Here is a 57671-nt window from a genome sequence, read left to right on the forward strand (position 1 = left end):
GTCGCCGCCATGGCCGGCCCGCCTCCAGCCACCCCGCCCTCGTCCCCGGCCCCGCCCGACCAGCCGCCCGCCCCGCCAAAGGGGCCGCCGATCATCGTCACCGGCCGCCCCAACCCGATCCTCGCGGGCCAATGGGCGTTCAGCCAGCACCAGACCGTGATCCGCGATTTCAGCACCCGCACCCTGCCGATCCGCACCTGGAACCTGTGCATCCCCGACGGCACGATCGACGCGACGATCGAAACCATGCTGGACGACAGTTTCGCCGGCCCCGGCACGTCCAGCTATTGCCGACAATGGAAACTGGACGGCGACGGCGCCGCCATACACGGCAATCAGCGCTGCTGGCTCGGGCCGGGGGTGCGGATGCAGGGCAAGCTGGAAGGCGAAATCGGCCCGCGCAGTGTCGAGATAAAACGCAACATCCGCCTGTTCGAGGTCAATAGCGCGCCCGCCCGCTATCTGGGCAGCCCCATGGGCGGCGACGCAGAATTTCTCATGTCGATCACCGGCACTCGCGTCGGCAATTGCAGGCCCCGGCGCTGAGCGCACCAGACCGCGGCGTCGCAAAATCGGCAGCCGTTCCGATCGCGCCTTGCCATTCCGGCAAGCCAGTGCATAGGCGCCACCAGGAAATGTTCCGCTGGGCCACAGAGGGCGTCTCCCATAATCAATCGGCTCCGAATCCATCCGGAAGGGGGACAGTATTTTGCGTTATTCCGCTTTGGTGATCGTCTTTTTCACGACGTCGGCGCTGGCCCAGACCGGCAGCATCATCGACCATCGGGCTGCCAACATCCCGGCGGGAAAGACGCTCGGCATCGCCGAAAAGCGCCATATCATGCAGGATTTCGCCGCCTGCACGGTCCGGCGCTGGCGCCATGGCGTGGAACGCTATCTCGACACCGTGCCGGAATCGGTCGAGGCCCAGACAATGGGCGCGCGGCTGGCGACGGAGGATTGCCTGATCAGCGGTCAGATGCAATTTCAGGAAGCCCTCTATCGCGCCGCCGCTTATGAGGCGATGTATCGCGTCACCTTCGCGCGTCAGGGCGTGTCCGATTTCACGTCCGTGCCGCCGATCGATTATGCGCAACCAGGCGCGCCCACGGACGAAGCGGCATCCGCACGGGCAACCCTGCGCCGCCTGGCCGATTGCGCCGTGCGCCACGGCCCGCTCGAAGCGCGCGCGCTCATCCTCTCGCCGATCGGCGGACCGGACGAAAACGCCGCCTTCGCCGCCGTCACGCCGATGGTTTCGGCCTGCATGCCCGCCGACGCCACGGTCAATTTCTCGAAGATCAGCCTGCGCGGTTATGTTGGCGAGGCGCTCTATCGCCTGTCGATGGCGGCGCGAGGCGCCAGCGCCCCGCCATCCTGAGGATACGACCGGCCACGCCAGCACCATAAAACAAGCCCTGCGCAATTGGCCGCCATGCTTTCCAAGCCGGGCAGATCGATATAATATCGCACGCACAAATCCGCCGTCCCGTCATCGGTCCCGCGCCAATATGGGACTGGAGAAGGATCGACCGTCATGGCCAATCGCTACGGAACCAAGAATAACAATATTCTAAGCGGCACCACCGGTCGCGACCGGATCGTCGGGCGCGGCGGCAATGACATTCTCTATGGCCGCGGCGGCCGGGACGTACTGCTCGGCGGATCGGGTGGAGACCGCATCCATCTCGGCATTGCCAGCCGCTATTCGGACGTGTTCGGCAGCCGGATCGACGGTGGCGAGGGCACCGACCTCGCTTATCTCTACCTCAGCGAAATGACGCAGAAGCTGAAGATCCTGCCCAATTTCGAACGCATTACCGCCGATGCGGGCGACGGCACAGCCCCGCGCACCCTGGTCACGATCCACGGCATCGAAGTGCTGATCGCCTATCTGGGCACGGGCGACGATTATGTCCTGCTCGGCCCTCGCGAGGCGATCATCCGGGCCGGCGATGGCAGGGACAGGCTGATCGGCGGCGACATGCACGACGATTTCAGGGGCGATGGCGGCGATGACGTGCTGTTCGGCCAGGGCGGCGGCGACAGCCTGGATGGCGGCGCGGGCACGGATCTCATCCTTGGCGGCGCCGGCGCGGACGACATTGTCGGCGCCGACGGTGCCGATCGCCTATATGGCGGCGATGATCGCGATACGCTCTCGGGTGGCAACGGCGATGATCGCATCCATGGCGATGCCGGCGATGACATACTCTATGGCGGGTCGGACGCGGACATAATGTTCGGCGACGACGGCGCCGATATCCTGTGGGGCGAATGGGGCGACGACCGGCTCTATGGCGCCAGCGGCAATGACCAACTCGACGGCGGTGAAGGCCGCGACATAGTGGACGGAGGCGCCGGGGACGATGCCGTCGCCGGCGGCGCGGGCAATGACAGGATCTATGGCGGCCTCGGCGCCGATCGCCTGCTCGGCGGCGCCGGCAAGGATCGCTTTGTCTGGCGCGACCTGGCCGAAGGCGGCGATACCGTCCGCGATTTCGAACAGGGCGTGGATCGGCTGGTCGTGGCCGGCCGCGCCGTGGGTGGCCTGACCAGCGTGAACGACAGCAATTTTTCCAGCAATGCCAACGGCGTGGCAATCGATGCCAATGATCGATTCCTCTATGCGCAGGACAGCAGGATGCTGTTCTTCGATCCCGATGGCAGCGGCGCGGCCCCCGCCACGCTGATTGCCCAAATTCAGTTCAACGTCGGCATCCAGCTTTACGCCAGCGACATCGTCATTGGATGAAGCCGGCGTCGCGAAGGCGCCCCCGCAAGCAAAGCTCAACCCATAACCGATCGATTATCGTATTTCGTCCATCTGTTCCCTAGCAGCCTTGGCTTCGGCGCAAAATTCCCCCGCCTCGCGACAGCGCCGCTCCATCTTCTCGACGGCCTCCTTCCATTGCTGCAAAACATAGGGGTCTCCCACGATCGAGGGAGAGAATATCCGTCGGCCAGATAGCGGCGATGCCGGCGCGCCCGACGACATGGCAGAAGGCGCCGCCTCCTGCCGATGCGCCACGCGCTGCGACACCCCTATGCCCAGCAGGAAAAAGCCCGCCGCCCCCACCACCAGCCCGCATCCGGTCAGCACGCGCCTGGCCTGGCTCATGATCGTTCTCCGCCGCTCGCCCTGCGCCCTATTTCACGAACCGCCTATTTCACGAACCGCTTGAAGAAGCTGTCGCTGTTCCAACTCGGCCGCGTGTCCGCATTGGCGACCCGCAGCGTCACCGCAGTCACATAATCGTTCAGCTTCGCCGTCTCGGCCGGCATCACCGGCTGGTTCGCGTCGTCGAAGGGCGAATGATAGATGTTCGCGCGCCACGCCTTCTCCACCGTCGCTTCCGGCGTCCCGGCCTTGAAGCCATATTTGAAGAACAGCGCCGGTATCCCCTCGCGGATGAAGGCATATTGGTCGGACCGGATGAAGACGTTGCGGTCGGGGAAGGGATCGGGCGTGATCGGCAGGCCCATCGCGACGCTCACCGCCGCCGCATCCTGGCCCAGGCTGCTCTGGTCATAGCCGACCGGGGTCACGCTGGTCAGCTTGAAGATCGGCAGCGCCATGTCGAAATTGAGGTCGGCGACAATGCTCTTGCTCGGCACGGTCGGCCGCCGCGCGAAATAGCGCGATCCCAGCAGGCCCTTTTCCTCGCCGGTGACGATGGTGAACAGGATGGAGCGTTTCGGCTTCACCTTGCTCGCCTTCAACGCCTTGGCGATCTCGATCAGGCTGGCGACGCCCGACGCATTGTCCAGCGCGCCATTATAGATGGCGTCGCCCTTGATCGGCGTGCCGACGCCATAGCCGTCCAGATGCGCCGACAGCACGACATAGTCCTTGGCCAGCTTGGGGTCGCTGCCCGGCATCACCGCCACCAGATTGGGCGAGGACAAGGCCACCCGTTTGGCCGCGACCGCGGCCTTGAGCCGCAGCGTCAGCGGGAAGCTGGCGACCGGCTTCGACGCATCGGCGGCCGCCGCGATCGCGGCGAAATCCTGGCCGCTGCCGGCGAACAGGTCGGCCGACCGGGCCGGGTCGAACTGGGCATTGAGGAAGGGCGTCTGCGTGTCGCGCATCGCCACATCCTCATAATAGACCGCCGGCGCGCTCGCCAGCGCCTTGCGCCGGTCCCAGGGAATCTCGACCTGCCCCGGCGTCACCAGGCTGATCATGCCGAGCGCCCCCTGCGCCGCCAGCCAGTGGCCCCGTTCCGATCGGGCATGGGATTTGAGCGCGCCGCTGATCTCCGCCGGCCCGCCCGAAACGACCACCACGATCTTGCCCTTCAGGTCCAGCCCGGCAAAATCGTCATGGCCCACTTCGGGCAGATGCAGGCCATAGCCGGCAAACACCATCGGCGCGTCGATCGCGCCGGGCACCGGGCCGCCGCTGCCGGAAAAGATGATGTCGCCCGGCACCGCCAGCGCCGTCTCGCCACGCGCGCCGACCAGGCTCGCCCTGCTCTCGCCCGACAGCACCGTCTGCTCGACAAAGGCGATCGGCTGCTTGTAGCCCTCGACCCCGGCGGGTTTCAGCCCCAATGCCTGAAACTGGCCGATCACATAGTCGGCCGCCTTGTCATAGCCCGGCGTGCCGGTGCCGCGCCCCTGCATGTCGTCCGCCGCCAATATCTGGACATGGCGCCACCATGTCGCACCGCGCGCCGCCAGATCATCCTCAGCCGGCGCGGCGCTGGCCGCCGCTCCCATCATCGCGACCAGCGGCAGGGCGGAAAACAGCTTGCGCATCGGTGGAATACCCTTCTTTTATCCTGCAGATATCATGCCTTATCCTGCCCGACGAACAAGGGGGCTTGGAACCGCCACGGCAAGAGTGTATTGTAAAGATAATACAGCATGGAGATAATGATGCCGCGCCTACCCCTGCCCCGTCACCTGACCCTCGCCACCCTGCTCGCCATCGGCCTTGCCACCAGCGCCTGCTCGCGCGGCAACGACCATCAGGCCGGCGGTGGCAACGGCGAATCCCCAGCCGCCGCCAGCACCCCGCAGGACTGGGCCGCACTCAAGGATTTCAGCCGCATCGACGTGACCGGACCTGACAATGTCGTCGTCACCATCGGCCCCAAATTCTCGGTCACCGCCGATGGCGATCCCAAGTCGGTCGCCCTGCTCGACATCCGGACCAAGGCCGACACGCTCCAGATCGGCCGCAAGTCCGAAGGCATGTGGAACAAGGTCGACGGCGGCAAGGGCGCGACCATCCATGTCACCCTGCCCGCGATCCGCGCGATCGACGTCACCGGCTCGGGCGACTTCACCCTCGACAAGGCGGAAGGGACCGAACTCGCCCTCTCGCTCACCGGCTCGGGCGATCTCGACATCGGCCAGGTGAAGCTTGGCAGCCTCAAGGCGGAAATCACCGGATCGGGCAGCATCACCCTCGCCGGCACCGCCGATCAGGGCGAATTGTCGATCACCGGCACCGGCGACATCGATGCCGCCGGGCTGAAGCTCGGCCGTGCCGCCGCCGAAGTCATGGGCACCGGCGACATGGACTTTGCCTCCGACGGTCCGGTCGCTATCAAGATCATGGGCACCGGCGACGTCAAGGTGAAGGGCAAGGCGCAATGCACGACGAACACGATGGGACCGGGCGAAGCGCATTGCGGCCCCTGATGCTGGCAGCGGCGGCGGCACTGGCCGGGGCTTCCCCCGCCGGCGCCGCCACCCGCGGCTATACCATCACCAGCTTCGACCAGATCCGCGTCGACGCCCCGGTCACGGTCATCATCACCACCGGCACCGGCGTCTCGGCGCGGGCGGAGGGGGACCAGCGCGCGCTCGACCGGCTGCGCGTCGATGTCTCGGGCCGGCTCGCCATCATCTCGATGGAGCGGCCCGAACCGGGCGAAAAGGGTCTTGGCCCCGCCACCATCCGCCTCTCCACCGGCGAAGTGAACCGTGTCGTCCTGACCGGCGGCGGCGCCGTCGCGGTCAGCGCGATGAAGGGCCTCAATGGCGAGATCGTCCAGGGCGGCAATGGCGATGTCAGCGTCGCGTCGCTCCAGCTCGACAATCTCCAGGTCACGCTCGCCGGCGGCGGCCGCACCACGCTCGCCGGCACCGCCGGCGTCGCCAATCTGCGCATCAGCGGCCCCGGCGCGATCGTCGCCGACCATCTGGTCGCGCGCCAGGCCGCGATCCTCAACGACGGCTCGGGCAATGTCGCCCTCACCGCCAACGGCCCGGTCAGCATCCGCTCGACCGGATCGGGCGATGTCAGCGTCGCCGGCCGGCCGATCTGCACCGTCGAAAATGAAGGCACCGGCCGCATCCAGTGCGGCACCGAGGGCTTCTGAACGACACGGCGGCGGATCAACCTGCCGGAACATTGCCATGCTTATGGAAGTCTTTACCCTGCCCGCGCTAGTCAGGGCGACCTGACCCCAACCGGACCTTCCTCCATGCGCCCAGCCCTTGCCCTGCCCGTTCTTGCCGCCCTGTTGCTGGCCCAGCCGGCCGCGGCCCAGGTGGCGGCGCCCGACAGCGGCGATACCGGCTGGATGATCGCCTGCGCCCTGTTGCTGCTGCTTGCCGCACTGCCGGGCCTGATGCTGCGTCATGCGGGGCTCGCCAATGTCCGTCACGGGCTTGCCGCCATGGCCCAGACGCTGGTCGCCGGCGCGACGATCCTGCTCGGCTGGGGGCTCGCCGGCTACAGCCTTGCTTATGCGCCGGGCAGCGAATGGCTGGGCGGCGGCAGCAATCTGCTGCTCGCCAATCTTGCCCCGCTGCGCGATGGCCTCACCGTGCCCGAATCCGCCTTCGTCCTGTTCCAGATGGGCTTTGCCGTGCTGGCCGGCGCCATCGCCGTCGGCGCGATCGCCGGCCGAGCCCGCCTTGGCTGGGTCGCCGCCTTCGCGCCGCTCTGGCTGCTGCTGGTCTTCGCCCCGATCACCCACTGGATGTGGGGCGGCGGCTGGCTGGCACAGCTTGGCGCGATGGATTTTGCCGGTGGCTTGGTCGTCCATGTCCTGGCCGGCTTCTCCGCCCTTGCTCTCGCCCTCGTCGCCGGACGCCCCCGCGATGCCCAGGGTGGCGGCCATGCCCATATCCTCGCCATCGCCGGCGGCGCGCTCTTCTGGGTCGGCTATGCCGGTGCGGTCGGCGGCTGGGCGCTGGGCGCCACCGACGATGCCGCCACCGCCATCCTCAACCTCTTCTTCGCCGCCTGCGCCGCCAGCCTCGGCTGGGCGCTGGTCGACCGGCTGCTCGGCGCCCATGCCAGCGCCACCGGCCTGCTATCCGGCGCCATTGCCGGCCTCGCCGCCATTTCCGCATCGGCCGCCCTGGTCGGCACCGGCGGGGCGATGCTGGTCGGCCTCGCCGCCGCGATCATCGCCCGCATCGGCGCCGGTTTCGCCAGCGCCTGGATCGACGATCCCGCCCATATCTTCGCCGTCCATGGCCTGGGCGGCGCGACCGGCGCGCTGCTGCTGCCTTTGTTCGTCCTGCCGTTGCTCGGCGGGGTCGGGTTCGACGCCGGCATCACCGCCACCGCCAGCCTGCTCGCCCAGGCGATCGGTCTGGTCGTGATTGCACTGTGGGCGCTGGTCGGCACCGCCATCGCCGCGCTGATCGTCTCGATCCTGGTGCCGCTGCGCGCCACGCCCCAGGCCGAAGCCGATGGCCCGGACGCCGTCGAACATGGCCAGCAGGGCTGGGACTTCCGCTGATCTCGCCATGGTCGTCGCCGTCGCCATCTTCGCCCATCAGGAGGAACGTCGGATCGCCGGCTGTCTCGGCTCGCTGCCGCTCGACCGCCCGGACACGATCTTCCATGTGCTGGTGAACGGCACCACCGACCGCACCGTGGCGCGTGCCCGCGCCGCCGCCGCCGGCCGCGCCCATGTGATCGTCCATGACATCGCCGCCGGCGGCAAGTCGCGCACCTGGAACCATTTCGTCCACCACCTGCTCACCGGCACGGAGGATGCCGTCATCTTCCTCGACGGCGATGCCCAGATCGCGCCCGGATCGATCGACGCGCTGGTGGCCGACCTTGCCGCCCACCCGCAGGCCAACGCCGCCGCCGGCATGCCGGTCAATGGTCGCGAAGTGGAAACCTATCGCCGCAACCTGCGGATCGAGCGCGGCATCTTCGGCGATCTCTATGCCCTGTCCGGCCGCTTCGTCGCCGCCATCCGGGCGAGTGGCCTGCGCCTGCCCGACGATCTGGTCGGCGACGACGGGCTGGTCGCCTCCTGGGCGCATACCGATCTGGCAAGCGACGCCGACTGGCAACTGGAGCGGGTATTGGCCTGCGAGGGCGCCGGCTTCGCCTGCGAACCGGTCGGCCTCACCCGGCCGCTGACCTGGCGAATGCACTACAAGCGGCTGATCAACTATTCGGTCCGCTATTATCAGAACCGCATCGTCTCCGACATCATGAGCCGGATCGGCCCCGCCGGCCTGCCGCGCGAACTGGTCAGCCTCTATCCCGACTGGCTGCCGCGCTGGCGCCCCCGTCCCGGCCCGATCGGCTGGTTCGACCGCAAGGGCCTCGCCCGGATGAAAGCACGGGTCGCAGCGACAAAAAAAGCGTGACCGGCCGGGCCGATCACGCTTCCCATTTTGCCAAGGCCGTCGGCCGGGATCAGCGATCCCGCGCCGCCAGCTCCTTGTTGACGTAGAGCGCCACCATCGTCGCGACCGCGCCCGACAGCAGATAGATGCCCGAGGCGGCCAGACCGAACTTCACCGACAGCAGCAGCGCCAGCAGCGGCGCGAAGCCGGCACCGACCAGCCAGGCCAGATCCGACGTCAGCGCCGAACTGGTATAGCGCGCCTCGGTCGCGAAGTTGGACGCCACCACGCCCGACGACTGGCCGAACGCCAGGCCCAGCAGCATGAAGCCCAGGATCATGAAGGCGACCTCGCCCAGATCCCCGCCATTGAGCAGCAGCGGTGCCACCACCGCGAAGATCGCGATGCCTAGAGCCGACCAGCCGAGCAGCGAGCGACGACCAATCTGGTCGGCGATGAAGCCCGACACCACGATCGCCAGCAGGCCGACCGACGCGCCGATCATCTCGATCACCAGGAAGCGATCGATCGGCTGATCGGTGAACAGCACCACCCAGCTGAGCGGAAACACGGTAACCATGTGGAACAGGGCAAAGCTCGCCAGCGGCGCGAACGCACCGATGATGATGTTGCGCCCTTCCGCCTTGACCGTCGGCAGCACCTGCGACGGCACCAGATCCTTCTGCTCGAACAAACGCTCGAACTCATGCGTCACCACGATGCGCAACCGGGCGAACAGCGCCACGACGTTGATCGCGAAGGCGACGAAGAAGGGGTAGCGCCAGCCCCAGTCGAGGAAGTCCGCTTCCGACAGCGTCAGCAGGAAGAAGGCGAACAGACCGCTCGCCACCAACAGCGCCAGCGGCGCGCCGAGCTGCGGCACCATCGCATACCAGCCACGCTGGTGCGGCGGCGCGTTGAGCGACAGCAGCGACGCCAGGCCATCCCATGTCCCGCCCAGCGCAATGCCCTGCGCCGCGCGCAGGATCACCAGAACGACAGCGGCATAGTGGCCAATCGTCGCATAACCGGGCATAAAGGCGATCGCCGCGGTCGACCCGCCCAGCAGGAACAGGGCCGCCGTCAATTTGGTCCCGCGGCCATAGCGCCGGTCGATCGCCATGAAGATCAGCGACCCGATCGGACGTGTGATGAAGGCGACGGCGAAGATCGCGAAGGAATAGAGCGTGCCCGTCAGGGCATCGACATAGGGAAAAACCAGGTTCGGAAAAACGATAACCGAAGCAATGGAGTAAACGAAGAAGTCAAAAAATTCGGAGGTGCGGCCAATGATCACACCAATGGAGATGTCTCCCGGTGCAATGCTGTGGTCGCGTGCATTGATTTTGCGCGCATCATCCTCAAGCGAACTGGAGGTGAAGGCAATGGCCTGTGAAGTCATAGGCATCCGCTCCCTGGCTGGGCCGACGGTGCCTGTTTTGGGTCTCCCGACGGCCAGAGAATGGCAACATAACAGAAAACCCACAGAGTCTAAGCAGTATCCCACATGGGAAACATTTTTTGCGTCCGCACATAATTGGACAAATTGCCCACTATCGCATGGCGTGCGGAATCGGTAACCGCGCGCCATGTCACACCCTCTCTCACCCAACTGGAGCCGGCTTCTGCGCTGGTCCTCCGCGATCCTTGCGGCGCCGCTGGCGGGCTGCAACTGGGTCGTGATGAACCCGTCGGGCGACATTGCGGTGCAGCAGCGCGATCTGATCCTGATCTCGACCGCGCTCATGCTCCTCATTGTCATCCCCGTCATGGCACTGGTCGTCTATTTCGCCTGGCGTTACCGCGCCGCGAACAAGGCGGTCGAAAAGGAATATGACCCCGACTGGGATCATTCCACCAAGCTGGAGCTGCTGATCTGGTCGGCCCCGCTCCTCATCATCATCTGCCTGGGCGCGCTGACCTGGGTGAGCACGCACAAGCTGGACCCCTATCGTCCGCTCGACCGCATCGACGCGCAGACCGCGATCGATCCCAAGGTCAAGCCGCTGGTCGTCCAGGTCGTGGCGCTCGACTGGAAATGGCTCTTCATCTATCCCGAACAGGGTATCGCCACCGTCAATGAAATGGCGCTGCCGACCAATGTTCCGGTCCGTTTCGACATCACTGCCTCGACCGTGATGAACAGCTTCTATATCCCTGAACTCGCCGGCCAGATCTACGCGATGCCCGGCATGAAGACGCAGCTCCACGCCGTCGCCAACAAGCCGGTCACCGGCACCGGCTTCTCCGCCAACTATTCGGGCGCGGGCTTCACCCACATGCGCTTCGGCTACAAGGCGCTGGACCAGGCCGGCTTTGACGCCTGGGTCGCTAAGGTGAAGGCCAGCAATGCGTCGCTCGACCGCAATGTCTATCTGAACCTGGCCAAGCCCAGCGAAAAGGCGCCCGTCGCCTATTTCTCGGCCGCCGATGCCAAGCTGTTCGACGCGGTCGTCAATCTCTGCCCCAAGCCCGGCCAGCGTTGCATGGGCGAGCTGATGCACATCAACCAGATGGGCGGCGCGGGCAAGGAGTCAGCCAAGGAGACCGAAGGCCTCCAGTACGACTTCCCCAACAGCCATGTGATCGACCAGACCGATCGCAACGAGGGCAAGGAAACCGCCCCCGATGCACCCGGTGCCGAAAAGGCCCCGGCCGATCACTCCTCTCACAGCGGCGCTGACGCGCACGCGCAGCATCGGTAAGAGACATGACCGGTACACTCACAACAGCACAGATGATCTTCGGTCGTCTGACATGGGACGCGTTCCCATGGCATGAACCCATCGTCGTCGCGACATTCTGCGCGGTGGTGCTGGGCGGCGCGGCCGTCGTTGCGGCGCTGACCTATTTCAAGCTCTGGGGCTATCTCTGGAAGGAATGGTTCACCAGCGTGGACCACAAGAAGATCGGCATCATGTACATGGTGCTCGGCCTTGTCATGTTCCTGCGCGGCTTTGCCGACGCCGTCATGATGCGCCTCCAGCAGGCGCTCGCCTTCAACGGGTCCGAGGGTTACCTCAACGCCCATCACTATGACCAGGTGTTCACGGCCCACGGCGTGATCATGATCTTCTTCGTGGCGATGCCGTTCATCACCGGTTTGATGAACTATATCGTCCCGCTGCAGATCGGCGCCCGCGACGTCAGCTTCCCCTTCCTGAACAATTTCTCGTTCTGGATGACCACGGGCGGCGCGGTGCTGGTGATGGCCTCGCTGTTCCTGGGCGAATTCGCCCAGACCGGCTGGCTCGCCTATCCGCCGCTCTCGGGGATCGACTATAGCCCGGCCACGGGTGTCGACTATTATATCTGGGCCCTGCAGGTGGCAGGCGTCGGCACGACATTGTCGGGCATCAACCTGATCGCGACCATCGTGAAGATGCGCGCGCCGGGCATGTCCCTCATGAAGATGCCGGTGTTCACCTGGACCTCGCTCTGCGCGAACATCCTGATCGTCGCTTCCTTCCCGATCCTGACCGCCACGCTGGTCCTGCTGTCGCTCGACCGCTATGCCGGCACCAACTTCTTCACGAACGACTTCGGCGGCAACCCGATGATGTACGTGAACCTGATCTGGATCTGGGGTCACCCGGAAGTCTACATCCTCATCCTGCCGCTGTTCGGCGTCTTCTCGGAAGTCACCTCGACCTTCTCGGGCAAGCGCCTGTTCGGCTACACCTCGATGGTCTACGCGACCTGCTGCATCATGGTGCTCTCCTACCTCGTGTGGCTGCACCACTTCTTCACCATGGGCTCGGGCGCCAGCGTCAACAGCTTCTTCGGCATCACGACGATGATCATCTCGATCCCGACGGGTGCGAAGCTCTTCAACTGGCTCTTCACCATGTATCGCGGCAAGATCCGTTTCGAGCTGCCGATGATGTGGACCGTCGCCTTCATGCTGACCTTCACGGTCGGCGGCATGACCGGCGTTCTGCTCGCCGTTCCGCCGGCCGACTTCGTGCTGCACAACTCGCTGTTCCTGATCGCACACTTCCATAACGTGATCATCGGCGGCGTGCTGTTCGGCCTGTTCGCGGCGATCAACTACTGGTGGCCCAAGGCCTTCGGCTTCAAGCTGAACGTGTTCTGGGGCAAGGTCAGCTTCTGGTGCTGGCAGGTCGGCTTCTGGCTCGCCTTCACCCCGCTGTACATCATGGGCCTGATGGGCGTGACGCGTCGCATGCGCGTGTTCGACGATCCGTCGCTGCAGATCTACTTCGTCATTGCCGCGATCGGCGCCGCCATCGTCGCGGCCGGCATCGGCGCGATGCTGCTTCAGTTCGCCATCTCCATCTGGAAGCGCGACGAACTGAAGGTCGAAGGCGATCCGTGGGATGGCCGTACCCTGGAGTGGGCGACCAGCTCGCCCCCGCCGGAGTATAATTTCGCCTTCACGCCGGTCGTCTATGACGCCGACAGCTGGGCGGACATGAAGAAGAATGGCTATCAGCGTCCGCTGACCGGCTATCAGGCGATCCACATGCCCAGCAGCACCGGCGCCGGCGTCATCCTTGCCGCCCTGTCGACGCTCTGCGGCTTCGCGCTGATCTGGTACATCTGGTGGCTCGCGGGCCTCAGCTTCATCGGCATCGTCGCGGTCGCCATCGGCCACACCTTCAACTACAAGCGCGACTTCTACATCCCCGTCGAGGATGTGACGCGCACCGAGGAAGAGCGCACGCGAATCCTCGCCGCTGGAGTCTGACTGACATGAGCAGCGCAACTGCAACCACGGAACCTCGGGCATATCATTTGCCCGAGGAGCCGCACCTCCACGAAGGCCACAGCACCATGCTGGGCTTCTGGATGTACCTGATGAGCGACTGCCTCATCTTCGCCATCCTGTTCGCCACCTATGCCGTGCTCGGCGGCAGCTTTGCCGGCGGCCCCGGCCCGAAGGATCTGTTCGACCTGCCGCTCATCGCGCTCAACACCGCGATGCTGCTCTTCTCGTCGATCACCTACGGCTTCGCCATGCTGGCGATGGAAAAGAACCGGATCAGCGCCACCCAGGGCTGGCTGTTCGTCACCCTCCTGTTCGGCGGGGCGTTCCTGTTCATCGAACTCTACGAATTCTCGCACCTCATCCATGAAGGTGCGGGTCCGTGGCGTTCGGCATTCCTGTCGGCCTTCTTCACCTTGGTCGGCACCCACGGCCTGCACGTCACCTTCGGTTCGATCTGGCTGATCACGCTGATGGTGCAGGTGGCCAAGAAGGGTCTGATCCCGGCCAACAAGCGTCGCCTGATGTGCCTGTCGATGTTCTGGCACTTCCTCGACGTCATCTGGATCGGCGTCTTCACCTTTGTCTATCTGATGGGAGTCCTGCGGTGAGCGACGCTGTCCATAGCCACGACGCCCACGGTCATGGGCACGATCATCACGATGACCATCATGAAGAAGGATCGCATGGCAGCTTCGGCAGCTACATGATCGGCTTTGGCCTGTCGGTGATCCTGACGGCCATTCCCTTCTGGCTGGTGATGTCGGGCGTGCTGGGCAATCCCCAGCTGACCGGCATCGTCATCATGGCCTTCGCCGCGGTGCAGGTGATCGTCCACATGATCTACTTCCTGCACATGAACACCCGCGTCGAAGGCGGCTGGTCGTTCATGGCGATGATGCTGACCATCGTCCTGGTCGTCATCGTGCTGTCGGGTTCGATGTGGGTCATGTTCCACCTCAACGCGAACATGATGCCGCACGCCGACATGTCGGCGATGCACAATATGAGCGAGATGCCGTGACATCCGCGAAGATCGGGGGGCGCCGCCGGCGCTCCCCGCGCTTTACGATCGGCCTGACGCTGATCGCCCTCATCCTGTTTTCCGGTCTTTGCGCGCTCGGCAGCTGGCAAGTCTATCGCCTCGCCTGGAAGCGCGACCTGATCGCACGGGTCGACGCCCGCATCCATGCCGCGCCCGTCCCCGCCCCCCGCAGCATTACCAGCGACGACGAATATCGCCGCGTCACCGCATCGGGCCGTTTCCTGCATGACAAGGCGGTGCTGACCCAGGCCGTCACCGTGCGCGGCCCCGGTTTCTGGGTGATGACGCCGCTGGTGACCGACGCCGGCTTCACCCTGATGGTCAATCGCGGCTTCGTGCCGCAGGACAATCGCACCCGCTACAGCCGGCCTCTAGGCAAGGTCCAGATCGTCGGCCTGCTGCGCCTGACCGAGCCCAAGGGTGGTTTCCTGCGCAGCAATGATCCCGCCGCCGGCCGCTGGTATTCGCGCGATGTCGCCGCGATCGCCGCCGCGCAGCATGTCGCCCCGCCGGTCGCGGACTATTTCGTCGATGCCGGCGCCAATTGCGCGCCCGACACCGCGCCGGTCGGCGGCCTGACCGTCGTCCGCTTCCCCAACAATCACCTCCAATATGCCATCACCTGGTTCATACTGGCGGCGATGGTCGCAGGCGCCTACATCTTCCTCATGCGTCGGGATCCAGAAGACAGCGCGGAATGAGCGAGACCCAAGCCGTCAGGCGCCGCTGGCTGCCCAGCCAGTGGCCCGCCGATGCCGCCGGTCGCAAGAATATGGCGCTGCTGATCCAGCTGCGCTGGATTGCGATCGCCGGGCAGCTGGTGACGATCCTGATCGTCCAGTTCCTGATGGGTGTGCGCCTGCCCCTCGCCCCGATGCTGCTGGTCGCCGCCGTCGCCGTGCTGGTCAACGCCGCCAGCTTTGCGGCGCTGCGCCCCCGGACCGACATCACCCGCGCCGAACTGTCGGTGTCGCTATTGTTCGACGTGCTGCTGCTGACCGCCCAGCTCTATCTGTCGGGCGGCGCGACCAACCCCTTCGTCTCGCTCTATCTGCTCCAGGTCGCGCTTGGCGTGCTGCTGCTCGACCGGGCGAGCGCCTGGGGCATCACCGCCGTGTCGGCGCTGTGCGCCGGCCTGCTGGCGCTCGACTATCGCCCGCTCGACCTGAGCGACCGGCTGGCAGGCCGGCTGTTCGACCTGCACATCATCGGCACCTGGATCTGCTTCACCATGATCGCGGTGCTGCTGGTGCTGTTCATCACCCGGATCAACCGCAACCTTCAGGCGCGCGAAGCCTATCTCGCCAGCATGCGGCAGCATGCGGCCGAGGAGGAACATATCGTCCGCATGGGCCTGCTCGCCTCGGGCGCGGCGCATGAATTGGGCACCCCCCTCGCCCAGCTCGCCGTGGTGCTGGGCGACTGGCGCCGCATGCCCGAAATCACCGAGCATCCCGCTCTGGTCGAGGAAGTGGGCGAGATGCAGAGCGCGGTCCTGCGCTGCAAGGCGATCGTCACCGGCATCCTTCTTTCCTCGGGCGAGGCGCGCGGCGAGGCGCCGGCCGTCACCAATGTCCGCGACTTCATCGAGGGCATTGCGGCCGAATGGCGCCGCGCTAACCCCGGCATGCCGCTGCGCTGCGACTTCGGCCCGCATGATTATCCGCGCATCATCGCCGACCCGGTGATCCGCCAGGCGGTCGGCAATCTGCTCGACAATGCGCGTGAGGCCGGCGCCACCTATATCGACCTGCTGGTCGGACGCGACAGCGCCTCGCTCAACATCGCGGTGCGCGACAATGGCAGCGGCTTTTCGCAGGCAATGCTGGAGGATTTCGGCAAGCCCTACCGCTCCAGCAAGGGCAAGGAAGGCCATGGCCTCGGCCTCTTCCTTGTGGTCAATGTCGTGCGCAAGCTGGGCGGCAGCGTATCGGCCAGCAATGGCGCCGATGGCGGCGCGCTGATCCTGCTGCGCCTGCCGCTCGATACGGTCGCACTGGAAGAGGAAAGTGACAGCGAAGATGACAGCTGAACGGCTGCTGGTGATCGTCGAGGATGACGAGGCCTTTGCAAAGACCCTCAAACGTTCGTTCGAGCGGCGTGGCTATGACGTGCTGACCGCCGCCAGCCATGGCGCGCTGGAGGAGGTGCTCAAGGGCAACCGCCCCGGCTATGCCGTGGTCGATCTGAAGCTCGGCCCGGAATCGGGCCTGGTCTGCGTCCAGACGCTGCACGCCCATGATCCCGACATGCTGATCGTGGTGCTGACCGGCTTTGCCAGCATTGCAACTGCGGTCGAGGCGATCAAGCTCGGCGCGACCAACTATCTGGCGAAACCCTCCAACACCGACGATATCGAGGCCGCCTTCGCCCGCTCGGGCGGCGACCCCGCCGCGCCGCTGGCGCCGCGCCCGACATCGATCAAGACGCTGGAATGGGAACATATCCATGAGGTGCTGAAGGATTGCGACTTCAACATCTCCGAAACCGCCCGGCGTCTGGGGATGCACCGCCGCACCCTCGCCCGCAAGCTGGCGAAACGCCAGGTCGGCTAATTTCGCGCGCGTCCATCAAGCCCCGTTGACCGCGCCCCATGGCCATGCCATGGCCGGTCCAGACGCGGGTGTAGCTCAATGGTAGAGCAGCAGCTTCCCAAGCTGACGACGGGGGTTCGATTCCCCTCACCCGCTCCAGATTTTCCCGAAAATCTCAAAAGCCCGCTGAAGGGCGAGAGCCGAGATATATCCGGCTCGCGCCTTAGCCATGACGGCCGCGCTTGACCATTGGGTGCATCTGCTCAATCCTGCGCCGGTGAGCGCAGCCATCGTCGATCCCGTCCCGTCCCGTTCCGGCCCCTGCGTGGTGCTGCCGGCGCGCCCCGAAGCGATCCGGATCGATGCAGCGACGACGGCGCTGATCGTCGTCGACATGCAGAATGCCTATGCCAGTAAGGGCGGCTATGTCGACGAGGCCGGCTTCGACGTCGGCCCGGCGGCGGGCGTCATTCCCCGGATCGCGGAGGTGGTCGAGGTGGCGCGGGCCGCGGGCATGCCGGTGATCTTCCTGCAGAATGGCTGGGACAGCGGCTATGCCGAGGCGGGCACGCCGCTGTCGCCCAACTGGCACAAGTCCAATGCGCTCAAGACCATGCGGGCGCGGCCGGACCTGGCGGGCAAATTCCTGGCGCGCGGCGGATGGGACTATGAACTGGTGGAGGCGCTGGCGCCGCGAGAGAACGATCTGCGCGTCCACAAGCCGCGCTATTCCGCCTTCTTCAACTCGCAACTGGATAGCGTGCTGCGCGCGCGCGGCATCCGCACCCTGGTCTTCACCGGCATCGCCACCAATGTCTGCGTGGAATCGACCCTGCGCGACGGTTTCCATCTCGAATATTTCGGCGTGCTGCTGGAAGATGCGGTGCATCATCTGGGGCCGGACTTCATCCGCGAGGCAAGCCTCTACAATGTCGAGAAATTCTTCGGCTGGGTGAGCAATGTCGCCGATTTCCGCACCGCCGTCGGCCAGCTTCCGCCCAAGGAGATCTGATGCCTTTCGAACCGATCAACCCGCCCCAGTTCCCGACGCCGATCGCCCCCTATTCGGCGGGCGCCAGGGCCGGGAATACGGTCTATGTCTCGGGTGTGCTGGCGCTGGGCGAAGGCGGCACGGTGCTGCATGTCGGCGATGCCGCCGCGCAGACCCGCCATGTGCTGGACGTCATCAGGATCACGGTCGAGGCGGCCGGCGGCACCATGGCGGACATCGCCATGAACCATATCTTCCTCAAGGATCTGGACGATTACGCGGCCTTCAACGCCGTCTATGCCGAATATTTTCCCGGCGACAAGCCGGCGCGCTACTGCATCAGGTGCGATCTGGTGAAACCCGATTGCCTGGTCGAGATCGCCTCGGTCGCGCATCTTGGCTGAGGCCGCAGGCCTCTATTATGAAACCCACGGGCGCGCGGACGCCCCGCCGCTGATCCTGTCGAGCGGGCTTGGCGGATCGGCCAGCTATTGGGCGCCGAACATTCCGGCGCTGGCGGAGCATTTCCACGTCATCGCCTATGACCATCGCGGCACCGGCCGGAGCGACCGGACATTGCCGGAAACCACCTCGGTCGAGGATATGGCGGGCGACGTCATCGCCCTGATGGATGCGCTCGGCATCGAACGCGCCCATTTCATCGGCCATGCGCTGGGCGGCGCGATCGGCATGGAACTGGCGATCGCGACAACACGGCTCGACAGCCTGATCGTCATCAACGGCTGGCGGGAGCTGTCGCCCCATACCCGCCGCTGCTTCGAAACGCGGCTGGCCCTGTTGCGCCATGCCGGTGTCGAGGCATTCCTGCGGGCGCAACCGCTGTTCCTGTTCCCGCCGGACTGGATCGCGGCCCATGACGACGCGCTGAAGGCTGAACTGGCGCATCATCTCGCCACCTTCCCCGGCGCGGCCACGATGGAAAAGCGGATCGCCGCCGTGCAGGCCTATAGCCCGCACCTGCTCGACCTGACGGCCGTAGCCAAGGTCCTGGCCATCGCCACCCGCGACGATTTTCTTGTCCCTCATGCCAGCGCGCTTGATGTCGCGGCGCCGATCGCATGGGCCAGGACCGCCAGCTTCGATTGGGGCGGCCACGCCTGCAACGTGACCGACCCGGATGCTTTCCATCGCCTCGTCCTCCCCTTCCTCAGGAGTTGAAGCCATGCAGGTCGGCGTTTTCGTTCCCATCAACAATAATGGCTGGCTGATCAGCGAGAACGCCCCGCAATATCTGCCGAGCTTCGACCTCAACAAGGAAATCGCCCAGCGCGCCGAGAAACATGGCCTGGATTTCCTGCTGTCGATGATCAAGCTGCGCGGTTTCGGCGGCAAGACGCAATTCTGGGAATATGGGCTGGAGAGCTTCACGCTGATGGCCGGCCTTGCGGCGGTTACGGAGAAGATCAAGATCTTCGCCACCTGTCCTACTCTGATCATCCCGCCTGCCTTTGCCGCGCGCATGTGCAACACCATCGACAGCATCAGCCATGGGCGGTTCGGGCTCAATCTCATCACCGGCTGGCAGCCGCCCGAATATACCCAGATGGGCCTGTGGCCGGGGGACGAGCATTTCCGCAACCGTTATGATGTGCTCGACGAATATGCTCGCGTGCTGCGGGAATTGTGGGAGACCGGCCGATCGGACTTCAAGGGGCAATATTATCAGATGGACGACTGTCTGGTCCGCCCCCAGCCGCAGGCCGACATGAAGATCATCTGTGCCGGATCGTCCGACGCGGGGCTCGCCTTCTCGGCCAAATGGGCGGACTATGCCTTTTGCCTGGGCAAGGGCGTCAACACGCCGACCGCCTTCGCCTTCAACAATGACCGCCTTGCGAAATTCACGGCGCAGACCGGCCGGGACGTGTCGGTGTTCGTGCTGGTCATGGTGATCGCGGCGGAGACCGACGAGGAGGCCATGGCGAAATGGCAAAGCTATAATGACGGGGTCGATATCGAGGCGATCGCCTGGCTGGCCGATCAGGGCGCCAAGGACACCGTCAACACCGACACCAATGTGCGCCAGCTTGCCGCGCCCGAAGGGGCCGTGAACATCAATATGGGCACGCTGGTCGGCAGCTATGCCAGCGTGGCGCGGATGCTGGACGAAATGGCGCAGGTGCCCAATACCGGCGGCGTGCTGCTGACCTTCGACGATTTCCTGGAAGGGGTGGAAGCGTTCGGCACGCGCATCCAGCCGCTGATGAAGAGCCGCGCCGAAAGCGCCCGACATTCCCAATCTTCCCACAGAAGTTAACCACCAAAGCCGTTGGTAGCCGGGACGCCTGGATGCACGCCTCCCCCTTTCCCACCACGGCAATTCCGCATGATTGTCCAAATCCCGCGCGCCCTGGCCACGACGCGGGCGCCATGTCCCTCTAGCTTGGCCCAAGGAGACGCCGACCCGCACGGCTGCGTCATGGCGGGAGGATCAACAGGGTGGCGAGCATGGATGCGCCGATCGTCGGCACATATCGCACCGTCCGCTTCCGCGCCGGGCCGGTCGATGCGATCGCGAGCGATGTCGATCTGCTGATCGTCGGCATGCCGGTCCTGTCCGCCACGAGCCGGATCGATCCTGGCGCCTGCGCGCTCGACGCCGCCCTGTCAGGCACCTTGTCGCAATTGCGCGCGGGCGGCCTGTTCGACGGCAGGTTCGGCGAGACGATGATCCTGTCCAGCCCGCCGCCGCCGGTGCGCTGCCGGTCGCTGATGATTGTGGGCATGGGAGAAATCGACGATCTGGATGCCGAACGGCTGGGCCGGCTGGCCGCCGTGGCGATGCGCGCAGCGCTCCGGCTCGACAGCTGTTCGATCGCCTGCCTGCTGCGGCTGCTCGATCCGGCGGCAACGAAGGTTGGGCAACGCGCTGCCGCCCGTGCGATGATGGCCGGCGTGCTGGCGGCGCTGGACGCCTATCTCTCTCCCGGCCGGTTCGCCGGCCTGAACTGGACCTTCGACCAGCCCGACAACGCCGCCGACGTGCTGGGCACGATCATCGCACAATGGCCGGCCGCGCCGCGATGAGGCACGACTATCGCATGGACTTGGGAAGCGGAACACGCCACTCTGGCGCGATGCAGCCCGGTCCGATCCACAGCCACGACATGCAGCCTGCGATCACCCCCATATCGATCCTGGTGGTGGACGATCATGCGCTGCTGCGTGAGGGCGTGCGGGCGATGCTGGCGACCCAGGCCGATATGCGGATCATCGGCGAGGCGGACAATGGCCGGCGCGCGGTGGAGGAATATGCGCGATTGCGCCCCGACATCGTGCTGATGGACCTGCAGATGGCGGAAATGCCGGGGCTCGACGCGATCGCCGCGATCCGGGCCATCCATCCCGACGCCCGGATCATCGTGCTGACCACCTATTCGGGCGATGGCCGCGCGATCAAGGCGCTGCGCGCAGGGGCGATGGGCTATCTGCTCAAGGCCAGCCTGCGCAAGCAGCTGCTCGACGCGATCCGGTCAGTGCATCTGGGCGGCAAGCATCTCGACGCCACCGTCGCCACCGCGATCGCCCTGCATGTGCTGGAAGACCCGCTGACCGAGCGCGAGATCGCGGTGCTTTCGCTGGCGGCCTGGGGCAACAGCAACAAGCAGGTCGCGGCGCGACTCGATATCAGCGAAGAGACGGTGAAGGGCCATATGAAGTCGATCTTCTCGAAGCTCGACGCGACCGATCGCACCCATGCGGTGACGCTGGCGATCAAGCGCGGACTGATCGACCTCTGACGACATGGCGCGCGAGCGCCCCCTTTGCATCGGAATGATCGCTAACATGTCAGCCTGATCCAAGATCGGGCGGCGACGGACAGCTATGATCGCGCGCGTCAGGCCAGTGACTGACCATTTCTATTTTTTAGAACAAGCCGGTGCATTTTTATCTGGATATTTCGGATCAGGCACGCCGGCTAACACTGTCTTCACAGCAGCGACGACTGCTCGAAACCAAGGAGCCGACCCATGACGATCACCGCCACGCCGACGCCGGGCAAGTCCCTCATCTCGCCGACCGACCACACTTTGGTCCTGATCGACTTCCAGTCGCAAATGGCCTTCGCCACCAAGTCGATCGCGCCGGAACTGCTGCGCAACAATGCCGCCCTGATCAGCCGCGCCGCCCAGTCGTTCGGCGTGTCGACCATCCTGACCACCGTGGCCGAAAAGAGCTTTTCGGGGCCGATGTTCAGCGAGATCACCGACGCCTTCCCCGGCCAGCCCCTGCTCGACCGCACCAGCATGAACACCTGGGAAGATGCCGCCGTGATCGAGGAAGTGAACCGCATCGGCAAGGAGCGGATCATCTTCGCCGGCCTGTGGACCAGCGTCTGCATCGTCGGCCCGGTCGCCTCCGCGATCGACCAGGGCTTCGACGTCTATTTCATCGCCGACGCCTGTGGCGACATCAGCGAGGAAGCGCATGAGCGCGCCGTGCAGCGCATGATCCAGCTCGGCGCCAAGCCGATGACCTCGCTCCAATATATGCTGGAACTGCAGCGCGACTGGGCGCGCACCGAAACCTATGAGTCCACCACCGGCATCGCCAAGGAATTTGGCGGCGCATACGGCCTGGGCATCAAATATGCGAAGGCCATGTTCGGCGCCTCCGAAGGCGGCCACTGACCTGCGCCAGGGGCCGGCGGTGCCTCCCCCTCTCCCCATGCACCGCCGGCCCTTTCCCCTCTCCCCTTTCCCCACCCGAGCAAAGGAAATCCCCATGAGCTTCGTGACCACGGATGACGGCGTCGACATCTTCTTCAAGGACTGGGGTCCAAAGGACGCCCAGCCCATCATGTTCCACCATGGCTGGCCGCTGTCGTCGGACGACTGGGACGCGCAGATGCTGTTCTTCCTGTCGAAGGGCTATCGCGTCGTCGCCCATGACCGTCGCGGCCATGGCCGCTCGGCCCAGGTGAGCGAAGGCCATGACATGGCCCATTATGCCGCCGACGCAGCCGCCGTCGCCCGCCATCTCGACCTCAGGAACGCCATCCATATCGGTCATTCGACCGGCGGCGGCGAAGTGGCCGCCTATGTCGCCCGCCATGGCCTGCCCGAAGGCCGCGTGGCCAAGGCCGTGCTGGTCAGTTCGGTGCCGCCGATCATGCTGAAGACCGACCGTTATCCCGGTGGCCTGCCCATGGACGTGTTCGACGGGCTGCGCGCCGGCCTCGCCGCCAACCGTGCGCAATTCTTCCACGATGTCGCCGCCGGCCCCTTCTACGGCTTTAACCGCGACGGCGCGGACGTGAAGCCGGCCGTCATCGACAATTGGTGGCGCCAGGGCATGATGGGCAGCGCCAAGGCCCATTATGAAGGCATCAAGGCCTTCTCCGAAACCGACCAGACCGACGATCTGACCGCGATCACCGTGCCGACCCTGGTGCTGCATGGCGATGACGACCAGGTCGTGCCCTACAAGAATGCCGGCGTGCTGCAGGCGCAGATCCTGCCTAATGCGACCCTCAAGATTTACGAGGGCTATTCGCACGGCATGCTGACGGTGAATGCCGACGTGCTGAACGCCGACATCCTCGCCTTCATCCAGGCCTGATCGCAGACGCAGGAGACCGGCGATGAAAGTCTATCTTCTCTCCCTCGGCGCCGGTCTCCTGGTCGGCATCGTCTATTCGCTGCTGGGGGTGCGCTCGCCCGCGCCCCCAGTAGTGGCCCTGATCGGCCTGCTGGGCATATTGGTCGGCGAACAGATCGTGCCGATCGCCAGGCGCTGGGCCGATGCCCATGAACTGACCCGCTTCGTGCGCAACGAATGCCGCGACCATGTGCTGGGCACGCTCCCGAACAACCAGGCCGACAATCAAAAGGGCGACGCGTGATTACCCGCCGCGACGCCATGGCCGGGGTGGCCGCCTCCGCCCTTCTCTCCCCCTTCACCGCTCACGCCAAGGACCGCCCCATGACCGACACGATCATCGTCAATGCCAAGGTGACGACGCTGGACCGGAGCAATCCGGTGGCGGAAGCGGTCGCGATCCGCGACGGCAAGTTCCTGGCCGTGGGCAGCGAGGCGGAGGTGCGCGCCGCCGCGCCGGACGCAACGGTGATCGATGCCAAGGGCCATCGCCTGATCCCCGGCCTGATCGATAGCCATATGCACATCATTCGCGGCGGCCTGAATTTCAACATGGAACTGCGCTGGGACGGCGTGCCGACGCTGGCCGAGGCGATGGATATGCTTAAAAGCCAGGTCGCCCGTACCCCTGCTCCGCAATGGGTGCGCGTGGTCGGCGGCTTCACCGAACATCAGTTCGCGGAAAAGCGCCTGCCGACCATCGCCGAACTGAACGCCGTCGCGCCCGACACGCCGGTCTTCATCCTGCACCTCTATGATCGCGCGCTGCTCAACGCCGCCGCGCTGCGCGTCGTGGGCTATACCAAGGACACGCCCAATCCGCCGGGCGGCGAGATCGTCCGCGACGCGGCCGGCACCCCGACCGGCCTGCTGCTGGCCCAGCCCAATGCGACCATCCTCTATTCGACCCTGGCCAAGGGGCCGAAGCTGCCGCAGGACTATCAGCTCAATTCCACCCGCCACTTCATGCGCGACGTCAATGCGCTGGGCGTGACCGGCGTGATCGACGCCGGCGGCGGCTTCCAGAATTATCCCGACGATTACGAGATCATCGAGAAGCTGCATCAGGACGATCAACTGACCGTCCGCATCAGCTATAATCTCTTCACCCAGAAGCCCAAGGAGGAGCTGGCCGATTTCTCCGGTTGGGTGAAGCAGGTGACGCCGGGCCAGGGCGATGACAGCTATCGCCACAATGGCGCGGGCGAGATGCTGGTCTATTCCGCCGCCGACTTCGAGGATTTCCGCCAGCCCCGGCCGGACATGGCGCCCAGCATGGAGGGCGATCTGGAGCCGGTCATCCGCCTGCTGGCCGAGCATAAATGGCCCTGGCGCCTGCACGCCACCTATGACGAGACGATCGGCCGCGCGCTCGACGTCTATGAAAAGGTGAACCGGGATATCCCTTTGCAGGGCATCAACTGGTTCTTCGACCATGCCGAAACCATCAGCGACCGCAATATCGACCGGATCGCCGCACTGGGCGGCGGCATCGCGGTGCAGCATCGCATGGCCTATCAGGGCGAATATTTCGTCGAACGCTATGGCGCCAAGGCGGCCGAGCGCACCCCGCCCATTTCCCGCATGATCGCAGCGGGCATCCCGGTTGGCGCAGGCACCGACGCGACCCGCGTCGCCAGCTACAATCCATGGGTATCCTTGAGCTGGCTCGTCACCGGCCGCACCGTCGGCGGCTTCGCCCTCTACCGCGGCGACAATCGCGTCAGCCGGGAAAAGGCGCTGGCGATGTGGACGCATGAGAATACATGGTTCTCCAACGAGATCGGCAAGAAGGGGCAGATCAAGGCCGGGCAACTGGCCGACCTCGCCTTGCTGTCGGCCGACTATTTTGCGGTGCCGGAGGATCAGATCGTCCATATCCGATCGGTCCTGACCCTGCTCGGCGGCAAGGTGGTCCATGGCGAGGGCGATTATGCCCCGCTCGCGCCCGACCTGCCAAAGCCCATGCCCGACTGGTCGCCGGTCGCCACCTTCGGCGGCTATCACAAGACCCGTGAGGCGCGCGCGCAGCTGGCATCGGCCTGTGGCTGCCATTCGGCCTGCGGCGTCCATGGCCATGACCATGCCGCGGCGCTGGGCGCAGATGTGCCGGCCGCCGATGTCCAGACCTTCTGGGGATCGCTCGGCTGCGGCTGCTGGGCCGTCTGACGATAACCGCAAATCATTGTCATTCCCGCGCAAGCGGGAATCCATCTCGCAACCAAGCCCGACGGCGCAACGCCCGGAGATGGATCCCCGCCTTCGCGGGGATGACGAGAAAGACTTCCTGCCTGGAGATAGTCCATGAAGCGCTTCGCCTTCCTATTCGCCGCCGCCATCCTGATGCCTATGCCGGTCGCCATCGCAAAGCCCGCCGCCAGCGCCGATTATGCGGTCGGCCCGCAATATGACACGACCCATGTCTATGTGCCCGAAGGCCAGTTCGACGCCTTCGTCACCAGCTTCGTCGCGACCTTCGGTGGCACCACGTCGAAGCAGGGCGAGTTCCAGGTGACGCCGACGCCCAGCCTGACCAAGTCGCAACTGGCACTGACCCCGGCCGGCACCGTCTCGGTCTTCGGCTTCAAGACGCCGATCCCCTATCCGTTCGGCGATGAGCGGACCGGCTATCTGGTGAGCGACATGGACGGTGCCGTTGCCTCCGCGCTCAAGCATGGCGCAGTGCGCCGCATCACTACCTTCCCCGACCCGATCGGCCGCGACGTGGTGGTGCAATGGGCTGGTGGCGTGAACATGCAACTCTACTGGCACACCGCCAAGCCCAGCTATCCCGCGCTGACCACCGTGCCGGAAAACCGCATCTACCTGACCGCCGACGTCGCTGACCGGTTCATCAGGGACTGGACCGGCTTTGCCCATGGCAGGATCGTCTCCGACGATCGCGCCGCCAAGGGCGAGGAAATCGGCCAGCCCGGCAAGACGATCCGCCGCGTCGCCATCGAGAGCGGCTATGGCAAGATGACCGTCTTCGTCTCGGACGGCCAACTCCCCTGGCCCTATGGCCGCGACATGACCGGTTATGAGGTCGCCGACATGGACGCCACGCTGGCCAAGGCGAAGACCGCCGGCGTCGAAACATTGGTCGCGCCGCAGAGCGTCGCCGGTCGCCAGAGCGCGATCCTGCGCTTCCCCGGCGGCTATATCGCTGAAGTTCATGCGCCCGAGGCGAACTAGGATGCGCGCCGACCGCGATCCCCGCTTCGTTGACGCGATCCTCGACTGGAAGCCGACCTGGTTCATCGCGCGACTGCTGCTGGTCGGCGCCTATCTGCTGGGCGGCATCGTCAAGCTGACGGACTGGCCGGCGGCGGTTGCCGAGCAGGCGCATTTCGGCATGAACCCGCCAGCGCTCTGGGCCGCGCTCACCATCGCGATCGAACTGATCGGGCCGATCCTGATCCTGACCGGCCGCATGGCCTGGCTGGGCGCGGGGATGCTGGGCGTCTTCACCCTGCTGGCCGCCTTCACGGCCAACGCCTTCTGGATGATGCCGATGGGGCAGGAGCGGTTCATAGCCACCAATGCTTTTTTCGAGCATCTGGGTCTGATCGGCGGCTTCATCCTGGCGGCGCTGGTCGCCGAACAGGCGCAGCGCCGTGTGTAAAAAATCAGTCTGCCTTGCCCTCTCGCTCTGCGCTTGCCCGCCGCTGGCCGCGCAGACGCGGGAGGCCTGGCAGGCGCCGCCCCTGTCGATCACCCGCTATGACGAGGATTGGTCGGATCTGGCGGACGCTCAAAAGCGCAACCATCACTGGACGGGGCAGTTCAAATATATCCCGCTGGGCGCCGATGTCTGGCTGTCCACCGGCGTCGAGCTGCGGCTGCGCAACGAAAATTATGCCGACAATCTCTGGGGCGGGGCCGATGCGCCCGACGACAGCTATTTATGGGCACGCGCCATGCCCTATGCCGACCTGCATGTCGGCGCGCCGGACCGGCTCCATGCCCGTGCCTTTGTCCAGCCGATCATCAGCCATGCGGTCGGCGTTGCGCCCTCGGCCAGCCCGATCGACCAGAGCCGGCTCGACCTGCTCCAGGGCTTTGCCGAACTGGGCGCCGGCCCCGTCACCCTGCGCGCCGGGCGCCAGATGGTTTCACTCGGCACCGAAAGGCTGGTCGGCACCCGCTATGGTCCCAACACCCCGCTGGCGTTCGACGGCGTGCGCGGCAGCCTGTCCCTGGGCGAAGGCCGCGCGCTCGACCTGTTCCTGCTCAACCCGGTACAGCCCGGCCCCGCCAGTTTCGACGATCGCACGTCCGACACCCGCAGGCTGTGGGGGGCCTATGCGACGCTGCCGGATCTCGACCTCTATTATCTGGGCTATCGCAACCGCGCCGCGCGCTTCGGCGGGCTGACGGGGCGGGAGGAGCGCCACAGCCTCGGCCTTCGTTCGCATGGCGCGCGGGGCGACTGGCACTGGAATGTCGAGGGCGTCTATCAGTTCGGCCATTATGACGGGCAGCGCATTTCCGCCTGGACGATCGGCACCGAGGTCGGCCGCACCCTGCCCGACCTGCCGCTGTCGCCCGACGCCACCTTGCGCTTCAACATCGTGAGCGGCGATCGTGACAGCGAAGATGACAGGCTGGGCACGTTCAACGCGCTCTTCCCCAAGGGCAAATATTTCGGCGAACTCTCGCCCGTTGGGCCGACCAACATCGTCAGCCTCAATCCCCGGATCAGCGCGCCGCTGGGCGACGGCTTTTCCGCCAGCGTCGCCGGCATGGCCTATTGGCGATACGCCCGCCATGACGGCGTCTACGACATTCCCGGCAACCTGATCCGTGGCCCCGGCGACAGCCGCGCCCGCTTCATCGGCAAGGAGGTGGAGGCGACGCTGGCCTGGCAGGCGACGGCGGAGCTGGAACTGTCAACTTCGCTGTCCTTCTTCGCACCGGGCGCCTTCATCCGTGAGACCGGCCCGGCCCAGACCATCGCCATGACCGGCCTTGAGGCCAATTTCCGTTTCTAGATCATGTTGAGGAGCATCATCATGCCGCCAGCGTCCCAAAGCGCATCCCCCCTGCCCGGCCTGCTCTTGCTGCTGTCGGCGACCACCGGCCTGGTCGACGCGGTCAGCGTGCTGGGCCTGGGCAAGGTGTTCACCGCCAACATGACCGGCAATGTCGTGTTCCTGGGCTTCGCTGCGGCACAGACGCCAGGCTTCAGGGTGGCGCCCTATCTGGTCGCGCTGCTGACCTTCTTCATCGGCGCGCTGATCGCCGGCCGGGTCGGCCAGGGCTTGGGCAAACGCCCGCTGCGCCACTGGCTGACGGTCGCCGCGCTGATCGAGGCGGCATTGCTGTGGATCGCGGCGGTGGTCGCGCTGAACTTCCATGTGCCCACGCTCCAGCCCGCCGCCGGCCTGTTCGCGATCATCGGCCTGACCGCGATCGCGATGGGCTTTCGCAACGCCACCATCCGGCAGTTGAAGGTGCCCGACCTTACCACCACCGTGCTGACCCTGACCGTCACCGGCATTGCGGCGGATTCCAGCCTCGCGGGCGGCGCCAATCCCAATCTTGGCCGGCGGATCGCGGCGATCGTCGCCATCTTCGCGGGCGCGGCGGCCGGCGCGCTGATGGTGGTGCATATGGGGCTGGCGCTGCCGCTGATGGTATCGGGCGCGATCGTGCTGGTCGGCACCCTGCTCTGCGTCCGCCACCCGGCGGCCGCCCTGCCCCACGGGGGCTGAAGATCAGGGCAGCGCGACCCGCGCGAACCGCCGGTCGGGCACGAACCAGAGCGCTACGACCAGCACATAGAGCGCGACCGCCAGCCAGCGGCTGACGAAGCTCAGGGGAATGGCCGCGCCATATATGGCCAGCGTTCCCCACCCCTTCCAGTCCATGCCGAGCGCGCGGGCGAGCCTGGAGCCTGCGCCATTGCAGGCGATGATCGCCCGTTCGGTCAGGAAATAGCCGATCGCCGCCGCGCCCAACACCATGCCATAGGCCGCCGTCGCTCCGGTCGACCAGGCGCTCTCGTCCAGCCAGCGGATGACGAACGGCACCAGGCTGAGCCAGAAGAGCAGGAAGAGATTGGCCCACAGCACCCGCCCGTCGATGCGCGGGTTGAGCTGGAACAGATGATGGTGATTGTTCCAGTAGAGGCCGACATTCACGAAGCTGAGCAGATAGGCGATCAGCAACGGCAGGCATTGGGTGAGATCGGCGAGCGATCCCCCGCGCGGCACCTTCAGTTCCAGCACCATGATGGTGATGATGATCGCGATCACCCCGTCGGTGAACGCCTCCAGCCTTTTGCTGTTCATGCCTGTGCCGCCAATGGCGATCCCTGCCAGGTCCGGCGCCAGGACAGCGGCGTGGTGCCGACCAGCCGCTTGAACAGCCGGGTCAGGTGCGCCTGGTCGGTCAGGCCGCAGGCGCTGGCGATGTCGGACAGGCTGTGGCCGGTTTCCAGCATCAGCCGCTGTGCCCGGCGGATGCGCTGGCGGATGACATAGGCATGGGGCGTCTCGCCCATGCTGACCTTGAACGCGCGGCAGAAATGACCGGGGCTCAGGCTCGCCACCAGCGCCAGTTCCTCCGTCACCAGCGTGCGGCCCAGCCGCGTCTCGACATAGGCGGTCACCTTGCGCAATTGCCAGCCGGCCAGCCCGCCGGTCGGCGGCGAGCAATGGCTGTCGGGACGCCGGGCCAGCATGGCGACGCCGTCGTCCGCATCCGTGCCCTGCCGCAGCAGGTTGCGCAGTTGATCGAGGCACAGGTCCGCCCGGTTGGGGTCGCGATGCAGCAGCATCTGCGCCCGCGTCAGCAGGTCCAGAAGCGGCGCGGCGTCGAGCCGATGCGGCAGGTTGGGGCGCGTGTTGAGACTGGCGATATCCGGCATGGCGGGAATGATGCGGCTGCGTCACGATTTCCCAAAGCCCGGATGGAGGGGGCGAGCGTCCCTCTAACGGGGGGCTTGTATCGCATCGGCCCGCAGCGCTACGGCTGTCGGTTCCTCCCGCCCCAAGGCCCCCATGTCGCGACCGAGCAGAAGATCATGAAGCGCCGGGCGATCATCACGGCGAGCGCGGCCATGCTGCTGGCCCAGCCGGGGCAGGCGCTGGACCCGAGCCAGTCGATCAGCCAGTTGCGCCACAGCCGCTGGACACTGAAGGACGGAGCGCCGGGCAATGTCCGTGCGCTGGCGCAGGGCAAGGACGGCTATCTGTGGCTGGGATCTTCGACCGGCCTCTACCGCTTTGACGGCATCCGGTTCGAGCGCATGCTGGCCGATCGCGACGACCCGCGCCGATCCTTGCAGGTCACCGCCCTGCTGGCGGCGCGCAATGGCGACATCTGGGTCGGCCATGATTTCGGCGGCATCGCCCTCTATCGCGACGGCCATCTGCGCGATGCCAATCCCTGGCCGGCGCAGGGCGGCGTCGCCGGCATCGTGGAGGCGCGCGACGGATCGATCTGGGTCGCGGCGGAAGCCCGCGGCAAGATGCTGCTATCGCGTTACCAGCATGGCCGCTGGCGCCGCTATGGCGCGCAGCAGGGCCTGACCGACGGCATGATGGGGCCGATGCTGGCCGCGTCGGACGGCAGCCTCTACCTCGCCTTGCCGCCGCACCTGCTGCGGCTGGCGCCCGGTGCCGCGCGCTTCGCCCCGCTGGCGATGCAGGTCGCCCCCTTCGCCGCGCTGGACGAGGACAGGGCGGGCCGGATATGGCTGGCGGACGACAGCGGCATCCGGCCGATTTCCGGCGGGCAGGCCGCGGCCCGGCTCGATCCCGTCAACACCCCCTATGTCACCCGCCATATCCATGTCGATCGCCAGGGCACGGCCTGGATTACCGGTCAGAATGGCGGCCTGGCGCGGCTTCCTGCGGGCGGCGACAAGGTCGAGGCCGCGGCCGGGCACATGCCGCTGTCGCTCGCCGCGCTGGAGGACCGGGAAGGCAATATCTGGGTCGGCACCGAGACCGGGGTGGAACGCTATGCCGCCGCCAGCCTGATCGGCGCGGGCGAGGAGGCGCTGGTGACCGGCTTCGTCGCGCCGGCGCGATCGGCCCATATCTTCTATGCCGGTATCGGCGGCGTCTATCGCGTCGGGCCGGGCCAGCGCCAGCCCCGGCTGATCTTCCCGCGCGCCGACATTGGCGTGCTGTGCGGCGACGACCGGCAATTGCTGGCGATCAGCCTGGAAGGCGCCTTCTTGCTCGACCTGGACGACCGCGGCGATGTCCGCCGCACGACGTCGGTCGAAGGGCCGCTGTCGGTCAGTTGCGCACGCGACGATCGCGGACAGTTCTGGACCGGGATGGACCGGCTCTACCGGCTGGACGGCGGGCGGCTGGTGCCGGCGAGCGGCGCGGCGGGGCAGCCGGGCGGCACCATCACCCTGTTGCGCGCCGATGGGCATGGCGGCCTGATCGCCGGGCGCAGCCGGCGCGGGCTGCTGCGCATTCGCGATGGCGAAGAGACGGCGCTGCTGCCCGCCGGGACCAGCCCGATCGGGTCGATCCTGACGTTGCGCGCGGATGGCGAAAGCTGGCTAATCGGCGGGATGAAGGGGCTGGCGCGCCTGAAGGGTGGCCGGTTGCAGTCATTGGGCGAACGCACCCATCCTTATCTGGCCGGGATTACCGGCATCGCCCGCACCGCCGATGGCTGGACCTGGATCAACGGTGCAACCGGTATCGTGCGGATGCGCAGCGATGCGCTGGACAAGGGCCTTGCCCAGCCCGATCGCCCCATCCCCTATCAGCGGGTCGGCCAGGAAGCCGATTATCGGGCGCGATCCAACCTGTTCGAGGCGAACGACATCGCCCTCGATCGCGACGGCCAGCTCTGGTTCGCCACCGATCAGGGTCTGGCCTGGAGCGATCCCGCCCGGCTGGCCCGCAATGGCGTGCCGCCGCCCGTGGCGATCCGGTCGCTGCGGGTCGATGGCAAGGCCTATCCGCTGGCCGCGGGCCGCATCGCCCTGCCCGCCCATAGCGGCCGGGTGCAGATCGACTATAGCGCCCTCAGCCTGACCGATGCGGCGCAGAACCGTTTCCGCTATCGGCTGGAGGGCAGCGGCACCGGCTGGTTCGATGCCGGGACGGAGCGGCAGGCGCTCTATACCAATCTGGCGCCCGGCCAATATCGCTTCCTTGTGATCGCGGCCAACAATGATGGGGTATGGAACAGGCAGGGCGCAGCGCTCGCGTTCGAGATCGCCCCAGCCTTCTACCAGACGCGCTGGTTCCGCATCCTGTGCATCAGCCTGATCCTGCTGGCCGGCTGGCTGCTCTACCGCCGGCGCCTGCATGTCGTGACCGAGCGGGCACGCAGCCGGGTCGAGGCACAGTTGACCGAGCGCGAACGGATCGCACGGGAACTGCACGACACGCTGTTGCAGGGGTTCCAGGGGCTGATGCTGCGCTTCCAGGCGGTGGTCGAGTTGCTGCCGCGCGGCGAACGCGCCCGCACCGAGCTGGAAGGCGCGCTCGACCGGGCCGAGGATGTGCTGGTCGACAGTCGCGAGCGGGTCCATTCGCTGCGACAGGCATTGCAGCCGGTGGCGATGGCGGTCCGTCTGCGCGCGCTGTTGGACGAGATGGTCGGCGACCGGCTGGACTGGCGCGTCGAGGAGGCCGGCACCGTGCGGCTGGTCTGCGCCCCGGTCGCCGACGAGATGATGCGGATCGCGCGCGAGGCGATCAGCAACAGCCTGCGCCATGCGGCGGCGCGGACCATCATCGTCGAGCTGCATCATGGCACCGACCGGCTGTCGCTGGCGATCATCGATGATGGCATCGGCCTGTCCGCAGCGGTGCTGGCGGCCGGATCGCGCGAAGGCCATTATGGCATGGTCGGCATGCGCGAACGGGCGCAACGGATGGATGGCGCGGTGGAGATCATCTCCACCACCAGGACCGGCACGACCATCCGCGTGACCGTGCCGGCCCGTGTCGCCTATCTGTGAGCGTCAGGCGGTGGCGGCACGCGGCGCGCCGCTGCGGCGGCTGAGCAGCAGCGCGATCAGCCCGAGGCTGGACGCAGCGGCCCCGGCGATCGCGACGAACGGCAGGTTCAACCCAGCGGCGATCACAGCGCCGCCCAGGGCTGCGCCGATCGCATTGCCCAGGTTGAAGGCGCCGATGTTCATCGAAGACGCCAGATTGGGCGCATCGGCCGCGGCGCTCATCACCCTCACCTGCAGCGGCGGCACCAGCGCGAAGCTGGCAATCCCCCACAGGAAGATCAGCACCGCCGTCGGCCCGGCAAAGGGCATGGCAAAGGCGAAGGCGATGAGGATCGCCGTCAGCGCAGCAAGCGTCACGATCAGCGTCCTGTCCACCGACCGGTCGGCAAAGCGCCCGCCCAGCCAGTTGCCGATGGTGAGGCCCACGCCATAGAGGACCAGCATCGCCGTCACGAAGCCGATCGAGCCATGGGTCTGATCGCGCAGGATCGGCGTGATATAGGTGAAGACGGTGAACATCGCGCTGGCGCCGACCACGGTAAGGCCGAGCGCGGCGAGCACCGGCCCGCGCATCAGCACGCGCAGTTCGGACCGTGCATCGCCCTCGGTCGGGGCCGGCATGTCGGGCAGGGTCAGGCGCAATGCCGCGATGGTGAGCACGCCCAGCGCCGCGATGCCCCAGAAGGCCGCACGCCAGCCCATGACTTCCCCCGCCCAGGTCGCCAGCGGCACGCCGACGACATTGGCGATGGTCAGCCCCATGAACATGGCGGCGACCGCGCCCGCCTGCCGCTGGGGCGGGACCAGGCTGGCGGCGACGATCGATCCGACGCCGAAGAAGGCGCCATGGTTGAGCGAGGTGATGATGCGCGCGAACAGCAGCATCGCATAGCTGGTGGAGAGCGCCGCGATCAGATTGCCGATGGTGAAGATGGCGGCGAGGCCGATCAGCAGGGTGCGGCGCGGCAAGCGGCCGGTGGTCAGCGTCATCAGCGGCGCGCCCAGCATGACGCCGATCGCATAGGCGCTGATAAGCAGGCCGGCGGCGGGGATGGAGACGCCAAGATCGGTGGCGATGACGGGCAACAGGCCCATCGGCGCAAATTCGGTGACGCCGATGCCGAAGGCACCGGCCGCCAGCGCGAGCAGCGGTGGATTGATCTTCATGATGCTCCTCCCGTCAGACAAGCGGCGGGTTCAGCCGGGCGAAACCGGCCTGTTGGTGATAGGGGGCGTGGGGATAGGCCGGCATCTGGTAGCTGGCCCGGTCGAGCCGGGCGACCTGATCGGCGGTCAGCGACCAGCCGACCGCACCCAGATTCTGGCGCAACTGTTCCTCGTTGCGGGCGCCGATGATGACCGACGACACGGTCGGCCGCTGCAACAGCCAGTTGAGCGCGACCTGCGGCACCGTCTTGCCGATTTCCGCCGCAATTTCGTCCAGCGCATCGACCACGCGGTAGAGATGCTCCTCCTCCACCGGCGGCGCGAAGGCGGCGGTCTGGTGGAGGCGGCTGCCCTCCGGGATCGGGCTGCTGCGCCTGATCTTGCCGGTCAGGCGGCCCCAGCCGAGCGGGCTCCACACCAGTGCGCCGACGCCCTGGTCGGCGGCGAGCGGCATCAGATCGGCCTCATAGGCGCGACCGATCAGCGAATAATAGACCTGGTGCGCGACGAAGCGCGGCCAGCCATGGCGATCCGCCACGTCCAGCGCCTTCATCAACTGCCAGCCGGGATAGTTGGACACGCCGACATGGCGCAGCTTGCCGGCACGGACCAATTGGTCGAGCGTCGCCAGCAATTCCTCGACCGGGGTCGACGCGTCGAAGGCGTGAAGTTGCAGCAGGTCGATATGATCGGTGCCAAGGCGCCGGAGCGCGGCTTCCACGCCGCCGATCAGCCGGTCGCGCGATACGCCCCAGTCATTGGGACCATCGCCGGTCGGCAGGCCGAGCTTGGTCGAGATCAGAAGCTGATCGCGCCGTCCCCTGATCGCCGCGCCCAGCACCTCTTCGGACGCGCCGTTCGAATAGACGTCGGCAGTGTCGAACAGGGTGATGCCGGCTTCGAGGCAGATGTCGAGCAGCCGGCGCGCCTCCTGCGCGTCGCTGTTGCCCCAAGCGCCGAACAGGGGCCCTGAGCCGCCGAAGGTGCCGGTGCCGAAACTGAGCGCCGGCACGCGCAGGCCTGACGCCCCCAATTGCCGATATTCCATCGTCATCCCTTTCCATTCCGTGATGCACGCATAAATGGAAGGCAGGACTCCCCGCGTTTAGAGGGCCGCAAGGCGAAGGATCTTTGCAATGGATGAAAAGATACCCTTTCATGCCGATCGGGCGCGGGCGCTGGAAACCTTTGCCACCGTGGTGGCCGAGGGCAGTTTTTCGGCCGCCGGGCGATTGCTGGGCCTCACCCCTTCCGCGGTCAGCCGCGCGGTCGACCGGATCGAGGATCGGCTGGGGGTGCGGCTATTGCTGCGCTCCACCCGCGCGCTGACGCTGACGGCGGAGGGGCAGGCCTATCTGGCCAGCGCGCGCCGCATCCTGGCCGACCTGGACGAGGCGGAACAGACGATCGCCGATCGCGGCGCGCCGCCCGGGCGGCTGCGGGTCAGCGCCGCCCATTCCCATGGCCGGCTGTGCATCGTGCCGCTGCTCGGCGAATTTGCCCAGCTCTATCCGCACATATTGGTCGACATCAGCCTGAGCGACCGGCTGGTCGACATTGCCGGCGGGCAAGCCGATGTCGCGATCCGCTTCGGGCCGCTGGCCGACAGCCCGCTGACCGCCCGCAAGCTGGGCGAGAATGGCCGCGTCATCGTCGCCTCCCCCGCCTATCTCGCCCGGCATGGCACGCCGGTCGTGCCGGAGGATCTGCACGATCATAATTGCCTGAACTTCAATTTTCGCCGCGCCGAACCGGTCTGGCCCTTCCGCAAGGACGGGCGTGACTATGCGCTGAGCGTGCGCGGCACGATCGAGGCGAATAATGGCGAAACGCTGGGGCAGTTGGCGGCCGATGGCGTCGGCATCACGCGGGTCGGCCGGTTCAGCGTCCAGCCCGAACTGGCGTCGGGCGATCTGGTGCCATTACTGGAAGACTATAATCCCGGCGATATCGAGACGATCCATGCCGTGTTCCTGGGCGGCACCAATGTGCCGGCACGGCTGCGCGTATTCGTGGACTTCCTCGCGGAACGGCTGACGCGACCTGTATTGGTGGCCTGAGCCAGGCGGCGCCTATATATCCCCGCGGCGGACCAGTTGCCGGCTGATCCGGGCTGGTGCCAGATGGCGGCAGAGCGCGTCCAGTGCTGCCGTCATATAAGCTGCGCATCACTGTCATGCGCGCTTCATACTCCCCTCCTACCCGAGCGCCGAAAGGGGAGAAATATCATGCACTTCCGTTCTCTAGCTCTCGCTGCCATCAGCCTGCCCGTTTTCGCTACGGCAACCGCCCATGCCGAAACGCCCGATGCCGCCCCAGCCGATTCGATCATCGTCACCGCGCAGCTGCGCGAACAGGATCCTATCGACGTGCCGATGGCGCTGAGCGTCGTCGGCAATGAACAGATGGACCGTATGGGCCTTTATGAGTTCGATGCGCTGTCGCGCTTCGTGCCGGGTTTCGACGTCCAGAACCAGTCGCCCAACAATCCCGGCTTCGTGATGCGCGGCATCACGTCGGATAGCGGCACCGCCAGCAACGAACCGCGCGTGTCGGTCTATCAGGATGGCGTCTCCATCTCCAAGTCGCGCGGCTCCTATGTCGAGTTGTTCGACATAGAGCGGGTCGAGATCGCCAAGGGGCCGCAATCGACCCTCTATGGTCGCGGTGCGCTGATCGGCGCGGTCAACATCATCCAGAACAAGGCGCAGCTCGACAATATCGAAGCGGCAGGTCGGGTCTCCTATGGCAATTACAACAGCTGGCTGACCGAGGGCATGGTCAACGCGCCGATCGGCGAGGGCATGGCGATCCGCCTGGCCGGCCGCATCCGCAAGCGCGACGGCTATACCGAAAATCTGCTGGGCGGCGCCGACTTCAACTCGGCCGACACCAAGGCGGTGCGCGGCAGCTTCCATGGCGAGAAGGGCGATTTGAGCTTCGACCTGATCGGCAATTATCAGAAGGACACGCCAAACGGCACCGGCTTCAAGTCGATCGCCTATAATCCGACCGATCCGGCTACCGGTGCCGTGATCGGCGATCGCAGCCGCAACAGCGGCGCCGCGCTGGCAGCGGCCGATGGCTTCGAGGGTGGCAAGGGGCTGGGCCTTGATCGCCAGGTCTGGGGCGTCACCGGCATCGCCAGGCTGAAGCTCAACGACCAGTTCAACCTCACGTCCACCACTGCCTTCCGCCGCTTCGACGCGCTGGAAATCTTCGACGCGGACGGCATTTCCCTGCCGATGCTGACCGCGGCGGAAGATGCGCGCGGCCGCCAGTTCAGCCAGGAATTCCGCCTGACCTATGACAGCGGCCCGATCACGGCATTCCTGGGCGGCAGCTATTTCTGGGAAAATGGCACGCAGCGCGTTCCCACCCAGTTTGACGAGCGCGCCACCCTCGCCCGGCTGGCCGGCGCGCTGAACGGCGGCGGTGCTATCCCCGGCCGCGCCGCCACCGATCCGGTGCCGGCCGCCCTGCTCGCCAGCCCCGCCTTCACCGGCGCGCTGCTGCAGGGTGTCGCCAGCGCCTATGGCGTCAGCCTGTCGAGCGCGCAGGCCCAGGCGATCGCCGCCAACCTCAAGTCCAACCATCTCGAAAGCACCACCAATGGCGCGCGCACCCGCGCCTTCGACCTGTTCGGCGACGTGACCCTGCGCCTGTCCGACCAGTTCGAGCTTGGCGGCGGTCTGCGCTACACCCATGACGACAAGCGCAGCACCTATATGTCGTCGGTCGACAATGGCCGGTCGATCCTGGGCGGGCTGATCGGCGCGCTGAGCCAGCCGGCGGCGGTGCGCACCGCGCTGCTGCAGGCGCTGGCCGTGCCCGGCGCGGCGAACATCCCGACCTCGGCCGCCTATCCGGTGCCGATGTTCGGCCTCGGCGCCCAGCCGACCGCCGGCAATGGCGGGGTCGACAGCGACACGCTGCGCAATGGCGGCTTTTCCTGGCGCCTGACCGCCCGCTACAAGCCGGGCACCGACACCAGCCTCTATGCCACCTATGCCCGTGGCCGTCGCCCGCAAGTGCTGGCGGCCAGCGCGCCGTCCGCGCCGATGGGCGCCACCCGCTTTTCCGTGCTGGACTCCGAAACGGTCGACAGTTTCGAACTGGGCGCAAAGACCGCGCTGATGAACCGCACCCTGTTCCTCGACGGGGCGGCCTTCTTCTACCAATATGATAATTTCCAGACCACGGTGCAGCAAGGCACGCAGTTCGTCCTGACCAACGCCGGCAAGGCGGAAAGCTATGGCTTCGAAGGGCAGATGCGCTGGGTGCCGAGCGATGTGCTGACCTTGTTCGCGACCTATGCCTATAATCACAGCCGCTTCAAGACGGGCGTGCGCGACGGCAACCGCTTCCGCCTGTCGCCCGACCATAGCGCGTCCTTCGGTGCGCAGGCGTCCCTGCCCGCCGGCCCCGGCCGCATCGTCTTCACGCCCAGCGTCACCTGGCAGTCGAAGGTCTATTTCGACGATGACAATGACCGCCCGGACCTGCAGCAGCCGCCCGCCGCTCTGGTCGCCGACACTATCCAGGACGAATTTCAGGGCAGCTATGCGCTGGTCAATGCGCGGCTTGGCTATGAAGCGCCCGGTGGCGCCTGGCGGATCGAGGGCTTCATCGAGAACGCCTTCGACAAGAAATATATCATGGATGCGGGCAATACCGGCGACAGCCTGGGCATGCCGACCTTCATCGGTGGTGCGCCGCGCTTCTATGGCGTGTCGGCCAGCTTCCGCTTTGGCGGTGCGCAATGAGCGAGGACAGCATGAAGCTTGACCGTCGCGCGGCGCTGGGCCTGATCGGCTCGGGCGCTGCCCTCCCCGGCATCGGCATGGCGGCGACACAAGCCGCCGCCAGCTTCGTCCATGGCGTGGCCAGCGGCGACCCGACCGAGCGCGGCGCGATCCTGTGGACCCGCGTCACCCCGGCCGACCCGGCGCAGCAGGCGGCGATCGCGCTGCGCTGGCATGTCGCCGAAAGCGCCGGCGGCAAGCCGGTCGAAAGCGGCACGGCGCAGGCACGCCCCGCCCGCGACTTCACCGTCAAGGTCGAGCCGCGCAGCCTCAAGGCCGGCCATGACTATCATTACTGGTTCGAACTGGCGGACGGCACGCCATCGCCGGTCGGCCGCTTTCGCACCCTGGCCAGGGGTGCCGCGGCCGATGCCGTGCTGGCGGTGGTCTCCTGCCAGCTCTACCCCGGCGGCTTCTTCACCGCCTATGACTCGATCGCCGCGCTCGACCGGATCGATGCGATCGTGCATCTGGGCGACTATATCTATGAATATGGCGCCGACGGCTATGGCGCGGAGATCGGCCAGAAGATCGGGCGCGGGCTGGAACCCGCGCATGAGATCGTGACGCTGGCCGACTATCGCACCCGCCACGCCCATTACAAGGGCGACAGGAGCCTGCAGGCGGCCCATGCCCGTGCCGCCTTCATCTGCGTCTGGGACGATCATGAAACCGCGAATGACAGCTGGATCGGCGGCGCGGAAAATCACCAGCCCGCGACCGAGGGCGACTGGGCCAAGCGCAAGGCGGCCGCGATGCAGGCCTATTTCGAATGGATGCCGATCCGCGATCCGCAGGGCAATGATCCCTGGGAAGCGATCAACCGCCGGTTCGACTTTGGCGATCTCGCCACCCTGCTGATGGTCGAGACGCGCCTGCTCGCCCGCAGCGAACAGGCCGGCTTCAAGGGCGAGACGCCGGGCCGATCGGAAGTTGCGGCGGTGCTGGCCGAACGCAACCGGCCGGACCGCGAGATGCTGGGCGAGCCGCAGCGCGCCTGGCTGGAAAAGGAACTGGCCGCGTCGGTCAAGGCCGGCACGCCCTGGCAGATATTGGGCAATCAGGTGGTGATGGCGCGGGTCAACGGCCCGGACCTTGCCAAGCTGTTCGGCGCGGAGAAGGCCGCGGCGATGGTCGCGACGCTGGAACCGTCGGTGCGGGCGCAGGTGGAACTGGCGCAAGCGGGCTATCGCGCCGGCCTGCCGTTCAACCTCGATGCCTGGGACGGCTATCCGGCCGCGCGCGAGCGGCTCTACCAGAGCATCCGCCGGGCCGGCGCCCATCCGCTGGTGCTGGCCGGCGACAGCCATGCCTTCTGGGCCAATCAACTGGCCGACGCACAGGGCAATGCCATCGGCGTGGAATTTGGCACGTCATCGATCAGCAGCCCGTCGATCGGCGACATGCTGCCGAAAATGCCGATCGGCGACCTGCTGCAACAGGCAAGCCCGGAGGTCGCCTTCTGCGACCAGCGCGCCAAGGGCTATATCCTGCTGACGCTGACACGGGAAAAGGCGACCGGCGACTATATCGCCATGTCGACCATCTACGCCCCCAAAGCGGAAGCGCGCACGCTCAAGCGCTTCTCGCTGCCAGCGGGCGCCACCCGGTTCGACGCGACCTGAAAGCGTCGGGGGCTGCGGATGCCCTGCCCGCAGCCCCCGACCTCGCGAGACTTACCGCTCCCTGATGACGAGCGATTTACCCGCATATTTCGCCGGATCGACGTTCGGCAAGGTCTGGATCTTGCGCCCCTTGCGGCTCATCCAGGTGACTTCGACCTTGACCGCATCCGTGGTTTTCAGGCCGAAATGCAGAGGCGCCGCATTTTCCGAATTATAGCCGTCGCCCGTCGACAGCTGTCGCGTGGCCAATATCTTGCCGGCCTTGTCATAGAGGCGCACTTCCGCCCCCATGCGGGTGAAACGCCCCTTCGCGTCGAGCAGTGTAACCGACAGGCTGCGCCTGGCCGCTGCCCGGTCCAGATCATTGTGGAACAGGAAATGGCCGCCCTGGCTGGTATAGCCACGCATCACCGACAGATCGAGCGCACCGTCCCGGTCATAATCGACCCATTGCACGCCATGGTCGCCGACATTGAGCTGCGACGTTTCGGCCAGAACCTGGCGGAAGCCCTTGCCCGCTTCATTATGGAAGAGGCTGTCCCTGGGCTGCTGCTGGTCGCGCGGGCCATGATAGGAGGTGACATAGAGGTCGAGATAGCCGTCATTGTCATAATCACCCCACACCGCGCCGACGGCATGATTGTCGATGCCGACCCCCATCTCCTTGGCGACGTTGGTGAAGGTGCCGTCGCCATTATTATGGTAGAGCGCATTCACGCCATAATTGGGCACGAACAGATCAAGATAGCCGTCATTGTCATAGTCGCCAACGGCGCAGCCGACACCGCCTTCCTCCTTGGAACGGCCCGGATTGTCCAGGCCCAGTTCGGGCGCGACATCGGTGAAGCTGCCGTCGCCATTGTTGCGCCACAGCGCATCGGCCGCGCCTGACTGATTGGCCAGGAAGACGTCCAGAAAGCCGTCGCGATTATAGTCGAACCAGCAGGCGCCCACGGTCGGCCGGCTATCCGACACGCCGGTGCCGGCCAAGACCTGCACGAACTTGCCCTTGTCGTTGCGATAGAGGCTGTTGGGGCCGATGCGATTGGCAGCATAGACGTCGAGGTCGCCGTCATTGTCATAGTCGACCCAACTGGTCTGGCGCGCGGAACGGTTGGGGATGGTCAGCCCCAGTTCGGGCGCGACATTGGTGAACTTCCTGCCGCCTTCGTTGCGGAACACAAGGCTCTGTTCGCCCGGCATGGTCGCCCCGCCCAGCAGGTCGATCCAGCCGTCGCCGTCATAATCGCCCCAGGCGACGCCGCGCATTTCCGGGCCGGATGTGGGAAGTCCCAGTTCCGGCCCGACGTTCACGAACGTGCCATTGTCATTGCGATAGAGGCGGATATCGCCCCCCTTGAGCGAGACAACGAGATCGAGGTCGCCATCATTCTCGAAGTCGGCCCAACTGTTGGACAGGGATCCGGCGATGGCGAAATCGCCCGGCTGTATGGAGGTGAAGGGTGGCTCGGCAGGCGGTGCCGCATCCTGCGCCGTTGCCGGCTGGCACAGCAGCATCAGCGGCAGGATATGGCAAAGCGTCCGGTTCAGCGATGGCATGGATATTCCCCTCTTTCTGTCAGATTTGGCTGGTTTTGCGCGTGTCGGGCATGCGCAGATAGACGATCAGCGACACCGCGATCATGGCGGTGACGTACCAGTAGAAGCCGTCTTCCATCCCGGCATGCTTCATCCAGAGCGCGGCATATTCGGCGGTGCCACCGAACAGGGTGTTGGCCAGTGCATAGGGAAGGGCGACGCCCAGCGCTCGGATATTGGCCGGGAACAGCTCTGCCTTCACGATCGCGTTGATCGAGGTGTAGCCGGTGACGATCACCAGGCCGCCCAGCACCAGCAGGAAGGCACCGAAGGAGGAGGTGACGCGTTCCAGCGCCGTGAAGATCACAGTGGTGAACAGGACGCCGCTGATGCCGAAGCCGATCAGCAGCGGTTTGCGGCCGATGCGATCGGACAGCCAGCCGGCCATGGGCTGCAACAGCATGTAGATGAACAGCGCCGACGCCATGATCGCGGTCGCGGTCTGGCGGCCGAAGCCGGCGCTGTTGACCAGGAATTTCTGCATATAGGTGCTGTAGGCATAGAAGGCGAGCGTGCCGCCGGCGGTGAGCGCCATGACCAGCAGCACTTCGCGCGGATGGCGGCGGATGAGGTTGAGGCCGCTGGAGCGGGGCTGTTCGCTGACCGCCGCGCTTTCCTCGAAGGCTTCGGTTTCCTTGAGGCCCCGGCGCAGGCGATAGACGCCGACCGCCATCACTCCGCCGATCACGAACGGCACGCGCCAGCCCCAGCTTTCGAGCTGATGTTCGGTGAGGAAAAGCTGGAGCAGCAGCAGGACGCAGAGCGCCAGCAACTGGCCGGCGATCAGCGTCACATATTGGAAGCTGGAGAAGAAACCGCGTTGGTCGCTCTGCGCCATTTCCGACAGATAGGTGGCGCTGGCGCCATATTCGCCGCCGATCGACAGGCCCTGCATCAGGCGCGCGAGCAGCAGCAGGGCCGGCGCGGCGACGCCGATGCTGGCATAGCCGGGGATGGCGGCGATCATCAGCGATCCGCCGGCCATCATCATGACGGACAGGGTGAGACCCGCCTTGCGCCCCCTGCGGTCGGCATAGATGCCCATCGCCCAGGCGCCGATCGGCCGCATCAGGAAGCCGACGGCGAAGATCGCCGCGGCATTCAGCAGTTGAGCGGTGCTGTCGTCCGACGGGAAGAAGACCGGCGCGAAATAGAGGGTGAAGGCGGAATAGACATACCAGTCATACCATTCGATCAGATTGCCGATCGATCCGCCAAGGATGGATTTCAGGCGATCCTGGCGGGAAAGACTGGCTGGGGAGAGAGACGCAACATGTTCCATCCCCGTTGATACGGACGGCCCGGTGCGTTCTGCTAAAAGGCTGACTAGAAAATGCGCGGAAGAGCGCATTTTCGATACGGATGCGCCAGAGGCGCATGCCCAGACAGGCTCTAACTGCCTTCGGCGGACACCAAAATTATCGAATTGTCGCTGCCCGGAACGGCGCGGATGCCGAAGCCGCTTTCGAGCGCGTCGACGAAATCCTGCGACCGGTCGAGGCGGAAGGCACCGCCGACCCGCAGGCTGGCGATCGCCGGATCGCCGATCACCAGCGGGGTGGGGCGATAGCGGTTGAACTCCTCAACCGCCTGGGCGAGCGTGTCGCCCTCGAACTCGACCATGCCCGCCTGCCAGGCGGTGCGCTGCCGGATCTTGGCCGGTTCCAGATGGGTGACAGCGATGCTGCCGCTGCGCACGGCGGCGCTGCGCCCGCTTTCGATCCGACGGACGGCGGAGTCGCCGTTGCGGACCGCCACGATCCCCTCGATCACGGTCAGTTCGGTGACATCGGCGCGCAGGCGGACGTTGAACATCGTGCCCACGGCGCGCACCAGCGTCCCGTCGGCATTGACGATGAAGGGCCGCTTCTTGTCATGCGCGACGTCGAACTGCGCCTCGCCCTTCAGCAGGGTGATCTGCCTGATGTCGTCGCGCAGGGCGACCTCGACCGAGCTGTTGGTGTTGAGATGGATGCGGGAGCCGTCGGCTAGCTGCACCGTGCGGGTTTCGCCCAGGGCCGTGCGATAATGATCGACCGTGCCGAGCAGGCGCAGCGCGACGGTGGAGGCGACGCCGATCGCGGCGGCTGCGGTCGCCAGGCCGATGAGCAGGCCACGCCGGCCGACCAGGTGCGGCCGGATTTCGGCAACGGGTTCTTCCGGGGCGGGATCGTCGGGCAGCGCGATTGCGGGCGCTGCAGGTTCGTCCCGCTGGCTGGCGGGCAGTTCGTTGAGCCGCTCGGTCAGTTCCCAGCCGGCCTCCGCCTTGGCAAAGGCGAAACCATGGGCAGGGTCCAGCGCCACCCAGGCATAGGCGTCATTCCAGTCTTCCGGGGCGTCGCTCGCCCGCGCCTTAAGATACAGACGAGCCGCTTCGGCCTCGATCGCCTGCATGTCCTCCGCGCTTCTGTAGCGACCAACCAAATCCAGAACCCTCAAACTGTCCGATGGCTTGCATTATCTTCACAGCCGCGCGCGTCAAATGCTTGTCCACTGTAAAGACGGATAGCTGCATCTCCTCTGCTATCTCCTTGACCGATTTCTCATGGACCCGGCGCAGGATGAAGGCTCGCCGGCATTGCGCCGGCAGCGTGTCGAGAATGGCCTGGAGATGGCGCAGCTCGTCGCGCGCGTGCAGCGCTTCCTCGGTCGAATTGTCGGTCTGGAGCACGTCGAGTTCGGCGACCAGTTCGAGCGACACGATCTTCTCGCGCCGGGCCTCGTCGATCAGCAGGTTGCGCGCGATCTGGAACAGGAAGGCCTTGCCGCTCTGTGCGCGGTGAATGTCGCCATTCGCATAGGCGCGGGTCATGCATTCGGCGACGATGTCATCCACATCCTGGCGGTGGGACACCACCCGGCGCAGGCGGGAGCGCAAGGCGCCCTCATGGGGCAGGATGGCCTGCTTGAACCAGTCCAGCCTTGCCCTGATCGAGTCCACGTCCACAGCCACGCTTGTCCCCCTGTGCTTATCATTCTCCCCTCCGGCGCGCCCGATCCGGCGCTGCGTCGAGGCAGTGCCAGACCGATAGCGAAGGCCCCCTCGTCACAAAAATGAGATATTTTTAAGCGTCGTTAGCAGAAACGCGATCGGCCTCCGTATCCACCACCGAAGGGCAAATAATTTCGCAGCCCAATCATTTCACGGGGGATATGATGTCGCGTAATTTTCGGAACGTTTCTCTGTGCGCGGTCGCAACAGTTGTTGCCCTCAGCACCCAGTCGGCGGCAGCCGCGGAGCCGGCGAAATTCAAGATTCCGGCCCAGTCAATGCAGACGGCGCTGACGCTCTTCGCCAAGCAGTCTGGCATCCAGCTTCTCTTTCCCTATGATCAGGTCGCCGGCCTGCATGCCCAGTCGGTCAACGGCAAGATGGCGCCCGATGTCGCGTTGCAGCGGCTGATCGCCGGATCGGGGCTGAAGATCACGCTGTCGAACAACAATGTCATCGCCCTGTCGCTGAGCGCCCAGGCGCACAAGAGCCGCGCCGTCGAAGTCGCGAGCCTGGGCATCACCGCCCTTCCCTTCGCGATGCAGGCCAGCGCCGCGCCACAGGCCAGCACCGCCGCGGCCGAGGAAGCCCCCGGCCCGGCGATCGTCGTGACCGGATCGCGCGGCCAGGCCCGCACCGTGACCGACAGCCCGACGCCGATCGACGTCATTTCGGGTGCGGATCTGACCCGCACCGGCAAGGCGGGCGTGTTCCAGGCGCTCAACACGCTGGTGCCATCCTTCAACCTGCCGGTGCGGGCGGGCGGCGCCACCTCCACCGTCATCGCAACCGGCGGCCTGCGCGGTCTCAATCCCGACCAGGCACTGATCCTGGTCAACGGCAAGCGTCGCCACAAGACCTCGCTCATCAACGCGGTGTCGACGCTCTACAACGGCTCGGTCCCGGCCGATCTGGACATGATCCCGACCGCCGCGGTCGATCATATCGAAGTGCTGCGCGACGGTGCCGCCGCCCAATATGGGTCGGACGCCATCGCCGGCGTCATCAACATCATCCTGAAGGATGACAGCAGCGGCGGCTCCGCCAATTTCACCGCCGGCCAGAATTTCGACCGGTCCGATGGCGAACTCTACCAGGCCGACCTCAATTTCGGGATGAAGCTGGGCGAGAACGGTTTCGCCAACCTCTCGCTCAACCTCAAGAAGCAGGAAATGTCGAACCGGGCGCAGCCACTCGCCGACTGTTCGGTTACGGCCACCACCACCTGCCTCTATCCGCTGGTGAACGGGCAGCTCGATCCGCGCGACGCAGCCGCAGTCGGCACCGAACGCATCGTCACCACCAGCTATGGCGTCATGCCCTCCCGCAGCATCAATACTGCGCTCAATGCCGGATATGATCTGGGCGGCGTCGAACTCTACGCCTTCGGCACCTACAGCCAGCGGCGGTCGGACCTGTGGTACAGCTATCGCTACCCCAAGGACATCAACAATGTCATGGGCATCTACCCCAACGGCTATCGCCCCCATATCATGATCGACGAGGAGGATTTCGAACTCACCGTCGGCGCGAAGGGCGAAGTCGCGGGCTGGGACTGGGACTTTTCCACCGGCTATGGCCGCAATCGCGCCCGCCAGTCGTCGGAAGGCACGCTCAACCCCTCGCTGGGCACGCTCAGCCCCACCGAATTCTATATCGGCACCCTCAAATCATCGGAGTTCGTCACCTCGCTCGACGTGACCCGCGGCTATGATGTGGGTGGCGGCAACCTGCAGGTGTCGGCCGGCGCGCAGCAGCGCCATGAACGCTACCAGACCTTCGCCGGGGATGAGGCCAGCTATGCCGTAGGCCCGGCGATCGTGTCGGGCATGACGCCGGGCGCGCAAAGCTCGGCCGGCTTCCAGCCGGGCGACGCGGCCTATATGTCCCGCGACAATGTTTCGCTGTATGCCGACGTGGCGTGGGATCCCAACAAGGATATCACGATCGGCGCCGCTGCACGCTTCGAACATTATGACGATGGCAGCGGCAACACGCTGATCTGGAAGGTCAATGGGCGCTATGCCGCGACCGACTGGATCGCCTTTCGCGCGGCCGCCAATACCGGCTTCCGGGCGCCCGCCGTCGCCCAGCAAATCTATACCCAAACCACCAACCAGTTCCGCACCGTCAACGGTGTTCCCAACCAGTTGCTGCAGATCAAGACTCTGGCCGTCGACGATCCGGCCGCGATCGCGCTGGGCGCCAAACCGCTCCAGCCCGAAACATCGTTCAACATCTCCGCTGGCGTGGTGCTGACCCCGCTGCCCAATTTCAACCTGACGATCGATGCCTATCAGATCGACGTGGATGACCGCATCACCATCACCAGCACCCTGACCGGCACGGCGATCTCCAACATCCTGATCGCCAGCGGCGTACCCGAAGCGGAGGCGCGGACGCTGACAGCGCAATATTATACCAACGCGATCGATACCCGTACCCGCGGCATCGACGTCGTCGCATCCTACAAGCATGGCCTGTTCGACACGGTGAACATGCAGTGGAATCTGGGTTTCAACTACAACAAGACCAAGATCACCCACATAATCGACAATCCGCCCGAACTGGCCGCGCTGGGCAGCGACTATGTCCTGTTCGATCGCGCGCGTCGCAGCAACATGACCAACAATCTGCCGCGCACCAAGCTGTCGATCAGCAACCTCGCCACCATGGGCGACTTCACCCTGTCGTCGCGCCTGACGCGCTTCGGCGGCTTCAAATCCTACCAGAACGGCGTCACCAGCAATGGCGTCACCACCTATCCGAATGATCGCAGCTATGGTGCCAAGTGGATCACCGACCTGGAGGCCAGCTGGCAGGTCACGCCACTGGTCAACATCGCGATCGGCGCGAACAATATCTTCAACGTCTATCCCGACAAGAACCAGGCCAGCGACGTCAGCGCCACGCTGGGCCAGGGGCTCTATGCCGGCACCTCGCCGATCGGGTTCACCGGCGGCTTCTATTATGGCCGCGTCGGCCTGAGCTTCTGATCCATCACCGACCAAGGCGCCGCTTCGCACGGGGCGGCGCATTTTCTGCACTGACGGGAGAATGATGGCGATGCGCCATATGACGATCTGGCTGGCGGCCCTGGCTGCTTCCTCCGCGATGACCGCCTCGGTAGCGGCCCCCTCCACCCGTTGGGGCGGCGGCGAAATATTATGGGACAGTTTCGGCGTGCCCCATATCTACGCAAAGACCGAGGAAGGCGGCTTCTACGGCTTTGGCTATGCCCAGGCCCAGAGCCACGGCAACCTGCTGTTGCGCATGTATGGCGAAAGCCGCGCTCGCGCTGCCGAATATTGGGGCGAAAAATATGAGAGCCAGGACAAATGGCTGGTCGCCAATGACGTGCCGGCCCGCTCCGCCCAGTGGTTCAGACAGCAGACGCCGCAAATGCAGAAGAATCTCGAAGCCTTTGCAGCCGGGGTGAATGCCTATGCCGCCGCCCATCCCGACAGAATCGCGCCGGAAGTGAAGGTCGTGCTACCGCTCCGGGGCGTCGACATCATCGCCCATGCCCAGCGGCTGATGAATTTCGGCTATATCGCATCCGACCGGAAGGTGCTGACCGATCCGTCGATCAACGAGGCGGGCGGCTCGAACGCCTGGGCGGTCGCGCCTTCGCGCTCGGCCAGCGGCAAGGCGATGCTGCTCGCCAACCCGCATCTGCCCTGGGCGCCGAGCCAGCTTACTTATTATGAGGCACAGATCACCGCGCCGGGCCTGGCCATCTACGGCGCGACACAGGTCGGCCTGCCGGTGTTGCGCTTCGGCTTCAACAATGATCTTGGCTTCACCAACACCGTCAACACGATGCAGGGTTTCACGAGCTATAAGCTGGTGCTGGAAGGCGATGGCTATCGCTTCGACGGCAAGACGCTGCCGTTCGATACGGTGACGAAGAGCTACAAGGTCAAGCAGGCGGACGGCACGCTGAAGAGCGTCAGCTTCGAACAGAAGAGCACGGTCCATGGCCCGGTCTTCACCCTGCCTGACGGCAAGACGACGGTCGCGCTCAAAGTCGCCGGCCTCGACCGGCCCGGCGTGCTGGAGCAATATCTGGAGATGGGCAAGGCGCGCGACTGGGGCGCGTTCGAAAAGGCGCTGCGCAAGATGCAGGTGGTGATGTTCAACATCATCTATGCCGACCGCGCCGGCCATATCCTCTATCTCGACAACGGCCTGCTGCCCAAGCATGCGAGCGGCGACCTCAAATATTGGTCGGCGCCGGTGCCGGGCGATACCTCGGCCACGCTGTGGAAGGATGTCCACAGCTATGACGACATGCCCAAGCTGCTCGATCCGGCCACCGGCTTCGTCCAGAACGCCAATGATCCGCCATGGCTGGCGACCTGGCCCCGCGCGCTCGATCCCAAGAGCTTCCCTGCCTATGTCGCGCCGGTCGGGCCGATGAGCCAGCGGGCACAGATGTCGGTCAAGCTGATGAGTCAGACGCCCAAGATCAGCTTCGACGATTTCGTGTCGCGCAAGCTGACCACCACCTCGCTGATGGCGGAACGGATGCTGCCCGACCTGCTGGCGGCAGCCGCCGGATCGAACGATGCCGATGTGCAGGCGGCCACGGCATTGCTCAAGGGCTGGGACCACCGGTTCGAACCCGACAGCCGCGCTGCGCTGCTGTTCGAAACCTGGGCCGGCCTCTTCGCGCCCAAGAATTTCACCGACCAGTCCAACTATGCCGTCAAATGGACGCTGGATGACCCGCTGGAAACCCCACGCGGCCTGAAAGACCCGGCGGCGGCCGTCGCCATGCTGAAGGAAGCGGTGGCGAAGACGAAGCAGCTTTATGGGGCGATCGACCGGCCGTTCGGGGAGGTTTCACGCTTCCATATCGGCGATGTCAGCGTGCCGGCCAATGGCGGCTTCGGCAATACCGGCGTGTTTCGCACCATCACCTGGGGGCCGATGAAGAATGGCGAGCGCACGCCAGTCCATGGCGAGACATGGGTTTCCATGGTCGAATTCGGCACGCCGATGAAGGCCGTCGGCCTGATGAGCTATGGCAATAGCAGCCAGCCCGGTTCCCGGCACAATAGCGACCAGTTGCAATTGCTGGCCGACAAGAAGTTCCGCACCCTGTGGATCAGTCGTGCTGACGTGGAAGGGCATCTGGAAGAGAAGACCGCGTTCTGACAAGCAGCGCGCGCCGGGGTGCAGGTGCTGCATCCCGGCGCGCGCGAATGGATGCGGCTGTGCTGCATCACGCAGGCACAAAGCCGCTCCCCTTTTACCCCTCTTCGCCCATCAAAGCCTCGTCGTCGCAACCCCGCGTTGCGGCTCAGTGATGCGCACTCCCCCTGCCCAGACCGCTCGCCATCCGAAAATATGACCCTCAACGCATATTTGCGTTGACTTCAATCAACTGCGTTAATATCAAAATTGCACTATCGGATAAAAATAAACCGAGAGGATGGGGAGAAGTGCAATGCGAGGACGAGCGTCTTCATTATTCCTGACGGGTACCGCCCTGTTCACGATGGCCAGCGCGGCCGCCGCCCAGGAGGCCACGCCGCCGGCGGACGCCCAGAGCGGACAGGCATCAGCCCAGGATATCGTCGTCACCGGAACCCGCATCGTGCGCGATGGCTATACCGCGCCGACGCCGGTGACCGTCGCATCGACCGAAGAGCTGGTGAAGGCGACCCCGTCCAACATTCCCGACGCGCTCAACAAGCTGCCGCAGTTCCAGAACTCGTCCAGCCCGTCGCGCAGTTCGATGAATTTCGCCAACACCGCGGCGCACGGCAATGTGCTCAATTTGCGCGGCGTCGGGCCGCTGCGCACGCTGATCCTGTTCGATGGCCAGCGGGTGGCGCCGACCACCTATCTCGGCACGGTCGATGTCAATGTCATCCCCAACCTGCTGATCCAGCGGGTGGACGTGGTGACCGGCGGCGCTTCGGCAGCCTATGGCTCCGACGCCGTCTCGGGCGTCGTCAATTTCGTGCTCGACAAGAAATTTACCGGCCTGACCGGCGTCGCCCAGGGCTCGACGTCGCAGCGCGGTGATAATCAGGGCTATCGCTTCGGTATCGCCGGCGGTTTCGACTTCGGTGGCGATCGCGGCCATCTGTTGCTGAGCGCCGAGACTTTCAAGAATAATGGCATGCTGCGCAGCGACCGCAAGCTGGGACGTGGCGCCTATAGCTATGTCGGCAGCACGGTCGGCTGCACCAATCCCAATGCTGCGGCCGATCCGACCGCCTGTTCGCCCGGCGGCTCGCTCAATCCCTATATGATCGCATCCGGCGTGACGCTGAGCGCCGCATCGGAATATGGCAAGATCACGTCGGGGCCATTCACCAACTACCGATTCGACGCCAATGGCGCGCTGGTGCCGTTCAGCAACGGCACGGCAACCGGATCGCCGGGCTATTTTGTCGGGGGAGACGGTTATGCGATCTCGCCTGACACGCAGGCGGTCGCCCCGCTGCATACCTATCAGGCCTTTGGCCGGGCGAGCTGGGACTTCACGCCGGACGTGACCGGCTATGTCCAGGGCAGCTTCTCGCGCAGCGACCTGTCCTACACCTCGCTCGCCAACAGCCTGGTGCCGCCAACGGCCGCCACGCTCTACAGCGGCAATCCCTATCTGCCGGCCGAACTTCAGGCCGCCTTCACCCCGACCAGCCAGTCGATCACGCTCGCCCGCTATGGCGCCAATTCACCCCGGCCCCACACGACGGAACGCACCGATTACTGGATGGTCAATGCCGGGTTCGAAGGGACGCTGGCGGACAAATGGAAATGGAATGTCGCCTTCAACCATGGCGACTCCAATTTCTCGGTCGCACAGGAAGGCGTCTGGGATTGGCAGCATTTCTATGCCGCGACCGATGCCGTGCGCAATGGCAGCGGCCAGACCGTCTGCCGGGCCAGCCTGAGCGCCGATCCGACGATCGCGGCCCGCTACGCCAACTGCCAGCCTTTCAATCTGCTGGCCACCGGCGACGCCTATGCCAGTCAGCCTGGCTATGACTATGTCGTGGGTACGTCGCGGTACCGCGCCCGCATCTGGCAGAACGCCATGTCGGCTAGCATCCAGGGCGCCCTGTTCGACCTGCCCGCCGGTCCGGTCGACGTCGCGCTGGGTGCGGAATATCGCCGCCAGAGCCTGCGCCTGACCAGCAATGCCAACCCCGCCGATCTCGACACGACGGCGGAACGCAGCGCCTATTTCGCCGGCCTGCGCGGCGTGCCTTCGTCGGTTTATCATTATTGGCTGACCAATGTCGGCGAGGCGTCGGGCGACCTGAGCGTCAAGGAAGTGTTCGGCGAATTGGCGGTGCCGCTGCTCAAGGACCAGCCCTTTGCACAGGAACTGAGCCTGAACGCGGCCGGCCGCTACACCGATTACAGCACGTCGGGATCGGTCAAGACCTGGAAGCTCGGCGCCACCTGGAAGCCGATCAGCGACCTGCTGCTGCGCGGGTCGGTCTCGCGCGATATCCGCGCGCCCAATCTGTTCGAGCTGTTTGCCGGCGATCAGAGCGCGATCAGCCTGCTGGTCGATCCGGTCAGCGGCATCACCGCCAATGTGCCGCAGGTGACGGGCGGCAACCCCGATCTGAAACCGGAAAAGGCCGATACGCTGACCTTTGGCGCAGTCATCACGCCTTCCCTCCTGCCGGGGCTCAGCCTGTCGGTCGATTATTACCGGATCAAGATCAAGGATGCGATCGGCACGTTGAGCCTGACCCAGATCGTCAACAATTGCAGCCAGAGCGGCGGCACCGCGCCCGAATGTGCGCTCGTCACCCGCGACACGCCGACATCCTTCCCCAGCCAGATCCGGGTGGCGCCCGCCAATATCGCCTATCTGGAAACCAGCGGCATCGATTTCGACGCGTCCTACCGGACCGAACTGGCGGGCGGCAATCTGGGCCTGCGCCTCTATGCCAGCTATCTCGACACCTATCAGACCCAGCAGTCGTCGACCGCGCCCGTGCTGGAATATGCCGGGATCAGCACGATCAGCAGCACACCGGAAGGCCGCCCGCGCTGGCGTGGCACGCTCAGCGTCAATTACGAGATTGGCCGGGTCGGCGTCTTCCTCAACCAGCAGCTGATCGGCAAGGTGAAGCTGGGCATCCCCGGCGGGCTGGGAAACGGCCTTGGCCAGACGATCGGCGCGGTCGGCTATACCGACATGACGCTCAGCTACCGCTTGCCCGTGGCCAACGGTCACGTCGAATTCTTCGGCACCGTCAACAATCTGTTCGACAAGGATCCGCCGTTGATCCCCGGCACCATTCCAGGCGTCAACATCGCCACCAATTTCGCGCTTTACGACACGGTAGGCCGCGCCTTCACGGGCGGCATCCGCTTCAAGTTCTGAAAGCCGGACGGCGGCCTGGTGCCGCCGTATCTCTCTCCCTGGGCGCCGGCTGCCAATGCAACCGGCGTCTCTTTTTTGTCCAAGGAGGTCGCCTTGCCCCATGCTTCGCCCCGTCCCTTCCATCGCCCGTCCAGCAGGGTCTTGAGCGCGGCATCCTCCCTGGCGCTGCTCATGGCGCTCTCAGCGCCTGCCGTCGCCCAGACCTCCGATGCTTCGGCCGCGAAAATCTATGGCCGCACGCCAGCGGAATCCTCGCCACCCAGCTGGCCTCAGCCAGTCCGCGCCGCCAAGGGGGCTCCCAATATTCTGATCGTCATGACCGATGATGTCGGCTTTGGCGCCAGCAGCACCTTTGGCGGCCCGATCCCGACGCCGACCTTCGACGCGCTCGCGCAGGCCGGCCTGCGTTATAACCAGTTCAACACCACCGCCATCTGTTCGCCGACCCGCGCCTCGCTGCTGACCGGGCGCGATCCGCAGGCGGTCGGCATGGGCTATGTCGCCAACTGGGCGACCGGCTATGACGGCTATAACAGCGTGATCCCCAAAAGCGCCGGCACCATGGCCCAGATCCTGAAGGAAAATGGCTATAATACGGCGATGATCGGCAAGGGGCATGTCACCCCGGAATGGGAAATGAGCCGCGCCGGACCGTTCGATCGCTGGCCCACGGGCCTGGGCTTCGAATATTTCTACGGCTTCCTGGGGGCCGACAGCAGCATGGCCGAACCCAATCTGGTCGAAAATACCGCGCATGTGCAGGCACCAGCCGATCCCACCTATCATCTGGAACATGACCTGGCCGATCACGCGATCCGCTGGATCGACGAGCAGCATGCGGCCGCCCCGGACAAGCCCTTTCTCCTCTATTATGCGACCGGCACCGCCCATGCCCCCAACCAGCCGCCCGCCGACTGGATGGCACGCTTTCGTGGCAAATTCGATGCCGGCTGGGACGCGATGCGGGCGGAAACGGTCGCCCGGCAGAAGCGGCTGGGCGTGATCCCGCAGGGGACGGACGATGCCCCCCGGCCCGACACATTGCCGCGCTGGGACAGCCTGACCGCCGATCAGAAGCGCCTCTATGCCCGCTATATGGAGGCTTATGCCGCGTCGCTCGCCTATGCCGACGCGCAGATCGGCCGCGTCATCCAGCGGCTGCGCGACAATGGCGAGATCGACAACACGCTGATCATCTATATCCAGGGCGACAATGGCGCGAGCGCGGAAGGCAGTTTCGACGGCAAGCTGTTCGAGCAGTCGGCGCTGAGCGGGGTGAAGGAAAATCCCGATTATGCCCTTGCCCATATCGACGATATCGGCACGCGACATGCCTATAATCTGATCCCCGGCGGATGGGGCTGGGCGCTCAACGCTCCCTTCCCCTGGGCCAAGCGCTATGGCTCTCATTTCGGCGGCACGCGCAACGGCATGGTCATGTCCTGGCCGCGCCATATCCAGGATCCGGGCGGGCTGCGCAGCCAGTTCCACCATGTCAGCGACATCATGCCGACCGTGCTGGAGGCCGCCGGGGTGAAGGCGCCCGAGATACTGGACGGCGTACCGCAAAAGCCGATCACCGGAATCAGCATGGGTTACAGCTTCGCCGCGAAGGACGCCCCCTCGCACCGCACGACCCAGGTGTTCGCGATGGCGCAGAATCTGAGCGTCTACAAGGATGGCTGGGTGGCCGCGACCGCGCCGATGGTGACGCCGTGGGAACGCACGCCGCCGCCGCCCGTGCCGATCGACCAGCGCGTCTGGCAGCTATATGATACCCGCTCGGACTTCAGCGAAGCGCATGACCTGGCCGCTGCCCAGCCGCAAAAGCTCGCCGCGCTCAAGGATCTGTTCTGGGCTGAAGCGGCGACCGCCGGCATCCTGCCGATCCATGGCAGCGAAGGCGGGCAGAAGGGCCGGCCCGATCCTAATGCCGGGCGCGCCCTGTTCACCTATCATGGCCCGATCGGCCCTATTCCAGAGAGCGCGGCGCCGGGCCTAGTCGGCCATTCCTTCACCATCCGCGCGCAAGTCACGGCTCCTGCCGATGGCGGCCAGGGCGTCATCGCCGTGCATGGCGGCCGTTTCGGCGGCTACAGCCTGTTCCTCGACCAGGGGCGGCCCAGATTCACCTATAATCTGACGCCCGCCCATATGAGCCGGATTGCCGGCACCGCGCCCCTGACGGCGGGGCGGCACGATATCGGCCTGCGCTTTGTCATGGACCGGGAAGCGCCGACCAGCGGCGCCACCGCCACGCTGCTGGTGGATGGAAAAAAGGTCGCGCGCGGCCGGATCGACCGCACCTTCGCGCTCGTCGTGTCGCACACCGAGGATTTCGAGATCGGCCAGGACAGTATCAGCCCGGTCGATCCTGCATATGATGTGGTCAGCAGCCACTTCACCGGGACGATCGAGCAGGTGGATATCAGCCTGCCCTAGGGTCCCTTTGCTTTTCGCATTTTGCGAGCCGTCAGCTGTGCCAGCTGACTTCAAAATGCTTTAGCAATAGCGCGCCAGCCAGGCCTCCACCGACACCGGCAGGTCCGGTTCCCCCGGCGGGGCCAGCAGGCTGGCGCGCGCGCTCATCATCACGTCGCGGACATGCGCCTCCAGCGGCACGGTGCGATCCTCGGGCGCCATATGGTCCCAGCGAACTAGCAGGCTCTGCAGCATCATGTTGCAGAGCAGGATGCGGTTGCGCGCGACGTCGGGATGCACCCCCTCCATCAGCGCGCGCAGATGGCCGATCACCCGGAACAGGTTCTGCGCCCTGTCCTCGACCGCCGCGAACAGGCTGGAGGTCAGCGACCAATATTGGGTCGCGAAATGCAGCAGGAAATGGGCATAGGGATGAGCACCTGCTTCATCCTTCAGGTCAAGCTGCGGCAACAGCAACATACCCAGCAATGCCATCGGATCGCCCAGATGACCGCTCGCTTCCGCCTGCGCCAGCATCCGGCCGCGTATCGGATCCATCTGCTCCACACGGGCGCCGAAGACGGCGGCGAGCAGCCCATCCTTCGATCCGAAATAATAGGTGACGGCATTGGTGTCGCCACAGCGGGCGGCCGTGGCAATCTCGCGCATCGACACAGCATCGATGCCGCGCGCCGCGAACAATGTTTCGGCAGCGCGGATGAGCCGCACCATCGGCGGCTCTGCATGACGCACCCGTTTCCTGACGGCGCTCAACTCTGGCAAGGCAATCATCTCCCGGCAATTGCAGGGCAAATTATTGCCGGATGGCGCTGGAAACCAGCCCCTTTCGACAAGCGGGGAGCGCGGAATTTAACAGCACCGGCCCGCTTTCGCGCATCGCGCCGCCGCCAGGATCACGCCCCCCTGCGCATCAGATAGATGTCCATGATCCAGCCATGCCGGGCCCGTTCCTGCGCGCGGAGCCCCGCGATCCTGTCCCGCACGACCGCCAGCGGCCCTTCGACCAGGAGTTGATGTTCCATGCCGAGATAGGCCCCCCACCAGATATGGATGCCGGCGGGATTGAGCGCGTCGAAGGCACAGCCCTGATCCAGCATCACGGCGACGCTGTCGCCGTCGGCCGGCCAACCATCGTCGCGCAGCCGGCGCCCGGTCGTGATGACCACCGGCGCGCCCAGCCGGTTGAGGGGGATGGCGTGGGCCGCGGTCAGCGCCTGCAGGCTGGTGATGCCCGGCAC

48 protein-coding genes, 1 tRNA gene and 1 pseudogene (1 of these 50 running past the window's edge) are annotated in these 57671 nt (G+C 65.6%); 37 read left to right on the forward strand and 13 right to left on the reverse strand.

Going from position 1 to position 57671, the window contains the following annotated elements; genetic code table 11:
* From A0U87_RS02805 to A0U87_RS26960, 3 genes and pseudogenes are all read left to right on the forward strand, one after another.
* Positions 1-546 (forward strand): annotated as a pseudogene (locus tag A0U87_RS02805) (hypothetical protein); the annotation flags it as partial.
* A 163-nt stretch (positions 547-709) separates the two neighbouring features.
* A complete protein-coding gene (locus A0U87_RS02810) occupies positions 710-1381 on the forward strand; it encodes a hypothetical protein (protein ID WP_137405206.1) in 672 nt (223 codons plus the stop codon).
* A gap of 156 nt (positions 1382-1537) precedes the next feature.
* A complete protein-coding gene (locus A0U87_RS26960) occupies positions 1538-2755 on the forward strand; it encodes a calcium-binding protein (RefSeq protein WP_048937560.1) in 1218 nt (405 codons plus the stop codon).
* Positions 2756-2809: 54 nt separating this feature from the next.
* Here the strand turns inward: A0U87_RS26960 and A0U87_RS02820 are convergent, their stop codons facing one another.
* Together A0U87_RS02820 and A0U87_RS02825 are read right to left on the reverse strand one after the other, a co-directional pair.
* Complete coding sequence (locus A0U87_RS02820) at positions 2810-3121, reverse strand: hypothetical protein (RefSeq protein ID WP_048937559.1); 312 nt, start codon at positions 3119-3121, stop codon at positions 2810-2812.
* A gap of 44 nt (positions 3122-3165) precedes the next feature.
* Positions 3166-4764 carry a M28 family metallopeptidase gene (locus tag A0U87_RS02825; protein ID WP_048937558.1) on the reverse strand — a complete coding sequence of 533 codons (1599 nt, stop codon included), beginning with the start codon at positions 4762-4764 and terminating at the stop codon, positions 3166-3168.
* 108 nt (positions 4765-4872) lie between these two features.
* Between A0U87_RS02825 and A0U87_RS02830 the strand changes: the two genes are divergently transcribed.
* From A0U87_RS02830 to A0U87_RS02845, 4 genes are all read left to right on the forward strand, one after another.
* A complete protein-coding gene (locus A0U87_RS02830; protein WP_048937557.1) occupies positions 4873-5655 on the forward strand; it encodes a head GIN domain-containing protein in 783 nt (260 codons plus the stop codon).
* Positions 5607-6338 carry a DUF2807 domain-containing protein gene (locus A0U87_RS02835; RefSeq protein WP_048937556.1) on the forward strand — a complete coding sequence of 244 codons (732 nt, stop codon included), beginning with the start codon at positions 5607-5609 and terminating at the stop codon, positions 6336-6338. Before A0U87_RS02830 ends, A0U87_RS02835 begins: the two co-directional genes overlap by 49 nt.
* A gap of 105 nt (positions 6339-6443) precedes the next feature.
* Positions 6444-7715, forward strand: a complete 1272-nt coding sequence (locus tag A0U87_RS02840; protein ID WP_048937555.1) for an ammonium transporter — start codon at positions 6444-6446, stop codon at positions 7713-7715.
* 7 nt (positions 7716-7722) lie between these two features.
* Positions 7723-8586: a glycosyltransferase gene (locus tag A0U87_RS02845; RefSeq protein WP_048937554.1), complete on the forward strand. Its 864-nt coding sequence runs from the start codon at positions 7723-7725 to the stop codon at positions 8584-8586.
* Between the two features lie 49 nt (positions 8587-8635).
* Here the strand turns inward: A0U87_RS02845 and A0U87_RS02850 are convergent, their stop codons facing one another.
* Positions 8636-9967 carry an MFS transporter gene (locus A0U87_RS02850; protein ID WP_048937553.1) on the reverse strand — a complete coding sequence of 444 codons (1332 nt, stop codon included), beginning with the start codon at positions 9965-9967 and terminating at the stop codon, positions 8636-8638.
* A gap of 187 nt (positions 9968-10154) precedes the next feature.
* On the opposite strand from A0U87_RS02850, the gene cyoA reads away from it, so the two are divergent.
* The 22 genes from cyoA to A0U87_RS02960 all read left to right on the forward strand — a co-directional run bounded on the left by cyoA (position 10155) and on the right by A0U87_RS02960 (position 29203).
* Positions 10155-11270, forward strand: coding sequence for a ubiquinol oxidase subunit II (cyoA, locus tag A0U87_RS02855; protein WP_026108879.1), 1116 nt, complete (start codon positions 10155-10157; stop codon positions 11268-11270).
* A gap of 5 nt (positions 11271-11275) precedes the next feature.
* Positions 11276-13276: a cytochrome o ubiquinol oxidase subunit I gene (gene cyoB / locus A0U87_RS02860; protein ID WP_026108880.1), complete on the forward strand. Its 2001-nt coding sequence runs from the start codon at positions 11276-11278 to the stop codon at positions 13274-13276.
* Positions 13277-13281: 5 nt separating this feature from the next.
* On the forward strand, positions 13282-13905 hold the full coding sequence (cyoC, locus tag A0U87_RS02865) for a cytochrome o ubiquinol oxidase subunit III (protein WP_004207842.1): 624 nt from the start codon (positions 13282-13284) through the stop codon (positions 13903-13905).
* Positions 13902-14318: a cytochrome o ubiquinol oxidase subunit IV gene (gene cyoD, locus A0U87_RS02870; protein WP_017499771.1), complete on the forward strand. Its 417-nt coding sequence runs from the start codon at positions 13902-13904 to the stop codon at positions 14316-14318. Before cyoC ends, cyoD begins: the two co-directional genes overlap by 4 nt.
* A complete protein-coding gene (locus A0U87_RS02875; RefSeq protein WP_048937551.1) occupies positions 14315-15040 on the forward strand; it encodes an SURF1 family protein in 726 nt (241 codons plus the stop codon). The genes cyoD and A0U87_RS02875 overlap by 4 nt, the downstream gene beginning before the upstream one ends.
* Positions 15037-16371 carry an ATP-binding protein gene (locus A0U87_RS02880; protein ID WP_048937550.1) on the forward strand — a complete coding sequence of 445 codons (1335 nt, stop codon included), beginning with the start codon at positions 15037-15039 and terminating at the stop codon, positions 16369-16371. The genes A0U87_RS02875 and A0U87_RS02880 overlap by 4 nt, the downstream gene beginning before the upstream one ends.
* Complete coding sequence (locus A0U87_RS02885; protein ID WP_017499774.1) at positions 16361-16894, forward strand: response regulator transcription factor; 534 nt, start codon at positions 16361-16363, stop codon at positions 16892-16894. Before A0U87_RS02880 ends, A0U87_RS02885 begins: the two co-directional genes overlap by 11 nt.
* 64 nt (positions 16895-16958) lie before the next feature.
* Positions 16959-17032, forward strand: a tRNA-Gly gene (locus A0U87_RS02890).
* Positions 17033-17102: 70 nt separating this feature from the next.
* Complete coding sequence (rutB, locus tag A0U87_RS02895; RefSeq protein WP_048937549.1) at positions 17103-17885, forward strand: pyrimidine utilization protein B; 783 nt, start codon at positions 17103-17105, stop codon at positions 17883-17885.
* The gene (rutC, locus tag A0U87_RS02900) at positions 17885-18268 is read left to right on the forward strand and encodes a pyrimidine utilization protein C (RefSeq protein ID WP_048937548.1); all 384 of its coding nucleotides are present in this window, start codon (positions 17885-17887) and stop codon (positions 18266-18268) included. Before rutB ends, rutC begins: the two co-directional genes overlap by 1 nt.
* Positions 18261-19043 carry a pyrimidine utilization protein D gene (gene rutD, locus A0U87_RS02905; protein ID WP_048937547.1) on the forward strand — a complete coding sequence of 261 codons (783 nt, stop codon included), beginning with the start codon at positions 18261-18263 and terminating at the stop codon, positions 19041-19043. The genes rutC and rutD overlap by 8 nt, the downstream gene beginning before the upstream one ends.
* Before the next feature lie 4 nt (positions 19044-19047).
* Complete coding sequence (gene rutA / locus A0U87_RS02910; RefSeq protein ID WP_122927911.1) at positions 19048-20142, forward strand: pyrimidine utilization protein A; 1095 nt, start codon at positions 19048-19050, stop codon at positions 20140-20142.
* A gap of 191 nt (positions 20143-20333) precedes the next feature.
* Positions 20334-20912, forward strand: a complete 579-nt coding sequence (locus A0U87_RS02915; protein WP_048937545.1) for a M17 family peptidase N-terminal domain-containing protein — start codon at positions 20334-20336, stop codon at positions 20910-20912.
* A gap of 50 nt (positions 20913-20962) precedes the next feature.
* On the forward strand, positions 20963-21625 hold the full coding sequence (locus A0U87_RS02920; RefSeq protein ID WP_048937544.1) for a response regulator transcription factor: 663 nt from the start codon (positions 20963-20965) through the stop codon (positions 21623-21625).
* Positions 21626-21856: 231 nt separating this feature from the next.
* Positions 21857-22516, forward strand: coding sequence for a hydrolase (locus A0U87_RS02925; protein WP_137405207.1), 660 nt, complete (start codon positions 21857-21859; stop codon positions 22514-22516).
* A gap of 94 nt (positions 22517-22610) precedes the next feature.
* Positions 22611-23447, forward strand: coding sequence for an alpha/beta hydrolase (locus tag A0U87_RS02930; protein WP_004212564.1), 837 nt, complete (start codon positions 22611-22613; stop codon positions 23445-23447).
* A 22-nt stretch (positions 23448-23469) separates the two neighbouring features.
* Entirely contained in the window at positions 23470-23730 is a 261-nt protein-coding gene (locus tag A0U87_RS02935) for a XapX domain-containing protein (RefSeq protein WP_122927910.1), read from the forward strand.
* A gap of 80 nt (positions 23731-23810) precedes the next feature.
* Positions 23811-25655 (forward strand): amidohydrolase, encoded by a 1845-nt coding sequence (locus tag A0U87_RS02940; protein WP_048937542.1) that lies wholly within the window; start codon positions 23811-23813, stop codon positions 25653-25655.
* A gap of 135 nt (positions 25656-25790) precedes the next feature.
* A complete protein-coding gene (locus A0U87_RS02945; protein WP_048937541.1) occupies positions 25791-26681 on the forward strand; it encodes a hypothetical protein in 891 nt (296 codons plus the stop codon).
* 1 nt (position 26682) lies between these two features.
* Positions 26683-27111: a DoxX family protein gene (locus A0U87_RS02950; RefSeq protein WP_048937540.1), complete on the forward strand. Its 429-nt coding sequence runs from the start codon at positions 26683-26685 to the stop codon at positions 27109-27111.
* Positions 27104-28480 (forward strand): alginate export family protein, encoded by a 1377-nt coding sequence (locus tag A0U87_RS02955; RefSeq protein ID WP_137405208.1) that lies wholly within the window; start codon positions 27104-27106, stop codon positions 28478-28480. The genes A0U87_RS02950 and A0U87_RS02955 overlap by 8 nt, the downstream gene beginning before the upstream one ends.
* 21 nt (positions 28481-28501) lie before the next feature.
* On the forward strand, positions 28502-29203 hold the full coding sequence (locus A0U87_RS02960) for a YoaK family protein (protein ID WP_048937573.1): 702 nt from the start codon (positions 28502-28504) through the stop codon (positions 29201-29203).
* A 3-nt stretch (positions 29204-29206) separates the two neighbouring features.
* On the opposite strand, the gene A0U87_RS02965 is transcribed toward A0U87_RS02960, so the two are convergent.
* Positions 29207-29782 carry a TMEM175 family protein gene (locus A0U87_RS02965; protein WP_010338162.1) on the reverse strand — a complete coding sequence of 192 codons (576 nt, stop codon included), beginning with the start codon at positions 29780-29782 and terminating at the stop codon, positions 29207-29209.
* Entirely contained in the window at positions 29779-30360 is a 582-nt protein-coding gene (locus tag A0U87_RS02970) for an AraC family transcriptional regulator (protein ID WP_048937538.1), read from the reverse strand. The genes A0U87_RS02965 and A0U87_RS02970 overlap by 4 nt, the downstream gene beginning before the upstream one ends.
* A 75-nt stretch (positions 30361-30435) precedes the next feature.
* Between A0U87_RS02970 and A0U87_RS02975 the strand changes: the two genes are divergently transcribed.
* Positions 30436-33435: a sensor histidine kinase gene (locus A0U87_RS02975; RefSeq protein ID WP_048937537.1), complete on the forward strand. Its 3000-nt coding sequence runs from the start codon at positions 30436-30438 to the stop codon at positions 33433-33435.
* 3 nt (positions 33436-33438) lie between these two features.
* Here A0U87_RS02975 and A0U87_RS02980 read toward each other — a convergent pair whose 3' ends face one another.
* Both A0U87_RS02980 and A0U87_RS02985 read right to left on the reverse strand, forming a co-directional pair.
* Positions 33439-34602 carry an MFS transporter gene (locus A0U87_RS02980; RefSeq protein WP_048937536.1) on the reverse strand — a complete coding sequence of 388 codons (1164 nt, stop codon included), beginning with the start codon at positions 34600-34602 and terminating at the stop codon, positions 33439-33441.
* A gap of 13 nt (positions 34603-34615) precedes the next feature.
* Positions 34616-35650, reverse strand: a complete 1035-nt coding sequence (locus A0U87_RS02985) for an aldo/keto reductase (RefSeq protein ID WP_048937572.1) — start codon at positions 35648-35650, stop codon at positions 34616-34618.
* A gap of 88 nt (positions 35651-35738) precedes the next feature.
* Between A0U87_RS02985 and A0U87_RS02990 the strand changes: the two genes are divergently transcribed.
* From A0U87_RS02990 to A0U87_RS03005, 3 genes are all read left to right on the forward strand, one after another.
* Positions 35739-36662, forward strand: a complete 924-nt coding sequence (locus A0U87_RS02990) for a LysR family transcriptional regulator (protein ID WP_137405209.1) — start codon at positions 35739-35741, stop codon at positions 36660-36662.
* A gap of 168 nt (positions 36663-36830) precedes the next feature.
* Positions 36831-39368: a TonB-dependent receptor gene (locus A0U87_RS03000; protein ID WP_048937535.1), complete on the forward strand. Its 2538-nt coding sequence runs from the start codon at positions 36831-36833 to the stop codon at positions 39366-39368.
* A gap of 11 nt (positions 39369-39379) precedes the next feature.
* The gene (locus A0U87_RS03005) at positions 39380-41032 is read left to right on the forward strand and encodes an alkaline phosphatase D family protein (RefSeq protein ID WP_122927909.1); all 1653 of its coding nucleotides are present in this window, start codon (positions 39380-39382) and stop codon (positions 41030-41032) included.
* 51 nt (positions 41033-41083) lie between these two features.
* Here A0U87_RS03005 and A0U87_RS03010 read toward each other — a convergent pair whose 3' ends face one another.
* The 4 genes from A0U87_RS03010 to A0U87_RS03025 all read right to left on the reverse strand — a co-directional run bounded on the left by A0U87_RS03010 (position 41084) and on the right by A0U87_RS03025 (position 45584).
* Positions 41084-42592 carry a CRTAC1 family protein gene (locus A0U87_RS03010; protein WP_048937534.1) on the reverse strand — a complete coding sequence of 503 codons (1509 nt, stop codon included), beginning with the start codon at positions 42590-42592 and terminating at the stop codon, positions 41084-41086.
* Positions 42593-42611: 19 nt separating this feature from the next.
* A complete protein-coding gene (locus A0U87_RS03015) occupies positions 42612-43913 on the reverse strand; it encodes an MFS transporter (RefSeq protein WP_048937533.1) in 1302 nt (433 codons plus the stop codon).
* A gap of 110 nt (positions 43914-44023) precedes the next feature.
* A complete protein-coding gene (locus tag A0U87_RS03020; RefSeq protein ID WP_048937532.1) occupies positions 44024-45025 on the reverse strand; it encodes a FecR domain-containing protein in 1002 nt (333 codons plus the stop codon).
* Positions 44985-45584 (reverse strand): RNA polymerase sigma factor, encoded by a 600-nt coding sequence (locus A0U87_RS03025; RefSeq protein WP_080993572.1) that lies wholly within the window; start codon positions 45582-45584, stop codon positions 44985-44987. The genes A0U87_RS03020 and A0U87_RS03025 overlap by 41 nt, the downstream gene beginning before the upstream one ends.
* A 317-nt stretch (positions 45585-45901) precedes the next feature.
* Here A0U87_RS03025 and A0U87_RS03030 point away from each other — a divergent pair, with 317 nt between their 5' ends.
* From A0U87_RS03030 to A0U87_RS03045, 4 genes are all read left to right on the forward strand, one after another.
* Positions 45902-48619 (forward strand): TonB-dependent receptor, encoded by a 2718-nt coding sequence (locus A0U87_RS03030; RefSeq protein WP_234415618.1) that lies wholly within the window; start codon positions 45902-45904, stop codon positions 48617-48619.
* A 79-nt stretch (positions 48620-48698) separates the two neighbouring features.
* A complete protein-coding gene (locus A0U87_RS03035) occupies positions 48699-50786 on the forward strand; it encodes an acylase (protein WP_234415619.1) in 2088 nt (695 codons plus the stop codon).
* 343 nt (positions 50787-51129) lie between these two features.
* Positions 51130-53991, forward strand: coding sequence for a TonB-dependent receptor (locus tag A0U87_RS03040; RefSeq protein WP_048937531.1), 2862 nt, complete (start codon positions 51130-51132; stop codon positions 53989-53991).
* Positions 53992-54162: 171 nt separating this feature from the next.
* Positions 54163-56433: a sulfatase-like hydrolase/transferase gene (locus tag A0U87_RS03045; protein ID WP_048937530.1), complete on the forward strand. Its 2271-nt coding sequence runs from the start codon at positions 54163-54165 to the stop codon at positions 56431-56433.
* A 60-nt stretch (positions 56434-56493) separates the two neighbouring features.
* On the opposite strand, the gene A0U87_RS03050 is transcribed toward A0U87_RS03045, so the two are convergent.
* Together A0U87_RS03050 and cobF are read right to left on the reverse strand one after the other, a co-directional pair.
* Entirely contained in the window at positions 56494-57144 is a 651-nt protein-coding gene (locus A0U87_RS03050; RefSeq protein ID WP_240700495.1) for a TetR/AcrR family transcriptional regulator, read from the reverse strand.
* A 182-nt stretch (positions 57145-57326) separates the two neighbouring features.
* A protein-coding gene (cobF, locus tag A0U87_RS03055; protein ID WP_048937567.1) for a precorrin-6A synthase (deacetylating) crosses the window boundary here: on the reverse strand, positions 57327-57671 show its final stretch. Its footprint extends 408 nt past the window's final position; the window shows 345 of its 753 coding nt (coding positions 409-753); the start codon falls outside the window, past its right edge; its stop codon occupies positions 57327-57329.

Origin of the sequence: Sphingobium sp. MP9-4, assembly GCF_005281675.1 — a bacterium.
Taxonomy (GTDB): domain Bacteria; phylum Pseudomonadota; class Alphaproteobacteria; order Sphingomonadales; family Sphingomonadaceae; genus Sphingobium; species Sphingobium yanoikuyae.

Coding starts and splice junctions, on each gene's coding strand:
- A0U87_RS26960 (WP_048937560.1), top strand. CDS start 1,538: ATGGCCAATCGCTACGGAACCAAGAATAACAATATTCTAAGCGGCACC.
- A0U87_RS02820 (WP_048937559.1), bottom strand. CDS start 3,121: ATGAGCCAGGCCAGGCGCGTGCTGACCGGATGCGGGCTGGTGGTGGGG.
- A0U87_RS02825 (WP_048937558.1), bottom strand. CDS start 4,764: ATGCGCAAGCTGTTTTCCGCCCTGCCGCTGGTCGCGATGATGGGAGCG.
- A0U87_RS02830 (WP_048937557.1), top strand. CDS start 4,873: ATGGAGATAATGATGCCGCGCCTACCCCTGCCCCGTCACCTGACCCTC.
- A0U87_RS02835 (WP_048937556.1), top strand. CDS start 5,607: ATGCACGACGAACACGATGGGACCGGGCGAAGCGCATTGCGGCCCCTG.
- A0U87_RS02840 (WP_048937555.1), top strand. CDS start 6,444: ATGCGCCCAGCCCTTGCCCTGCCCGTTCTTGCCGCCCTGTTGCTGGCC.
- A0U87_RS02845 (WP_048937554.1), top strand. CDS start 7,723: ATGGTCGTCGCCGTCGCCATCTTCGCCCATCAGGAGGAACGTCGGATC.
- A0U87_RS02850 (WP_048937553.1), bottom strand. CDS start 9,967: ATGACTTCACAGGCCATTGCCTTCACCTCCAGTTCGCTTGAGGATGAT.
- cyoA (WP_026108879.1), top strand. CDS start 10,155: ATGTCACACCCTCTCTCACCCAACTGGAGCCGGCTTCTGCGCTGGTCC.
- cyoB (WP_026108880.1), top strand. CDS start 11,276: ATGACCGGTACACTCACAACAGCACAGATGATCTTCGGTCGTCTGACA.
- cyoC (WP_004207842.1), top strand. CDS start 13,282: ATGAGCAGCGCAACTGCAACCACGGAACCTCGGGCATATCATTTGCCC.
- A0U87_RS02880 (WP_048937550.1), top strand. CDS start 15,037: ATGAGCGAGACCCAAGCCGTCAGGCGCCGCTGGCTGCCCAGCCAGTGG.
- A0U87_RS02885 (WP_017499774.1), top strand. CDS start 16,361: ATGACAGCTGAACGGCTGCTGGTGATCGTCGAGGATGACGAGGCCTTT.
- rutB (WP_048937549.1), top strand. CDS start 17,103: ATGACGGCCGCGCTTGACCATTGGGTGCATCTGCTCAATCCTGCGCCG.
- rutC (WP_048937548.1), top strand. CDS start 17,885: ATGCCTTTCGAACCGATCAACCCGCCCCAGTTCCCGACGCCGATCGCC.
- rutA (WP_122927911.1), top strand. CDS start 19,048: ATGCAGGTCGGCGTTTTCGTTCCCATCAACAATAATGGCTGGCTGATC.
- A0U87_RS02915 (WP_048937545.1), top strand. CDS start 20,334: ATGGATGCGCCGATCGTCGGCACATATCGCACCGTCCGCTTCCGCGCC.
- A0U87_RS02920 (WP_048937544.1), top strand. CDS start 20,963: ATGCAGCCCGGTCCGATCCACAGCCACGACATGCAGCCTGCGATCACC.
- A0U87_RS02925 (WP_137405207.1), top strand. CDS start 21,857: ATGACGATCACCGCCACGCCGACGCCGGGCAAGTCCCTCATCTCGCCG.
- A0U87_RS02930 (WP_004212564.1), top strand. CDS start 22,611: ATGAGCTTCGTGACCACGGATGACGGCGTCGACATCTTCTTCAAGGAC.
- A0U87_RS02935 (WP_122927910.1), top strand. CDS start 23,470: ATGAAAGTCTATCTTCTCTCCCTCGGCGCCGGTCTCCTGGTCGGCATC.
- A0U87_RS02940 (WP_048937542.1), top strand. CDS start 23,811: ATGACCGACACGATCATCGTCAATGCCAAGGTGACGACGCTGGACCGG.
- A0U87_RS02945 (WP_048937541.1), top strand. CDS start 25,791: ATGAAGCGCTTCGCCTTCCTATTCGCCGCCGCCATCCTGATGCCTATG.
- A0U87_RS02950 (WP_048937540.1), top strand. CDS start 26,683: ATGCGCGCCGACCGCGATCCCCGCTTCGTTGACGCGATCCTCGACTGG.
- A0U87_RS02960 (WP_048937573.1), top strand. CDS start 28,502: ATGCCGCCAGCGTCCCAAAGCGCATCCCCCCTGCCCGGCCTGCTCTTG.
- A0U87_RS02965 (WP_010338162.1), bottom strand. CDS start 29,782: ATGAACAGCAAAAGGCTGGAGGCGTTCACCGACGGGGTGATCGCGATC.
- A0U87_RS02970 (WP_048937538.1), bottom strand. CDS start 30,360: ATGCCGGATATCGCCAGTCTCAACACGCGCCCCAACCTGCCGCATCGG.
- A0U87_RS02980 (WP_048937536.1), bottom strand. CDS start 34,602: ATGAAGATCAATCCACCGCTGCTCGCGCTGGCGGCCGGTGCCTTCGGC.
- A0U87_RS02985 (WP_048937572.1), bottom strand. CDS start 35,650: ATGGAATATCGGCAATTGGGGGCGTCAGGCCTGCGCGTGCCGGCGCTC.
- A0U87_RS02990 (WP_137405209.1), top strand. CDS start 35,739: ATGGATGAAAAGATACCCTTTCATGCCGATCGGGCGCGGGCGCTGGAA.
- A0U87_RS03000 (WP_048937535.1), top strand. CDS start 36,831: ATGCACTTCCGTTCTCTAGCTCTCGCTGCCATCAGCCTGCCCGTTTTC.
- A0U87_RS03005 (WP_122927909.1), top strand. CDS start 39,380: ATGAAGCTTGACCGTCGCGCGGCGCTGGGCCTGATCGGCTCGGGCGCT.
- A0U87_RS03010 (WP_048937534.1), bottom strand. CDS start 42,592: ATGCCATCGCTGAACCGGACGCTTTGCCATATCCTGCCGCTGATGCTG.
- A0U87_RS03015 (WP_048937533.1), bottom strand. CDS start 43,913: ATGGAACATGTTGCGTCTCTCTCCCCAGCCAGTCTTTCCCGCCAGGAT.
- A0U87_RS03020 (WP_048937532.1), bottom strand. CDS start 45,025: ATGCAGGCGATCGAGGCCGAAGCGGCTCGTCTGTATCTTAAGGCGCGG.
- A0U87_RS03030 (WP_234415618.1), top strand. CDS start 45,902: ATGCAGACGGCGCTGACGCTCTTCGCCAAGCAGTCTGGCATCCAGCTT.
- A0U87_RS03035 (WP_234415619.1), top strand. CDS start 48,699: ATGACGATCTGGCTGGCGGCCCTGGCTGCTTCCTCCGCGATGACCGCC.
- A0U87_RS03040 (WP_048937531.1), top strand. CDS start 51,130: ATGGCCAGCGCGGCCGCCGCCCAGGAGGCCACGCCGCCGGCGGACGCC.
- A0U87_RS03045 (WP_048937530.1), top strand. CDS start 54,163: ATGGCGCTCTCAGCGCCTGCCGTCGCCCAGACCTCCGATGCTTCGGCC.
- A0U87_RS03050 (WP_240700495.1), bottom strand. CDS start 57,144: ATGGTGCGGCTCATCCGCGCTGCCGAAACATTGTTCGCGGCGCGCGGC.